Raw genomic sequence first — 57,671 nt, 5'->3', positions numbered from 1 at the left:
GCAGCGCGTCGCCGGGCTTCAGCTCGCCCCGTACGATCTGGCGGCGAAGGTGCCCGGCGACCAGTTCGGCGGTCTTCGGCACGCGTACCTGGCGTCCGACGCGGGTGTGGGCGGGGGCGGGCACGGTCGGCGTCTGTGCTGCGCGGGCTGCCTCGGCCACGGTGGGGTCTCCTCGTATATAGCAAAATGAATCTGCTTAGTGCATCGAGGGTACCAGGTCAAGGGTCGAGTGATCAGTGCTCCGGCGTGATGTCACTGGTCTCGTGGTGGCCCTTGGGGTGGCCCTTGGTATATAGATGATTCATCTAGCTATAAACCGACGGGCCTCGTGGGAGTGACCTCGATGACCGAGAACCCGACCCCGGTGATCCTCACCGACCTCACCGACGACGGGGTCCTGCTGCTCACCCTGAACCGGCCCGAGCGGCACAACGCCTGGACCCTGGAGATGGAGCTGCTCTACAACGAGCTGTTCGACAGCGCCGAGACGGATCCCCGGGTACGGGCCGTGGTGCTCACCGGCGCCGGACGCAGCTTCTGTCCGGGGATGGACATGAGCGTGCTGGACGGAGCGTCTTCCGGCGCCAGCCCGTGGCCGACCGACAAGCTGCCGCCGCGCACCCGGCCCATGTCCTTCCCGAAGCCCGTCGTGGCGGCCGTCAACGGCGCCTGCGCGGGCATCGGGTTCAACCAGGCGCTGATGTGCGACGTGCGTTTCGCGGTGCCGGAGGCGAAGTTCGCCGCCGCGTTCAGCGCACGCGGCCTCGTGGCCGAGGACGGGGTGTCGTGGATCCTGCCCCGGCTCGTCGGATACGGGCACGCCAGTGATCTGCTGCTGTCCTCGCGCCGGATCACCGGGACGGAGGCTCTGACGATGGGCCTGGTCAACCGCCTCGTCGAGCCGGAGAACCTGCTTCCGACCGCGATCGCGTACGCGACGGAACTGGCCCGCTCGGCCAGCCCGTATGCGATGTCCCTCATCAAGCGGCAGCTCGCCGACGACCAGTCGAGGACCTTCACCGAGAGCCGCGACAGCGCGGCCGCGCTGCTGGCCACGGCGAAGCGCGCCCCCGACTACCGCGAGGGCGTGCGCAGCTTCATCGAGCGCCGCCAACCGGAGTTCGCGGCGCTGGGGCAGGACCCGGCACTCCAGGAAAAGGCCTCGTCATGACGCGCTCAGAACTCCCGATCCACCGCCGTACGATCACCGTCACCGCATACGAGGAGGACGGCGACGAGATCTCGGTCGAGGCGGAGCTGCGCGACGAGCGTCCTTGGGAGGAGCCGCCGGGCGGCGTCGTCCACCGGATGGTGCTCGCGGTGCGGATTCGCCTCGCGGACATGGTGATCGTGGGCGCCGATGCGGATATGCGGACCTTCCCGCACGCCGAGTGCCCGCTGATCACCCCGGCCTTCGACGGCCTGGTGGGACTCAGTGTGGCCGCCGGATACAACCGGGCGATCCAGGAACGGTTCCGCGGGCTGTCCGGCTGCTCGCACCTCTACGAGCTGGCCCGTGTGCTCGGGCCCGCCGTCGTACAGACGGCCATCTCGGCGCGCGCACGGCGCCGGGCCGCCGGCAAGGCGACCCACGACCCGCGCTCCACCGCGGGCGTGTTGAACAGCTGCCACATCTGGGCGCCCGACGGAGTGGGCCTGCGCAAGCTGGACGCGGGCTGGCGGCCCGGCACCGGACCGCGCCCGGTGCCGCTGCTGGAGATCTTCGAGGGGCGGGAGCCGAGCCCGTCCGGCTCCTGAGGACGAGCCCGAAGGGCTCCCCGGGGTTCGGGCGGCGGCTCAGCGACCCAGGTAGGCGAGTTCGGGGAAGTGGCGCTGGTAGGCATCCAGCAGGCGCCTGGCGACGGCGTACGAGTCGATCAGCGGGTGGATGGTCAGCGCCCGGACCGCGTGGGCGCGGTCGCCGGTGGCGGCGGCACGGATGACCGCACGTTCGACCGCCTTCACCGAGCACACCAGGCCCGTGCCGTGGTCGGGCAACGCGGCTCCGGCGATGGGGTGGGCGCCGTTGGCGTCCACGTGGCAGGGGACCTCGATGACGGCGTCGTCGTCGAGGACGGGGATCCGGCCGCGGTTGCGGACGTTGAGGATGAGGGCGGCACGCTCGTCCAGGGCGATGGCCCGCATCAGGGCGAGGGCCACCTGCTCGTAGCCGCCGGATTCCAGGTCGCAGGAGTCGCGTTCGCCCATGCCGACGGCGTCGCGGTTCTCGGCCATGTACGTGGTCTCACGCTCCAGGCGCGTGGCGTCCCAGGCGGTCCAGGCGGCGCGGGGTGCGGGCGAAGCCGCGTCGGCAGTGCTCATGGAGTCGTAGAAGCGCTGCTGCTGGGAGTGGAGGAAGGCGCCCCGGGTCTGCTCGGCGGCCCGCGCGGAGCCGACCGACTCGCGGTTGAAGTAGTAGTAGTGCAGGTATGCGTTGGGCAGCGCGCCGAGTGTGCGCAGCAGGTCGGCGCCGAAGAGCTTGCCCTCCTCGAAGGAGGTCAGCGCGGTCTCGTCCTCGAACAGGGACGGCAGCTGGTCCCGGCCGTCGGCGTACAGGCCGCACAGCCAGCCCAGATGGTTGAGGCCCACGTAGTCCAGGCGGATGCGCGCCGGGTCGACGCCGAGCGCCCCGGCCACGCGGCGGCCGAGGCCGACCGGGTCGTCGCAGATCCCGATCACACGGTCGCCGAGGTGGGCGGTCATGGCCTCGGTGACCATGCCGGCGGGGTTGGTGAAGTTGATGACCCAGGCGTCGGGCGCCAGGGCGGCGATGCGGCGGGCGATCTCGAGCGCCACCGGGATGGTGCGCAGCCCGTACGAGATGCCGCCCGCACCGACTGTCTCCTGCCCCAGTACGCCTTCCTCCAGGGCGATGCGCTCGTCCGCAGCGCGTCCGGCGAGCCCGCCGACACGGATGGCGGAGAACACGAAGTCGGCTCCGGCGACCGCCTCGTCCAGGTCGGTGGTGACGGTGACGGTGGGCGGGTCCGGGTACCCGGCCGCCTGGTCGGCGAGGACCTTGCGGATGGTCGTCAGCCGGGAGGAGTCCAGGTCGTACAGGGTCACATCGGTGACGCGTCCTTCGCCGCGGTCGCCCAGCAGCGCCCGGTAGACCAGCGGGACCCGGAAGCCGCCGCCCCCCAGGATCGTGAGTCTCATACTTCGACCACCTCAACTCCCGCCTCGCGCAGTCGGCTGCAGGTCTTCTCGTCCGCCGGTGCGTTGGTCACCACGACGTCGAGCTCCTCCGGCCCGCACACCCGGGCCATTCCGGTGCCGGGGAACTTGCCCGCGTCAGCCAGCAGGACCACCTGGCCGCTCGCGGCGATCATCGCCCGTTTCACGGGCACCTCGACGGCGGTGGTGTCCAGCACCTGGCCGTCGGGGCGGATCCCGCTGGTGCCGAGGAACAGCCGGTCGGCGTGGACCTGCCGGAGGTTGTCCTCGGTGAGGAACCCGACCAGCGAGCGGTAGTCGCGCCGCACCATGCCGCCCAGCAGGATCAGTTGGACGTCCTTGTCGTCCTGCAGCTCCTCGTAGACCGCCAGGTTGCTGGTGATCACGGTCAGGGACCGGCCGTGCAGATGGCGGGCCACCCGGTGGGCCGTGGTGCCGATGTCGAGCAGCACCGTCTCGCCGTCCCTGACCAGATCGGCGCACCAGGCGGCCAGAGCGTCCTTGGCCTCGGCCCGGACCGCGGCAACGTCGGCGAACGGGTCGTCCTCACCGTCGAGGGGGATGGCGCCGCCGTAGACCCGCTTGAGCAGCCCCTCGTCCTCAAGTTGCACGAGATCGCGCCGGATCGTGGCCTGGCTGGTCCCGACCTTCTCGGCCAGGGAGACCACCGTGGTGGGCCCCTCCGCGCGCAGGACACGCAGGATCAGCTGATGTCTTCGGTCAGGGAGCATGCCGCTGACCATACTCGCCAACTCGCCAAACTCAAGCAAAGTCGCGCATGAATGTCTCGATTGCTGCCTGACCCTTGTCAAACTCGCGCACCGGGTGCACTCTCTTGCGTAATTCGGAGCCAGGCCCGGACCCCACTCCGGTCGGTCGAAGCGGATGAACGGCGCACCCCGCCGCCACGGACGCGTCGGCACCGTCCGAGAGGACCAGGTCACAAGCCCCCGGGCAGCTGGACGCGTTCGCGTGACACCGATGCTCCTCAGCGACCCGGTCCTCGCCGCGCCCGCCGCCCGCCGTAGCCCACGACTCACAGGTCCTTGCCGGACACGCCGAAAACTAGGAGAAGATCGTGGACCTTTCCCGCAGACGATTCCTTCAGGCCGCCGTACTGACAGCCGCCGCGGCCGGCGCCACCGCAGCGTGCGGCGGCGGCGCCGCGTCGAGCGGCAGCAAGGACGACAAGAACCTGACCTTCTGGTACTGGGCCGGCGGCCTGAGCGACAAGGTCGTCGCGGACGCCAAGAAGCACTTCTCCGACGTCACCCTGAAGACCTCCGTGATCGGCGGCGACTTCAAGACCAAGCTGCTCACCGGCCTGAAGGCCGCTCAGTCCGCCCCGGACATAACCGGCATAAAGGGCGAAGACATCGCCTCCTTCCTGCCCAACGCAAACCGCTTCATCGACCTGCACACACTCGGCGCGGACAAGCTGGCCCCCCAGTACCTGTCCTGGAAGCTGAAGCAGGCCACCACCCAGGACGGCAAGCTCATCGGCTTCCCCATCGACATCGGCCCCTGCGCCATGTACTACCGCGAGGACCTCTTCAAGAAGGCGGGCCTGCCCACCGATCCGGCTAAGGTCTCGTCCGAGCTCTCCACCTGGGACGACTACTTCAAGGCCGGCGTCGAACTGCACAAGGCCGTCCCGAAGACCTACCTGATCAACAACATCGGCGCCATCTTCACGATGCTGATCGGCCAGGGCACCCAGCGGTTCATCGACGAGGACAACAAGTTCATCGGCGACCAGGACCACATCCGCACCGCCTGGACCACCGCCGTGAAGCCCTACACCCTCGGCATCGACGCCAAGATCAACGACAACACGTGGAACGCCGCGATCGGCAACGGCACCCTGGGTACCGAACTGGGCGCGGCCTGGCACGCCTTGGACATCACGAACGCCGCCCCGGGCACCAAGGGCAAGTGGCGGGTGGCGAGCCTGCCGAGCGGGCCGTCCAACCTCGGCGGGTCCTTCCTGGCCATCCCCGCGACCAGCGGCAACCCCGAAGAGGCCTTCAAGATCATCACCTGGATCCTCAACCCCGAGAACCAGGCCCGCGGCTTCACCGACGCGGCCCTGTTCCCGACCGCCCCGGCCGCGTACAAGCTGCCGGCGCTGACCGGAGGCGACGCCTTCTTCGGCGGTCAGAAGACCATCGAGATCTTCGGTCCGGCGGCCGAGAAGATCCCCAGCGCCTACGAGGCCCCGGCGGACGCGGCGGTCTCGGCCGCCTACTTCAACGAACTGACCAACATCGAGGCCAAGGGCAAGGACCCCGACACCGCCTGGAAGGACGCGGTCAGCCAGGCCAAGCAGATCGCCCAGCGGCAGGGAGTGAAGTGACATGTCGTCAAGCCCGGTAGCCGGCCCGGCCCCCACCGGTCCGTCCTCGGGACCCGTCACCGGACCCGCCGGGCAGCCGGACCCGGACCGCCGCCGCGGTCCGGGGCGCTCCGGTCGCCGGGTCCGGCCGGTGTCGGCCGGGGCCCGGCGCGGGCCGCGACGCGGGATCGCCAGGCACTGGCCGCAGTACCTGGCGGTCTCGCCGTACTACCTGATCTTCTCGGTCTTCATGCTGTTCCCGATGCTCTACACCGTGTATCTGGCGTTCCAGAAGTGGGACGGCATCGGGCAGGTCCAGTTCGTCGGGCTCCAGCAGTTCCGGTTCCTGTGGGACGACCCGGTGTTCTGGATGTCCCTCCGCAACACCCTGGTGATCTGGGTGCTGTCCACCGTGCCGATGCTCTTCATGGCGCTGGTGCTGGCCGTGCTGGTGAACTCGACCCGGCGCTTCACGAGCTTCTACCGGGTCGCGTTGTTCATCCCCAGCATCACCTCGCTGGTGGCCATCGCGATCTTCTTCGGCGCGATCTTCAGCAACAACTTCGGCCTGATCAACGCCATCCTGAAGGCGATGCACCTGTCGGCCGTGCCATGGCTGAGCAACGAGTGGACGATCAAGCTGGTGATCGCGGCGCTCATGACCTGGCAGTGGACCGGCTACAACGCCATCATCTACCTGGCCGGCCTCCAGGCGATCCCCTCGGAGCTCTACGAGGCCGCCAGGATGGACGGGGCCGGGTCGGCGCGGATCTTCTTCAGCATCACGATCCCGATGCTGCGGCCCATCATTCTGTTCACCGTGGTGATCTCCACCGTCACCGGCCTGCAGAGCTTCACCGAACCCCAGGTGCTGTTCGGCAGCGACGCGTCCACCAATCCCAACTCCGGCGGGCCGGGCCAGGCGGGTCTGACCACGCTGCTGTACTTCTACCACCAGGCCTTCGACAACAACGACTTCGGCTATGCCGCCGCGATCGTCTGGGCCTTCTTCCTGCTGATCCTGCTCATCGTCGTCATCAACTGGCGCCTGGTGCAGCGTAAGGAGCGACGGCCGTGAACAGCCTGAACCGCAAGCGCTTCCGGGGCCTGAGCGTCCATCTCATCCTCATGACCTGTGTCGTCATCTCGGTGTTCCCGTTCTACTGGATCATCGTCATGGCGACCAACACCTCGCAGGACATCTACCGCTACCCGCCCAAGCTGTGGTTCGGCGACAACCTGCTGACCAACATCCAGCACCTGTTCGCCAAGATGGACTTCTTCGGATCACTGCTCAACACGGTGATCGTGGCGGTCTGTACGACGCTGCTGGTGCTGTTCTTCGACTCGCTCGCGGCCTTCGCCTTCGCCAAGTACGAATTCCCCGGCAAGAAGTTCCTGTTCGGCCTGCTGCTCGCGATGTACATCCTGCCGACCCAACTGGCGATCATCCCGCAGTACGAGATCATGATGCAGCTGGGCTGGCTGGGCACGCTCAAGGCGCTCATCGTTCCCGCCGCCGCCAACGCCTTCGGCATCTTCTGGATGCGCCAGTACACCAGCACCGGCGTCCCGGACGAACTTTTGGACGCGGCCCGGATCGAGGGCGCCGGGTTCTTCCGTCAGTACTGGCACGTAGTGCTGCCGTGCGTCCGCCCCGCCCTGGCCTTCCTCGGTATCTACACCTTCATCGCCGCCTGGAACGACTACATCCTCCCGCTGGTGATGCTGGTCGACCCCAGCCGGCTCACCCTCCAGGTGGCGCTGGCGCAGCTGTACGCGGGCCACTCCACCGACTACAGCATGGTGATGTCCGGAGTGCTGCTGGCGGTCATCCCGCTGGTGCTGATGTTCACCTTCTTCGCCCGCGGTTTCATCGCCGACGCCACCAAGGGCGCCCTGCGCTGACGACAGCGGGCGATCAGGCCCTGGGCTCGCGTGGCAGCCCGAGCACCTTCTCCGCGAGGATGTTCCGCTGCACCTGCGACGTCCCCGCGTAGATCGTGCCCGATCGGGCGATCAGATACGTCGTCGACCAGGACCCCGAGGAGTTCGCCGCCCCGGGGTCGTCGGTGCGGTACGTACGCAGGGGCGGCCGCCCGACCGGCACCTGGCCGTGCAGGCCCATGATGTCCATCGCCAGGTCGGTGACCTTGGTGTGGTACTCGCTCCAGTACAGCTTGGCGATCGACGACTCGGGACCGGGCTCGGCGCCCTTGAGCCAGCCGGTGAGGATGCGGTAACCGAGATAGCGCATGATCTCGACCTTGGACCAGCACCAGGCGATCCGCTGACGGATGACCGGGTCCTGGTCCTTGCCGTACAGGCGCGCCAGTTCGACGAGGCGCTCCACCTCGGCCTTGAACAGGATCGGGTTGGTCGCCGCCTCCTCGCCGCGCTCCACGCCCAGCAGGCTCTGGGCGACCGTCCAGCCGTTGTCGACGCCGCCGATGACGAGGTCGGCCCGCGTACGGGCTCCGTTGAAGAAGACCTCGTTGAAGTGCAGCTGGCCGCTCATCATGCGGAACGGGCGCACCTCGACGCCGGGCTGGTCGAGCGGGACGAGGAGGAAGGAGATGCCGCGGTGCCTGGGGGCGTCGCGGTTCGTACGGGCCAGGACGAAGATCCAGTCGCTGTGGTGGGCGCCGGAGGTCCACACCTTCTGGCCGTCGATCACCCAGTCGTCGCCCTCGCGCACGGCTCGCGTGGTGAGCGAGGCGAGGTCCGAGCCCGCATCCGGCTCCGAGTACCCCTGGCACCAGGTGTCCTCGCCGCTGAGGATGCGCGGGAGGAAGTGGCTCTTCTGGTCCTCTGTGCCCCAGCGCATCAGCGTGTTCGCCAGCATCTTCACGCCGAAGGTGTCCTGTGGCAGGCCGAACGGCACACCGGCCAGGGCCAGTTCCTCCATCAGGACGACCTGGTGCAGCTTGGAGAGGCCGCGGCCGCCGTACTGCTCGGGCCAGGTGAGGGACAGGTAACCCCGCTCGGCGAGCTGCCGGCGCCAGTCGCGGGCGAAGGCCCAGGCGTCTTCCTCGTCGAGGGCGCCGATGCCGCTCCAGTCGGTCGGCAGTGCCTCGGAGAGGAAGCCCTTGACCTCGGTACGGAACGCCTCGGTCTCCTTGGGATAGCTGATGTCCACCTCTGCTGCCTCCTCTTTCCGAGGCTCGTGCGGCCCCTCGCCATGTTGATAGTTACAGTGTAATAGGTTATCTATTTTAGAGGAATAGCGGCGAGCCAGGGGCGGGCTGACATGGGACTGCTGGACGGCCGGAACGCGGTGATCACCGGCGGCGCGCAGGGCATCGGCTTCGAGATCGCCGGTGTACTCGGTGGCGAAGGCGCTTCCGTCGTCATCGGCGACATCAACGAGGACGCCGCGGCGGAAGCCGCCGAACGTCTTGCCAAGAACGGTGTGGCCGCCACCTCGCTGCGCTGCGATGTCACCGACGAGGACGAGGTCGCCGCCCTCATCGCCCACTGCACCGACGCCTTCGGACCGGTCGGCGTCATGGTCAACAACGCCGGAATCACCCGGGACGCGACCCTCCGCAAGATGGCACTCGCCGACTTCCGTGCCGTCGTCGACGTCCACCTCACAGGCGCCTGGAACGGCACCCGGCACGCCGCCGAGGCGATGCGCGCCCACGGACAGGGCGGCAGCATCGTCAACATCTCCTCCATCGCCGGCAAGGTCGGCAACTTCGGGCAGACGAACTACAGCGCCGCCAAGGCCGGACTCGTCGGGCTCACCAAGGCGTCCGCCAAGGAACTGGCCCGGACCGGGATCCGGGTCAACGCCGTGCAGCCCGGCCTCATCCGCACCGCGATGACCGAGGCGATGCCCCAGGCGGCCTGGGACGCGAAACTCGCCGAGATCCCCATAGCCCGCGCGGGCGAACCCGCCGAGGTCGCCCAGGTCGTCCTCTTCCTCGCCTCCGACATGGCGAGCTACATCACCGGAGCCGTGATCGAGGTGACCGGCGGCCGGTACATGTGACGACCGTTCCCCTCAAGAAAGGCGTGATCGATGACGGCCCTGCTGCGTGACGCGGTGATCTGCGAACCCGTGCGTACTCCCGTCGGTGACTACGGCGGTGTCTTCCGCGATGTGACGGCGGCCGAACTGGCGGCCACGGTTGTACGTGCCGTGCTGGAGCGCACGGGGGTACCGGCCGCCGCCGTGGACGACGTCCTGCTGGGCCAGTGCTATCCCAACGGCGAGGCGCCGGCCATCGGCCGCGTGGCGGCCCTGGACGCGGGTCTTCCGGTGGAGGTGCCGGGGCTCCAGATCGACCGTCGCTGCGGCTCCGGGCTGCAGGCGATCATCACGGCGGCGATGCAGGTACAGACCGGCGCGAGCGACCTCGTGCTCGCGGGTGGCGTGGAGTCCATGAGCCAGGCCGAGTTCTACACCACCGACGTCCGGTGGGGCGTACGCGGCGCGGGTACCACGCTGCACGACCGGCTGGCCCGCGGCCGGGTCACGTCGGGCGGGGCCAACCACCCGGTGCCCGGGGGCATGCTGGAGACGGCTGAGAACCTGCGCCGGGAGTACGCCATCCCGCGTGAGGAGCAGGACCGGCTGGCCCTGCGCTCGCACGAGAAGGCCGTCGCGGCCCAGCGGGAGGGCCGGTTCGCCGACGAGATCGTGCCGGTCACCGTGCGGACCCGGAAGGACGAGACGGTCGTCGACACCGACGAACACCCGCGGCCGGACTCGTCGTTGGAGAAGCTCGCGAAGCTGCGTCCCGTGCTCGGGCGCCAGGATCCGGAGGCGACCGTCACGGCCGGGAACGCCAGCGGGCAGAACGACGGCGCCGCGGTGTGCATCGTGACCCATCCCGAGCGGGCGGCCGAGCTGGGGCTGCGCCCGCTGGGTCGGCTGGTTTCCTGGGCTGTCGTGGGGGTGCCGCCGGAGACGATGGGGATCGGCCCGGTGCCCGCGACGGCCAGGGCGCTGGAGCGGGCGGGGCTGAAGCTCGCCGACGTGGACCTGATCGAACTCAACGAGGCCTTCGCCGCCCAGGTGCTGGCCTGCACCCGCGAATGGGCCCTGACCGAGGCCGACTTCGAGCGGTTCAACGTCAACGGCTCCGGCATCTCGTTGGGCCACCCCGTAGGGGCAACCGGTGGCCGCATCCTCGCCACCCTGCTGCGCGAACTGGACCGCCGCCAGGCCCGCTACGGCCTCGAGACCATGTGCCTCGGTGGAGGTCAGGGCCTGGCCGCGGTCTTCGAACGGCCGACGGACGCACACAACGCTCATGGAGGACGCTGATGGCCGGACTGATCGCATACGGCGCCTACGTGCCGTACCACCGCCTCGCCCGGGCCGATGTCGCCGCAACCCTCGGCACGCCGGCGGCCCGCGGCACGCGCGCGGTCGCGGGCTACGACGAGGACACCACGTCCATGGCCGTCGAGGCGGTCCGCGGCGCCCTGGCCCGCGACGGCCTGCGCCCCCGCGTCGGCCAGCTATTCCTCGCCACCGCCGCGCCCGCCTACCTGGACAAGACGAACGCGACCGCCGTCCATGCCGCGCTCGGCCTCGACGAGCACGTGCTCGCCGCCGACATGGCCGGCTCCGTCCGCTCCGGCCTCGGTGCCCTGGTGACCGCCGCCCGCTCCTCGGTCCCGACCCTTGCGGTCCTGTCCGATCTGCGCACCGGCCTGCCCGGCGGCGCCGACGAGGTCGCGGGCGGCGACGGCGCCGCGGCGTTCGTATTCGGCGGCCACCGCAACGGAGCCCCCGTCATTGCGGAACTGCTCGCCCACGACACGGTCAGCGACGAGATCCTCGACCGCTGGCGCCTGCCGGGCGCGTCCGCATCCCGGGTCTGGGAGGAGCGTTTCGCCGAGGAGATCTACGTATCGCTGGCGGGCAAAGCGCTCAGCGCGGCCCTCGAACAGGCGGGTCTCGACATCGGATCGATTGACCACTTCGTGGTCTCCGGCCTGCACGCGCGCGCGTGCGCGGCGGTACGGCGCACGGCCGGTGCCCGGCCCGAGGCGGTGACCCCGGACCTCACCGGTGCGATCGGCAACGCCGGCACCGCCCAGCCCGGCCTGCTCCTCGCCGACGTCCTCGACCGCGCCCGGCCCGGCGAGACCATCGCGCTGGTCGTGCTCGGCGACGGCGCGAGCGTGCTGCTGCTGCGCACCACCGACGCACTGCCGGCACACCGCAGCGCCCGCCCGGTCGCCGCCCAGATCGCCGCGGGCAGCGCGCCGATGCCGTACGCCACCTACCTCTCCTGGCGCGGCCTCCTCGACCGAGAACCGCCCCGCCGACCGGACCCCGAGCCGCCGTACGCCCCGCCCGCACACCGCCGCACCGGCTGGAAGTACGGCTTCGTGGCCTCCCGTTGTGAGAAGTGCGGCACCAGGCATCTGCCGCCGGACCGGGTCTGCGCCTCGTGCCACGCCGTCGACGCGATGACCGACGAGCCGATGGACGCTGTGCGCGGCACGGTGGCGACGTTCACGGTGGACCGGCTGGCCCACACACCGAGCCCGCCGATGCTGGTCGTGGTCGTCGACTACGACGGCGGCGGCCGGTTCCGCTGCCAGCTGACCGACGCGACCGAGGCCGACGCCGTCATAGGCGCCCGGGTGGAGATGACCTTCCGGCGCACGGTCACCGCGTCCGGCATCCACAACTACTTCTGGAAGGCCCGGCCGGTGCGGCTGGGCGACGGCTGAGGGGACGGGCACATGGGCTCGCACGGAATTCGGGACCGGGTCGCGATCGTCGGCATGGGCTGCACGCCGTTCGGCGAGCACTGGACCCGATCGGCGGACGATCTGCTGGTCGACGCCGTGGGCGCGGCGGTGACGTCCGCCGGCATCACGCTCGACGACATCGACGCGTTCTGGTTCGGCACGCAGGCGTCCGGCGTGTCCGGGCTGGCCCTGAGCCGGACGCTCCGCCTGCCCTGCAAGCCGGTCACCCGCGTGGAGAACATGTGCGCGACTGGCTCCGAGGCCCTCCGCAACGCCTGCTACGCCGTCGCCTCCGGTGCGTACGACGTGGCGATGGCGGTCGGCGTGGAGAAGCTCAAGGACTCCGGGATGTCCGGCCTGTCCGGCACCGCGATTCCGGGCGCCGGCGACGACAGCCGCGGCGAGATCACCGCCCCGGCGAACTTCTCGCTCCTCGCCCCGGCGTACGCCGCCAAGTACGGGCTTGCGGAGGAGGAGATGAAGGACGTCATCACCCGTATCGCATGGAAGAACCACGTCAACGGAGCCCGCAACCCCCGCGCACAGTTCCGCAAGGAGGTCCCGCTGGAGCGCATCCGGTCGGCCCCGATCGTCGCGGGCATGCTCGGCGTGTTCGACTGCTCGGGCGTCTCCGACGGCTCGGCCGCCGCGATCGTCGTCCGTGCCGAGGACGCCTACAAGTACACCGACAAGCCGATCTTCGTGAAGGCGCTGTCCTTCGTCGCCGGCCCGGCGGACGGCCTCCTCGACCCGGAGTACGACTTCACCACCTTCCCCGAGGTCGTCGCATCCGCGCAGGAGGCCTACCGGCAGGCGGGCGTCACCGACCCGGGCGCCGAACTCGCCCTCGCCGAGGTCCACGACTGCTTCACGCCCACGGAGCTGGTCCTCATGGAGGACCTGGGCTTCTCCGAGCGCGGACAGGCATGGAAGGACGTCACCAGCGGGCTGTTCGATCTGGACGGCTCACTGCCGGTCAACCCCGACGGCGGCCTGAAGGCCTTCGGCCACCCCATCGGCGCTTCGGGCCTGCGCATGATGTTCGAGGCGTGGCTCCAGCTGCGCGGCGAGGCACCGCCCGAGCGGACGGTGAAGACGATCGCCGAAGGGCGCTCGCTCGCCCTCACGCACAACCTCGGCGGCGGACCGGGGGAATGCGTCTCCTTCGTGTCGATAGTCGGCAATGAACTCACCGATTGAGAAAGGCAGTTCGGCTATGGGGCGACTCGACGACAAGATTGCCATCGTGACCGGAGCCGCGTCCGGAATCGGCGCGGCCACCGCACGCCACCTGGCGGCCGAGGGCGCGCACACGGTGGTCGCCGATCTGAACCTCGACGGCGCCAAGGCGGTGACGGAGGAGATCCGCTCCGCCGGAGGATCCGCGACGGCGGTGCCGGTCGACCTGGGTGACGTCGAGAGCGTACGGGCCATGGTGGCCGCGGCGGTCGAGACGTATGGCGGCCTCGACATCCTGCACAACAACGCTGCCGCCACCCACCTGGCCGCCCGCCAGGACCTCGCCGTCGTGGATGCCGACCCGGCGGTCTGGGACGACACCATGCGGATCAACCTCCGCGGGACCATGGCCGCGATCCAGGCCGCGGTCCCGCACATGGTCGCCCGTGGCGGCGGCTCGATCATCAACACCTCGTCCGGGGCCGGGCTCGCGGGCGACCTGCGCAACCCCGCGTACGGCGCCTCGAAGGCCGCCATCATCAACCTCACGCAGTACGTCGCCACCCAGTACGGCAAGCAGGGGGTGCGCTGCAACGCCATCGCGCCCGGATTCATCGTCACGCCGGCGAGTGCCGGTTCGGCGCACGGGGCGATCCGGGAGGCGATGCTGCGCCACCACCTCACCCCGCGTCTGGGGCGGCCGGAGGACGTCGCCTCGGCGGTCGTCTTCCTCGCCTCCGACGAGTCCGCCTTCATCACCGGGCACACCCTGCGCGTGGACGGCGGGCTGCTGTCCCACCAGCCGTACGTCGCGGACCTGCGGGACGCGTGACGCCCCTCGCCCCGCGGTGCGCCAGGCCGGCCAGAGCGAGATGCGCGTCCCTGCGGCGGCGCACCTCGCCTCCGGCTCAGGCCAGCGCCTCCGGCTCCAGGTCGCCCAGGTAGGCCGCCCGCACCGCGGGATCGCGACGCACCTCCTCCGGGGTGCCGACGCAGATCCGGCGTCCGAAGTCGAGGACGACGACCTCGTCGCACACGCTCATGACCATGTCGACGTCGTGCTCGACGAGCAGCACTCCCATGCCCCACTCCTCGGCCAGCCGCCGCACCAGGTGGGCCAGCTCCTGCGTCTCGTCGTCGGACAGCCCCGCGGCCGGCTCGTCGAGGAGCAGCACGGACGGCGAGGTCGCCACCGCGCGGGCGATGGCCAGCAGCCGCCGCTCCCCGTACGACAGGTCGCCCACCGGCCGGTCCAGGCTGCCCTGCAGTCCGAACTCCTTTACCACCACGAGCACTTGGGCGGGAAGCGGGCGGCTGCCGGGGCGGACCAGATCAGTGAGGTACGCCCACGGACCGGGCCGGTCGCAGGCGGCGTACAGGTTGTCCAGGACGGTCATGTCCTCGAACAGTTCAAGCGACTGGAAGGACCGACTCAGTCCTGCTGCGGCCCGCCGGTGCACCGGCAGGCGTGTCACGTCCCGGTCGCCGAGGCGCACAGTGCCCGAAGCGGCCCGGGTGAAGCCGGTGACGGCGTCGATGGCGGAGGTCTTGCCGGCGCCGTTAGGGCCGATGAGGCCGACGACCCGGCCCGGCTGGACGTCGAGCGAGAGCCCGTCGACGGCGACCACACCGCCGTAGCGCACGGTCAGATCCCGCACGCACAGGGGGAGCGGTGCAGCGCGGTGTACGTCCCGCACGGCTGCTTCGTCCTCCTCCGCACGGTGCGCGGCCCGCACGGCCGCTTCTCCCTCCTCCCGTGCGACGGCACCCTGCTTCCGGGACAGCCTGCTTTGGATGCCCGCCGCCTGCCTGCCGAGCTCCCGCCCGATGCCGTCCTGGTTGCCCACCAGTGTCAGCACCAGGATGACCCCGCCGATCAGCGGCATCCACTCACTCAGCCCCGGGAGCACCCAGTCCCCGAAGCGTGCGCCGACCGTGCCTGCGGCAAACGTCGCGCCGAACAGCGGCCCGACGAGGAAGCCGACGCCGCCGATCACGGCGAGCCCGAGCGCGGTGATGGAGTCGAAGCTCGCGAAGTCGGCGAAGACCACCGAGGTCGAGCGGAAGCCGGTGAGCACTCCGGCGAGCGCGGCGATGGCCGAGGACAGTCCGAAGGCGTAGAGCTTGGCCGCGCGGACGTCGATGCCGAGGGCCGCCGCGGCCCGCTCGTTGGCCCGTACGGCGATGAGGCGGCGGCCGGTGCGGCTGCGCCGGACGTTGGCGACCACGAGTGCCGCGGCGACGAACATCACCAGCACCACGGCGGCGTACCGCTGCGGATGGTCGACTCCGGAGATGCCGATCCCGAAGAGTGTCTGCTTGCCCACCGCGATGCCGTCGCTGCCCGCTGTCGTGGACAGGTCGGTGTTCTGGAAGACCATCGCCTCCAGCGTGGTGCCGAGGCCGAGAGTGATGATCGCGAGGTTGACCCCGCGCGTGCGGACCGCAGGGAGGGCGAACAGCAGGCCGATCGGCACCGTGCCCAACACGCCCGCAAGCAGGGCGAGCTCGAAGGGCCATCCCCAGTCGGCCGCAGCGTGTCCGGCGATGAAGGCGCCGGTCCCGGCGAGGGCGTATGCCGCGAGGGAGACCTGTCCCGCGTACCCGGTGACTACGACGATCGACAGGATGATCAGCGAGAGTACGAGGGTGTTGGTGATCGCGTCGGCCCACAGCGGTGTGGACAGGCTCACCAGCAGCAGCCCGACCACGACGGCGAGCGCCAGCGGTACGGGGCGCACTTTTCCGGTGCCCAGGGCCGGCAGCCGGTCGAGGAACGTGCCGCGCAGCGGCAGCGCCCGGCCGCGCGCGACCAGCACCAGGGCGATGAAGAGGAAGGGCACAGACGCGGCGAGCCCGGTGACGCCGGAGCCGAAGCGGGTCAGTTCGGACTGCACGACCCCGATGACCAGACCGCCCGCCAGCGTGACGGGGAACGACGAGAACCTGCCGACCAGGGCGGCGGCCAGAGCGCTCAGCAGGAGCGTGGTCAGTCCGGTCACCGACAGACCGATGACCGGCACGATCAGGATGCCCGTCAGACCTGCGAGCGCCGAACCCAGCGCCCAGTTGGCGGTGGCGATCAGGTCGGGGGACCAGCCGAGCGAGGCGGCGGCGTTCTCGTTCTCCGCGACCGCGGTGGTGCCGAGGCCGAACAGGGTGCGCCGGTAGAGGAGATGGAGGGCCACGGTGACCACGACCGCGATGCCGAGGAGCCAGACGCGATCCTCGGAGACCGTCGCGCCCGCGATCGTCAGCAGCCGGGTCGGCAGCTTGCCCGGTACCAGCTGCAGGCTGTCGCCGTAGTGTTTGACGGCGACGGCGGTCAGCACGATGAACACCGCCAGGGTGCCGACCAGACGGGCCAGCGTGGACGCCCGGCGCAACGGGCGGATCACCAGCATATGGGTGAGCACCCCCAGCACCGCGGAGGCGACCACGCCGCACGCGACGGCAGGCCAGTACGCCACGCCGTGCTGAACGGCGAGCTCCCACTGCACATAGGCGCCGGCCATCCCGATCGCGCCGTGCGCGAGGTTCAGGACGCCGGAGCCCCGGTAGACCAGCACGATGCCGTGCGCGGTGAGTGCGTACAGGGCACCGAGCCCCAGGCCGAGCAGCGCGAAACGCAGGATGTCGTCCACCTGAAGAACCTCCCAGGGCCTACTCCTCAGGGCTTCATGAGTAGCGAACGCCGGGCGGGGCGGCAAGACCAGACAGCGTATTTATTTAAATAATTGTGTCGAGAGTACTTCACTAACCAAACGGCGCACTCCATGCTGTTCCGCATCTCGACGTCGCCCATCCGGGCTCCCCCGAGCTCTCGACTTCGCTCGACCAGGGGGACCCCCATCCCCGCGGAGGGACCATGAACGACTCACGCCGACGCAGAAGTGCCGCAGCAAGCTGTCTCGCGGTGACCGGAGTCCTGCTCGCCACCGGCTGCGGGGGAGAGGCCTCCGGCAGCTCGACGGAAACGACCTCGCTGAAGGGCACGCCCGTCAAGGTGATGGTCTGGGCGCCGGAGAACACCCAGGGCAGCGCCCAGCCCGGGATCCCGCTCACCGCCCAGGCCTACGAGAAGTGGATCAACGCCAACGGCGGGATCAACGGGGGCCCGCTGAAGGTGATCACCTGCAACGACAAGAACGACCCCGACGAGGCCGAGAAGTGCGCCCAGCAGGCGGTCGCCGACAAGGTAGTCGCGGTCGTCGGCTCCTACAGCCTGGCCGGGGACCGCTACATGCCCATCCTGCAGAAGGCCGGCATTCCTTACATCGGCGGGACCGGCGTCTCGGCGGCGGAGTTCTCCAACCCGCTGTCGTTCCCGGTCAACGGCGGCACGCCGGTGGTGTTCGCGGCCCACGGCCGGCAGCTGGTGCAGGAGGGCTGCAAGAAGATCTCCGGCGTACGGTACGACCTGGCCGCCGCCGCCATCGTCTCGAAGTTCCTCACTCTCGGAGTGACCTCCGCCGGAGGAGCGCCGCCGAAGGACCTGAAGGTGCCGGTCACCGCCACCGACCTCGCCCCCCAGGTCGCCGCCGCGACCAAGGGCAGCGACTGCGTGAGCGTGATCCTGGGTACGCACTCGGACCTGTTCGTGAAGTCGTACGTGCAGTCCGGCGCGAAGACGAAGCTCGGCAGCGTCGTCGGCAACCTCACCCCGCAGCTGGCCGAGAGCACCGGCGGTGGCGGCAGTCCGCTGGAGGGCGCCGCGATCACCGGCTACTACCCGCCGATCTCCGACGCCGCCTGGAAGGACTTCCTCGAAGCCACCCAGGGCAACAAGGACATCGACACCACCAACGGCGCCAACGCGACGACCTGGGTGGCGTTCAAGGTCTTCACCGAGGCCGCCGAGAAGCTGTCGAAGATCTCGGCCGAGGCCCTGGTGAAGGAACTCGACACGACGAAGGGCATCGACACCGGCGGCCTCACCCCGCCGCTGAACTGGAAGGCGTCGACGGCCCTGCCGATCAAGGGCCTGAACCGCATCCACAACGCCACCGCGACCGAACTGACCATCCGCGACGGCAAGATCGAGTGGGCGAAGTCCGGATCGACCTTCGTCGACGTCCGCAAGGTGCTGACGGCCAAGCCGGCCGGCTGACCGTGCCACGCGCAAAGGAGAACGTCCGTGCACGACACCGGACAGCCCTTGATCGAAGCCCGTGCCCTGTCCGCCGGATACGGCACCCTGCCCGTCCTGCGTGACCTCGATCTCGAGGTCCGCCCCGGCGAGGTCGTCGCGCTGCTCGGACCCAACGGCGCGGGCAAGACCACGACACTCCGGGCGCTGTCGGGCGACCTGACCCCGATGAGCGGCGAGGTGCGCTGGCTTGGCGGCACCGGCCGCGCACCACTGCACCGCCGCGCCCGTGAGGGTCTGGCGTACGTCGGTGAGCGGGCGGTCTTCACCCGCCTCGACACCGCGGACAACCTGCGCGTCGGCCGGGTGGGGGCGGATCGGGCCCTCGCACTCTTCCCCGAGCTCGAAAAACGGCTCAGGACCGGTGCCGGCATGCTGTCGGGCGGAGAGCAGCAGATGCTGTCGCTGGCGCGCGCGTTGTGCCGTACCCCCAAGCTGCTCCTGGCGGACGAGCTCTCCCTCGGCCTCGCCCCGCTCGTCGTCGACCGCCTCCTGCGGGCGGTGCGCGAGGCGGCCGACCGCGGTCTGGGAGCGCTGCTGGTCGAACAGCACGTGCGCAAGGTGCTGGACATCGCGGACCGCGTGTACGTCCTGCACCGCGGACGCATCGCCATGACCGGCACCCCGGAGGAACTCCGCGGAGACCTCGACGCGATCGAGTCCTCCTACCTCGCAAAGAACCCGACTTCATGACTGATTGAGGTGGTTGCTGTGCCCAGCGCACGCGAGCAGATCCGGGCCCTGGTCCTGTCCGGCGACACGTTCGACCATCCCGCCGATGAGGTGCGGGAGCTGCAGCTCGAAGCCGCGCGGGAGGCCTTCGCCGCCCACCGCGAGCGCATCCCGCTGCTGCGCACCCGGGCGGAGGAGACCGGCGTGCACGAGATCACCGGTCTCGAGGACCTCGTTCCCCTGCTGTTCTCGCACACCAGCTACAAGTCGTACCCCGTCTCCTTGATCACCGGCGGCCGGTGGGACCGGCTCCTGCGCTGGTACTCGACCGTCTCCGTGGTCGAACCGGGAGACGTCGACATCGAGGGCGTACGCGACATCGACGAGTGGACCGAACGCGTCACGGCCGCCGGCCATCGCCCGTACATCACCAGCGGTACGTCCGGGAAGGTCTCCTTCCTCAACTGCGACACAACGGACCTGCAGTTCCTGCACGACATCCTGGAACACCTCACCTGCTGGCCCGACCCCCTGCCGCCCAAGCCCACCCGCCGCGGTTACCTGCTCGCTCCGGCGAGCGGCCCGATGCGCTCCATCGACGGCTTCCGGTGGCACGCGGAGGTCTTCGCGCAACCCGGAGAGACACAACTGCTGACCGAGGACCCGCTGCGGGTGTCCGAACTGATGAGCAGCGCACTGCTACGCCGACGTATGGCGGAGGGCACCGCGACCCCGCAGGAGATCAGGTCCTTCGAGGCCGCGTCCCACGCCCGCGAGGAGGAACTGGGCGCGGCCGTGATCCGGATCGTCGACGACATCGTCGCGCACCGGGACGAACCGCTGCTGATCGCCGGGATGAACAACCAGCAGTTCACCCTGATCCAGGCCCTGCGGGCCCGCGGCGTGCCCGACGGAGGTCTCCACCCGGACACGCTGGTGCTCAGCGGCGGCGGCAACAAGGGCCGTGCGCTGCCCGACGACTACCAGCAGCAGTTCGCCGCCTTCTACCACGGCGTACGGCGGGTGCGCAGCTACGGCATGACGGAGCTCCAGGGGTCCTGCCTCGCCTGCGAGAAGGGCAACTACCACGTACCCCCGTGGGTGATCCCACTGGTACTGGACCAGGCCGGCGAGAAGTTGCTGAACCCCGAACACGGCGTCGTGGAGGGGCGGTTCGCGTTCCTGGACGTCTCCCTGGAAGGCCGCTGGGGCGGGCTGATCAGCGGTGACCGTGTCTCTGTGGACTTCTCGCCGTGCGACTGCGGCAGGCCGGGACCGGTCGTCCTGCCGGACATCCGGCGCTACGGGGACCTCGGCGGCGACGACAAGATCACATGCGCGGCAACACTCGACTCCTACGTGAGGGGGATGATCCACGGATGAGTGGCACGACGCTTGGCGGTGCCGAAGCACCCTCGCGGCAGGAGGGAACCCCCGGCCCGGTGGCCGTGGTGCACGTTGTCCGCGGAGAGATCGACCGGGGCCCGCACATCGGCCGCGGCAGCTCAGGCGCGGCCTTCACGGCTCCGGCCCTCGACCTGGACCGGCTGGTGTGGCCCCGTACCGAACCCGGACCCGCCTTCCACGTGCCCACCGCGGAGATCGTCGACCTGCTGGTGGAGACCGGCGAGGCCCTGAAGGCGGACCGGGAAGGCCTGCTCGCCGAAGCCCTGGATCATATGGTCCGGCTCAGCCCGCTCCCCGGGGAAGTGCTCGAACGCGCCTACGCCGCGCTGTGGCGCAGCTTCCAGCGGCCCGGCCTGTACGCCCAGATCGAGCACGAACTCGGCGGGGCGGAAGTGCTCGACGGCTGGCGCGAGCTGCGGTTGCCCGAGGGACGGATCGCGGCGATCCGAGCGTTCCCGCCGCGCCTGGTGCACGTCATCGCTGGCAACGCTCCCGGTGTGGCGGCGATGTCCGTCGTCCGCGGCGCCCTCACCAAGGGCGTCAACCTGCTGAAGCTGCCCTCGAACGACCTGTTCACCGCGACCGCGATCCTGCGCACGATGGCCTCGGTCGCCCCGGGCCATCCCGTGGTGCGCTCGTTCTCGGCGGTGTACTGGCGGGGTGGCGACGAGAAGGTGGAGAGCGTGCTGTTCCGCCCGCAGTTCTTCGACAAGCTGGTCGCCTGGGGCGGCGAGGCCACGATCCGCGGCGCGCTCAAGTACGTCGGTCCGGGATTCGAGCTCGTCTCCTTCGACCCCAAGACCTCCATCTCGGTGATCGGCCGCGAGGCCTTCGGCTCCGAGGAGGCGCTGGCGCAGGCCGCGGACGCGGCCGCGGCGGACGCCGCGTTCTTCAACCAGCAGGCATGCGTGGCCAGCCGCTTCCAGTTCGTCGAGGGTTCCCAGGAGGAGGCCGACCGCTACGCCGCGCTGCTGTGCGAACGCCTTGGTGTGGTCCGGGAGTTCAGTTCGGCCGACGGCCCGCGGGTCCCCGCGGAACTCCGCGAGGAGATCGACGTACTGCGGTCCCTGGCACCCGAGTACCGGGTGTGGGGCGGTTACGACGGCCGAGGCCTGGTCATCCGCTCCCCGGAACCGGTGGACTTCCACCCCGACGGAAAGATCGTCAACGTCGTCCCGGTCGCCGCCCTGACCGACGCCGTCGCGCATGCCGGGGTTGCCACGCAGACGGTCGGCGTCTACCCCGACGCGCGCAAGACGGAACTTCGCGACGCCCTCGCCTGCGCCGGGGTGCAGCGTGTGGTGTCGCTCGGGAAGGCGGGCGGTATGCCGCCGGGCCTGTCACACGACGGCTTCTATCCCCTGCAGCGTCTTATGCGCTGGGTGAACGACGAGTGACTCCGGAAAAGCCATTGAATTGTTTCAAGTTCGCGTGTTGAGTGACGGGCCGGGGCAGCTCACCACCCCTGCCACTTCGCCAACTCGTCCCGGAGCCGCCGCAGATGACGACAGCGCCGCCCATTCCCGATCCTCGTCTCTCCCTCGGTGCCCTCCACCCCCGCGAGCTGCGGGCCATGCTGGCCGAGCGGCTGCGCCTTCTCGCCCTGCTGCGCCACGCCGGGGGCGGCGCGCTGCTCGGTCTGGCCGGTCTCACCCTTGGCTCCGCCCTCGCGATGCCCGCGCTGGCTTTGGTCACCGCCGAGGTCGTGGACCGGGCGGCGCAGGGGGCGGAGGTGGTGGCGTTGCTGCCGTACCTGGCCGCTCTCGGTCTCGCCCTCCTGGTCCAGCAGTTGGTCTGGTCGCTCACCGAACTGGTGAAGGTCGCGGTCTCCCGGCCGATCGACGGCGCCCTGCGCTCACGCCTGCGCGCCCTCGCCCTCACTTCCCGCACCATCGCCCACCTCGAGGAGGGCGCCTTTCAGGACGACGCCCAGCGGGCCAGCGAGATCGGCGAAGGCTGGTGGGTGCGGTCCGCGGGCACCGCCGCCTTCAGCGCCGTCGTCGTTCTCGCGCGTCTGATCGGCGCGGCCGCCTCCGCCGTCGTCCTCGCCGCCCACTTCCCCATCCTCGCCGTACTGCTCCTGGCCGCCACGCTGCTCAACCGCTCAGCGCAGCGCCGCCAGTGGACCCACCTCGTCGCCGTCGGCGACCAACTGGCGGGCGGGCAGCGCCGGATCGAGTACTACGACGAGCTGGCCGCCGGTCTCGGCGCCGCCAAGGAGATCCGCCTCTTCGGCCTCGCCGACTGGCTGATCGGCCGACGCGCAGACGCCCACTGGGAGCTGCGCTCCCCGTACTGGGCGCTGCGCCGCAGCATCCTGCGCCGGCAAGGCTTCACCACGGCGCTGTCCGTCGCCTGCGGCGCCTCGGCCTTCCTCGTCCCCGGCATCGCAGCGACCCGCGGCGACCTCGGCGCGGGCGCCCTCGCGGGCTGTCTCACGGCCGCCTTCGGGATCTTCAGCGTCACCCAGACCGGCATGGAGACCTTCGACATCGAGTACGGGAAGGGGGCGCTCGCGGCCGTCGAGCGCCTGGAGCGGCGGTACGGGGAGGACGACGGTGCCGGCGTCCGGCACGCCGGTGACGAGGCGGTCACCACCTCTGGCCAACCCGCCCTTGCCGCGCCACGGAACACCGGCAAGGCCCCCGACGTACGGCTGGAAAACGTTTCATTCACCTACGCCTCGGCTGCGCGCCCCGTCCTCGACGGCCTCGACCTCGTCATCCGGCCCGGCGAGGTCCTCGCCGTGGTCGGCGTCAACGGCGCCGGCAAGACGACCCTCACCAAGCTCATCGCCGGCCTGTACCGGCCCTCCGCCGGGCGGGTCACCGCCGACGGGCAGGACATCGCGGAGCTGGACATCGAGGTCTGGCGGCGCCGCCTCGGCACGGTCTACCAGGACTTCGTCCGCTATCCCGCCACCGCCCGCGACAACATCGCACTCGGCGCGCCGGAGACCGTCGACCACCCCGAACTCGACGCGCTGATACGCGAGTCGGCCGGCCCGACCGGTGCCGTGGATCTCCTCGACTCCCTGCCCGAGGGGCCCGGCACCCTTCTGTGGCGCACCGGCTCCGAGGGCCGTGACCTGTCGGGCGGCCAGTGGCAGAAGCTCGCCGTCGCCCGCACCCTGCACGCCACGGCCCACGGCCGCGACATCGTCATCCTCGACGAGCCCACCGCCAACATGGACGTCAAGGCGGAACTGGAGTTCTTCCGTACCGTCGTCGCGGGATGCCGTGAGCGGGGCGTGTCCGTGGTGCTCATCTCGCACCGCCTGTCCACCATCCGCGACGCGGACCGCATCGTCGTCCTCGACGGCGGCCGCATCACCGAATCCGGCAGCCACGACCAGCTCCTCGCCGCAGACGGCGCGTACGCACGTCTGTGGCGCCTGCAGGCCGCCCGCTTCGAGGAATCACCTGCCGCCACCGACCAGACCCAGAGCCAGCCCCAGAGCCAGACCCAGCCCCAGACCCCGGAGCCTGCCGCATGAGAGGCCTCGCCGACCGCCTCAGCCGCCTCATCCACCGCTACGAGAACCTGCGCCTGGCCCGCCACATGCTGGCGCTCTCCTTCCGCGCCGCCCCGGTCGTGGCCGTCGTCAACATCGTGCTGATCCTGCTGCTCGCCGGCGGCACCGCGCTGACCGCCCTCGCGCAGCGTCAACTCGTCGACGCCGCAGGCCGGCACGCCATGACCGCCGTCCTGGTCGCCGCGCTGCTCGGCGTCCTCGCCCACGCAGGGTCCTTCGCCCTCGCCCATGTGCAGGGCGAGGTGCGCCAGGACCTCACCGTGCGCGTGGCCCGCGAGCTCGACCACGAGGTACTGGGCCTCACCGCCCGCATCCCCACCGTCGAGCACCTGGAGCGCCCCGAGTTCCTCGACCGGCTCACCGCCCTGCGCCGCGGCACTCAGGCCCTGGCCGCCTCGGTGTGGCGGGCAGCCCTCGGCGCCGCCTCGCTGCTCAGTCTCGTCCTCAGCGTGGTGCTCCTCGCCGGGATCCACCCCGCTCTCGTCCTGCTCGTGCCCTGCGCCCTGCCCACCGTCGTCCTGGCGGGCCGCGGCCGCGCCCACTATCGCTCCGTCCTGGACGACTGCACCCAACACGACCGTCTCGAACGGGAACTGCATGCCCTGTGCCTGAAGCCGGAGCCTGCCAAGGAAGTGCGCATCGCCGGCTCGGGACCCGTCCTCGACCGGCGCGCCCGCGCCCTGTGGGACGACACCAGCCTCCGCCTCGTGCGCGCCCGCGCTCGGGCCGTGGCGTATGAGGCGGCGGGCTGGCTGGTGTTCGTCGCCGCCGTCATCGCCGCCCTCGCCTACGCCCTCCACCTGTATGCCCGCGACCGGGCCTCGCTCGGCGACCTCGTCCTGCTGCTGTCCCTGGCGCTCGCCCTCAGCAACCAGATCGCCAACGTTCTGTTCAACCTGGGCTCCGTCGCCGATGCGGGCCACGTCACCCGCCACTACCTCTGGCTGCACACCTATGCCGAGACGGCCGCCCGTGCCGACGGCCGCCCCGCGCCCGAGCGGCTGGAACAGGGCATCCAACTGCGCGGCCTCACCTTCGCCTACCCCGGAGCCGACGGCACCCCGATCCTGAAGGACGTCGACCTCGACCTGCCCGCCGGATCCACCCTCGGCCTCGTGGGCATCAACGGCGCAGGCAAGTCCACCCTCGTCAAGCTGCTCACCGGGATGTACGAACCGACGGCAGGGGAGATCCGCGTCGACGGAACACCGCTGAGCTCCCTCGCCCCGGCCTCCTGGTCGGCCCGCTGCTCCGGCACCCTGCAGGACTTCGCCAAGCTGGAGTTCCTCGCCCGCGAGAGCGTCGGCGTCGGCGACCTGCCGCGGATCGACGACCGGGATGCCGTTGCCGGGGCCGTCGAGCGCGCGGGCGCCCGCCCCCTTGTAGACGGCCTTCCACAGGGACTCGACACCCAGCTCGGCACCGTCTTCGAGGGCGCCGACCTGTCCCACGGCCAGTGGCAGAAGCTCGCCCTCGCCCGCGGCCTGCTGCGCACATCCCCGCTCCTGCTGGTCCTCGACGAGCCCACCTCCGCCCTCGACCCGCAGGCCGAACACGAACTGTTCGAGCAGTTCATCGCCCACGCCCGCGAAGCCGCCCGGGAGCGCGGTGCGATCACCGTCCTGGTCTCACACCGCTTCTCGACCGTCCACATGACCGACCGCATCGCCGTCATCGACGGCGGCCGCGTCGTCGAGTACGGCACGCATGCCGAACTCCTCGCCGCGGGCGGCGCCTACGCCGAGCTCTACTCCGCGCAGGCCCGCGCGTACGCGTGAGCCCTCGGCCCTGGCCGACGCAGCGGCTGGGACGTAAGGGACGCCGAGGAACGGCGCCGTCGGTGCGCCGCCGACGAGCCCCCGTCAGGCCGCTGGACACGACACTGACGGGGACTCGGCGCTCCGTGGCTCAGGAGAACAGCAGGCGCCAGGTGAGCGGGCCCGGGTGCCCGTCGGCGTCGCCGCGCAGCTCCGTGCGGGACTTCTGGAAGTCGCGCACGTTCAGGCGGTCGGCCTCGCCCCATGTCCTGCTCGGGCCCACCTTGTAGTGGTCGCCGAAGCCCCGCTTCACCAGCTGCTTGCCGAGCTGGAGGACGTACTTGTTCGAGGCCCCGTCGCGGAAGTACTTGCGGCCGGGGAACGCGGGGACGGACGGCTTGGATGGCGTCGACGGTGTGGGGTCCTCTGGGGCGTCGTCCCCGAGGTCCAGTTCGGCCTTGGCGTACTTGAGGATCCTGGAGAAGTCGATCGCTCCCGGGTCGCCATGTACGTTCTCGGGCACGTGCATGTGCCCGCACACGCCCTTGAACGCTGTCCACTGGGCGCCGGTCATCCGCTGGCCGCCGGCGTTCCCGTACGACGCCGGGTACGCCGGCCACTGCTTAGGGCCGGACAGCGGAACGCCGTGCTCCTCGTGCATCCACGAGAGGAACCGCGCTATGCCGCGCAGCGCCCAGTCAGGGGCGTCCGGCCAGTAGACGTGGTCCTGGCCGGCGGCCTTCCACTTCGCATGCGTCTTGGGGTCGCAGGTGCCGACCAGCTCGACCTGGCACACGTTCAGGGTGTTCGTCTCGACGCCGCCTCGCAGGTTGACCAGCGCTCTGGACGAGGTCTCTATGTCGAAGTGCTGGTACCACTTCAGCTTCTTGGCACCCAGGTCGGGGACCGCCGTCAGATTCGGCGCCAAGGAACCACCGCCGTAGCCGGGCAGCGTGCGGCCTTCGGTGGTGTGCAGAACGACGACATTGACCTCCATCGCGTCACCGCCGAAGTCGTCCTGGTACCAGTTGGCACGGCTCGCGCCCGGGAAACGCTGGGGTCCTGTCTTGGTGGTCAACTGCTGCCTCCTGGGCTCGGTGTTCTCGCGGAGTTCGCGGGTCGATCAAAGGGATATGGCCTAATAGCCTTGATAGATACCGCTGTTGACCAAGATGTCGATGGGACGCGAGTGGTTCCGCCGCCGTGCCTCCGCCCTCCCTGAGCCGAGTCTGGGTGCCGAAGCAGAGGCGCCCCTGAGTCAGCGCAACATGCAGTCAGCCGGCACGTGCCGCGATCCTGTCGGCCCATACGGAAAGAGGTACGGCGGCAGCCCAGCTGTAGATCGCGGCGGCGGGGGAGATGCGTGCGATCCCTACGGAGAGCAGAAACACGAAAGCCTGAGCAGGGAGCGGGGTACACCGCCAGGACCTTCCGGAGGCGCGGCAGATATGCAGGGCCATCGCATACAGCAGCAGTGCAGCCGTGCCGATGACGGCGCCGTACAGACCCGGACCGAGGAACTGGTCGCCGTAATCCTCCAGGACACGGGTGGGAAACGGGATCAAGGAGACCAGAACCAAGAATCCGACATTGAGCCAGAACAAGTATGAGTCGATCCGCTCCACGCTGCGAAGCGCCTCGTGGTGGGCCCGCCAGAAGAGCGCGATCACCACCGCGCTCAGCAGGAAGGCGCCCAACTGGGACTGAACCTCATCCAATGCCCGGCTCAGTTGGGCCCCGCGAAGGCCCTCGGACAGCTGGATGTCCAGCACGAGCAGTGTCATGGCGATGGCCACCACACCGTCGGTGAGAGCGAGCATCCTTTCCTTCGGTACGGCACCCACTCCGGGACGGACGCGTGTGACGGGTGGTCGCTGGGGGGTCTTCTCCATGGCACCTGTCGTAGCACCCGCACGTCCGCGGGTGGTGCCGGCGAAAAACGTGTCGAGCCCGTACGACTCCCCGTAGATCAGTGCGAGCGAGCCGCCAGCACATGCTCGGCGACCTCGGCCACGGGTGCCACCCAGACGCGGTAGTCGCGCGCCAGCCGACGGCAGAATTCCTCGAGAACGCGGGCGCGCACGGTCTGCCGGCCGTGGCTGCCGAAATCGTGTTGACGTGTTCTAAGCAACCGCTTAGTATCCGGGCGAGGCTCGCGCCTCGTACCCGATCACCGCCTCTTGGAGTCCGCTGTGACCTCACTGTTCTCTGTCTCCGGCAAAACCGCCCTGGTCACCGGAGGGTCCCGCGGTATCGGACTGATGATCGCCCGAGGCCTGGTCCAGGCCGGTGCCAAGGTCTACGTCAGTTCCCGCAAGGCGGAGGCCTGCGAAGCGGCGGCCGCTGACCTGCAGCAGTTCGGCGAGGCCGTACCGCTGCCCGCCGACCTCTCGCAGGAGGCGGAGTGCCGCCGCATCGCCGACGAGATCGCCGCACGCGAGGAGCACCTGCACATCCTCGTCAACAACGCCGGCGCGACCTGGGGCGCACCACTGGACGAGTTCCCCGTCAGCGGCTGGGACAAGGTGATGGACCTCAACCTGCGCAGCCCCTTCCTGCTGACCCAGGCGCTGCTCCCGCTGCTGCGCAAGACCGGCTCCCACGACGACCCCGCACGCGTGATCAACGTCGGCTCCATCGACGGTCTCCACGTGAGCCCCCTGCCGGCCTACTCCTACGCGGCGAGCAAGGCCGGGCTGCACCACCTGACCCGGGTCCTGGCCAAGGAGCTCGGCCCGCAGGGCATCACCGTCAACGCGATCGCCCCCGGCCCGTTCGAATCCAAGATGATGGCCGCCACGCTGCAGGCGCACGGCGACGCCGTGGCCGAGTCCGCTCCGCTGCGACGGATCGGACGCCCCGACGACATGGCCGGCGTGGCGGTCTATCTGTCCAGCCGGGCCGGAGCGTACGTCACCGGCGCGGTGATCCCCGTCGACGGCGGCATCGGCACCACCGTCTGAACCGCCGCCCGGACGCGAACCCGTAGCCGTTACCCGTACCCGCTTCCGCCGCCCTCCCCGATCGGACCCACGCCATGGACTCCCTGCTGCTCTCCCGCCGCGACCTCGACTTCCTGCTCCACGACTGGCTGGACGTCACGGCCCTGACCCGCCGATCCCGCTACGCCGACCACGACCGGGACACCTTCGACGCAGTGCTGGACCTCAGCGAGGCCATCGCGACCCGGCACTTCGCCCCGCACAACAAGAAGAACGACGCCGAGGAGCCCCGCTTCGACGGCGAGCGGGTGCACATCATCCCGGAGGTCAAGGAGGCGCTGCGGGTCTTCGCCGAGGCCGGCCTGACCGGCGCCGGCATGGACTACGAGGTCGGCGGGCAGCAGCTGCCCACCGTGGTCGCCAACGCCTGCACGGCCTGGTTCCAGGCCGCCAACGTCGGCACCGCCGCGTACCCGTTCCTCACCATCGGCAACGCCAACCTCCTCCAGGCGCACGGCAGCAAGGAGCAGGTCGACACCTACGTGCGGCCCATGGTCGAGGGCCGCTTCTTCGGCACCATGTGCCTTTCGGAGCCGCAGGCAGGCTCCTCGCTGGCCGACATCACCACGCGGGCGGTGCCGCAGGACGACGGTACGTACCGGATCACCGGGACCAAGATGTGGATCTCCGGTGGCGACCACGAGCTCAGCGAGAACATCGTCCACCTGGTGCTGGCCAAGATCCCCGGCGGTCCGGTGGGCGTGAAGGGCATCTCGCTGTTCATCGTGCCCAAGTTCCTCGTCGAGCCGGACGGGGGCCTGGGCGAGCGCAACGACGTGGTGCTGGCCGGCCTCAACCACAAGATGGGCTACCGCGGCACCACCAACACCCTGCTCAACTTCGGCGAGGGCCGGCACACCCCGGGCGGCACCCCGGGCGCGGTGGGCTACCTGGTGGGAGAGCCCCACCACGGGCTCGCGTACATGTTCCACATGATGAACGAGGCCCGCATCGGCGTCGGACTCGGGGCCACGGCGCTCGGCTACACCGGCTATCTGCACGCCCTCGACTACGCCCGCACCCGCCCGCAGGGCCGCCCGCTGACGGGCAAGGACGCCAGCGCTCCGCAGGTCCCCATCATCGAGCACGCCGACGTACGCAGGATGCTGCTGGCACAGAAGAGCTATGTCGAGGGTGCCCTCGCTCTCAGCCTCTACTGCAGCCGCCTGCTCGACGAGGAGCGCACCGCCGAGCAGGAGGCCGAGCGCGCCCGCGCCCGGCTGCTGCTCGACGTCCTGACGCCCGTCGCGAAGAGCTGGCCGTCGCAGTGGTGCCTGGCCGCCAACGACCTCGCCATCCAGGTGCACGGCGGCTACGGCTACACCCGCGAGTACAACGTCGAGCAGTTCTACCGGGACAACCGCCTCAACCCCATCCACGAGGGCACCCACGGCATCCACGGCCTTGACCTGCTCGGCCGCAAGGTAGTCATGAACGGCGGCGCAGGGCTCAGGCTGCTCCTCGAGACCCTCGCGGCAACCACCGCCCGGGCCACGGCGGCCGGTGGCGAGGCGGCTGAGCTGGCCGCCCGGTTGGAGCAGGCCGCGGCCCGCGTCGAGCGCACCACCGCCAAGCTGTGGTCGACCGGAGACCCGGGGACCGCCCTGGCCAACGCCTCCGCCTACCTGGAAGCCGTCGGCCACGTGGTGCTGGCCTGGATCTGGCTGGAGCAGTTCCTCGCGCTCAAGGACGACGCGGACGACTTCCACGACGGCAAGCGACAGGCGGCCCGTTACTTCTTCCGGGTGGAACTTCCGCGGACGGGACCGCAGTTCGATCTCCTCGACAGCCTGGACCGCACCGCGGCGGACAGCCAGCCCGAGTGGTTCTGAGCCACGGCCCGCAGTCCCTGCCATCCCCCAATTCCGGGCCGTACGCGACTTCTGGGACCGTACGGCCCGCACCGACCCCACACCTCTCCGGCCGGAAGTCGCACCTGTGTGCGACCTTCCGCCGGCTGAGAAAAACGCTTGGACTCCCCGTGCGCCGTCGCGGGACACTGCGATTCCTGGCCTCCCCGTACTCGCACTGATGCACCGCCGCGAGTTGCGCGGGGGCTCCGTCGTCGTGCCCGCAACTCGGAGGACCACCCGAGCGAGGGCACCAACTCGAACCGAAGCTCCGCGCGGCCAGTGAGGGCAACGGCTTCTCCGCCGAGAAGCCTGTGGCGGGCTGCCGCACGACCACAAAGGGTTGGGATGGGATCGCCTGAATCGCGCGAGACTCCGCCGGGCAAAGGCTCGGTGCTCCTCGCACTTCGATATTACGGACGGGAGTTGGCGCGGCTCCGATGGCTGACGGTGCCCGCGATGCTGATGCCGGCGCTGGGCAACATCGGCCTCAACTACATCGCGCCGCTGGTCGTCGCAAAGCTCGTCGGCCGAATCGCCGACGACTCCGGCATCTCCGTCGGCTCGACGCTGCCCTACGTCCTCGGCTTCGCCGGCGTCCTGCTGCTCGCGGAGGCGTTGTGGCGCATCGGCCTGCACTGCTTGAACCGCCTTGGCGCCCTCGGTATCGAGCACCTGTACGTGATCGGCATGGACGAGCTGTTCGCCAAGGACGCCGCGTTCTTCCACGAGAACTTCGCCGGGTCGCTGACCAAGCGGGTCCTGAGCTTCGCCTCCCGCTTCGAGGAGTGGATCGACACGCTGACGTTCTCGGTCGTGGGCAGCTTCGTGCCGCTGGTGTTCGGTTCGGTGGTGCTGTGGCGTTACGAACCGCTGCTCGTCGTCGGGCTCCTGGCGATGATCGCACTGACGGCGCTGTGCGTGGTGCCCCTCATCCGTCGCCGCCAGGCGCTCGTTCGCCAGCGCGAGGAGGCGATCGCCCGGGTGTCGGGCCACGTCGCCGACAGCCTGATGAACATGGACACGGTACGGGCGTTCGCCGCAGAGGAACGCGAGGCCGCTGAGCACCGGTCCCGCGTCGCCGCGTCACGGCGGCTCACGCTGAGGTCGTGGGACTACGGCAACCTGCGCATCGACACGCTGGTCGCGCCGATGTCCGTGCTGACCAACGCGCTGGGCTTGCTGATCGCGGTCGCGGTCGGGGGGAGTGGGCAGGGCGTAGAGGCGGTCGTGGTCGCCTTCACGTACTACTCCAACGCGACGCGGATCATGTTCGAGTTCAACCAGATCTACCGCCGCCTGGAGAGCTCGATGACAGAGGCCGCGCAATTCACCGAACTGCTCCTGAAACCGCCGACCGTGCTCGACCCGGCATCGCCGGAGCCGCTGAAATCTCGGGGCGCCGACGTCCGCTTCGAGCAGGTGACCTTCGCCCACGGGGGCGGGAAGCCGCTCTTCGAGGGCCTCGACCTGGCCGTGCCCAGCGGGACGAAGATCGGTCTCGTCGGCCGGTCCGGCGGGGGCAAGACCACGCTCACCCGGCTGCTGCTGCGGATGACGGACATCGACGCCGGCCGGATCCTGATCGGGGGTCAGGACATCAGCAGGCTGCGCCAGGCCGACCTGCGGGGCCTGATCTCCTACGTGCCGCAGGACCCGGCGATGTTCCACCGCACGCTGCGGGACAACATCGCGTTCGCCCGCCCGGACGCCACCGACGCCGAGATCCGCCGCGCGGCCGAGGCGGCGCACGTCACGGAGTTCGCCGACGCGCTGCCAGAAGGCTTCGACACCATGGTGGGCGAGCGCGGCATCAAGCTGTCCGGCGGACAGCGCCAACGGGTCGCTCTCGCCAGGGCGATCCTGCGCGACGCGCCGATCCTGCTGCTCGACGAGGCGACCAGCGCCCTGGACTCCGAGAGCGAGCTCCTCGTCCAGGAGGCGCTGTGGCGGCTCATGGAGGGGCGGACGGCGCTCGTGGTGGCGCATCGGCTGAGCACGGTCGCCACCATGGACCAGCTCGTCGTCCTCGACCGCGGACGGATCATCGAGCAGGGCACGCACCACGAGCTGCTCGCCGCGGACGGCGCCTACGCGAAGCTGTGGCAGCACCAGTCGGGCGGCTTCCTCGACGAAAGCCCTGTCGAGGACAGCCCCGCGCGGGCCGACCTGCACTGAACGCGAGCTCGGCGGGCGTGGCGCTGCGCCCGCCGACAGTCGTCGGCTGCTGCCGTCCCATGGCCTACCGCCGGCGCCCGCTGCGCCCACTCCGCGGCGTGCTTCCAGGAGCGCGCCGGGCGGCGTCGCGAGCGGCGCGCCCGGCACGGCGTCGTAGGGCGATCAGAGGGTCCGACGCCCATGATTTCTACAGCAACGTAGAAACTAGCGGCCCGGCGGATAAGTTCCCGCGAATTCCGGGAGGTTCGTCGGGGAGGGCTCTACAGTTGCGCGACCCCTCGCCATATCGGGCCCGTGTGTCAGCGGTAGGCGGCGAACGGTCTGCTTCGTGTTGGGGCAGTTGCCCGCAGCGCGGTAGCGGCAGCACGCAGGTGAGGTAGCCGCCCGCGGCGGCTCGTGGTGCTCCGGACGTGGTCTGACAGTCTGCCGACGGCCAAGGTCCGGGCGCCGTGCCAGTGCCCAGCGGTCAGGGCTGGTACCGCCGTGCCCGCTCCAGCAGGGTGTCGTGCAGATCCCGTGCCGCGCGAGGGTACGAGCCGGAACGGCGGCGCTGGACCACCATGAGGACCTCGACGCCGGTGCCCGTCTCGCCATCGGCGATCGGGCGCCAGGTGATGGCGCCGCTGCGCTCCAGCGGATCTCCGATGACGCTGAAGTCGGGCAGTACGGTGGCGCCCAGCCCCTCCGCGACCATCAGTTTGCCCATCTCGGCGCCGTCGGTGGAGTACGAGAAAGCCGGGGTTCGCCCGCGCAGCAGCCGGTGCATGAAGCGGTGCATCTCATAGCCTGCCCGCATCACGATCAAGGGCTCGCGCAGCAGGGCGTCGACGGTCACGGCGGAGTGCGTGGCCAGCTGACTGTCCGGGCGCATACAGACCACCGGGCGGCCGCGCAGCAGCCCGGTGGACTCCAGGTCGGGCGGGAGGTCGTCGCCGGTGAGGTAGTTCACGAGGCCGAGGTCGAGGCCGCCCTCGGACAGCATCCGGTGGATCTCGGCCTGTTGGGCGGTGACGACCTCGACCTGGGTCTGCGTGTGCGCGGCGCGGAATTCGCGCACGGTGGGGACGAGAAGGGGGACGGTCGCGGCGTGCACCGTGCCGAGCCTGACCATGCGGCTGACCTGGTGCTGGTGGTCGGCGGCCCGGCGCAGCCGGTCCACCGCCTCCAGGACGGCGGCGACATGCGGCAGCAGTTCACGGCCGGCGTCACTGGCACGGGCCCCGGAGCGGCGGCGGTCCAGCAGTTCGACGCCGAGCTCACGCTCCAGATTGCGGACGGTTTCGCTGAGCGCGGGCTGCGAGAGGTGCAGCTCCTCGGCGGCGCGGCGCAGGGAACCGAGCCGTGCGACGGCCTGGAGATACTCGAGCTGTTCGATCCGCATGAAAGGGGAACCCTATCAACCCATCGCGGATACGAGCCGGGCCCCCGCTCGACCGGTCGGCATGCGACCTGGTTGAATCATGCTCATGATCAAGCGCAACGACCTCACGCGGCGACGCCACGTCGACCTCGTGCGTGTGTCCAGCGCCCTCTGTGCGTGTTGTTGTCGCGCCGCGCGCTGACCCGGCTCACCTTCGCGCTTTCCCTCGCCGACGGCTGACGTGCCCTGATGCGTCCTGCTTCCTGACACTCCGTCGGCCACGGCATGACCCCTCATCTTGAGGCGTTCGTTGAGACGTTCGGGCAGTGTCCGACCGCGCCCGGTGCCGTGCCCGAGCCCGGCTCAAACCCGCCGCAGCGCACCGCCTGTCCGCCCGCTGCCGCACCTCGCCCACTCACTCAAGGAGCTCCACCCCCATGCCCACCGTGCTCTCCGTCTCCGGAAGCCCCTCCCCGACCTCGCGCACCGGCCGTCTGCTGCGCCACCTCGACGCCCGGCTGACCGCGCAGGGGCATGAGGTGGTCCCGCTGGACGTGCGCACGCTGCCTGCGGATGCGCTGCTCGGGGCGGATCCGACACATCCGGCGATAACCGGAACGGCGGAGCTGTTCGAGGGCGCCGACGGGGTGGTGATAGGGACTCCCGTTTACAAGGCCGCCTACTCGGGTCTGCTCAAGACACTGCTCGACCTGCTGCCGCAGTACGCGCTGGCCGGCAAGGCCGTCCTGCCGCTGGCCACCGGCGGCAGCCCGGCGCACGTCCTGGCAGTGGACTACGCGCTGCGGCCGGTGCTCAGCTCCATGGGCGCCGACCATGTGCTGCCCGGCCGGTTTGTAGTGGACAAGCACATCACGGTCGCCGCCGACGGGACGGTGTCCCTCCCGCCGGAGACCGCCCGCGAACTGCACCAGGTCGTCGACGGGTTCTCCGCCGCACTCACAGCCCGCCGCTCCCTCGCCCTCGCCGGCTGACGCCGAGGCACCCGCAAGCCGACGCCCCTACCGACACCCCTGCATCTGACCGGAGCCTCCCAGCCGTGACCACCACAGCACCCCCCACCGCCACGGTCATCCGAAACGATGACGAAGCACTCGCCACCGCCCGCGCTCTGGCGGCCGAGTTCGCCGCCGGAGCCGAGCGTCGGGACGCCGAACGCCTTCTCCCCACCGCCGAACTAGACCGGCTCTCCGCCAGCGGCCTGCTCGGCATCACCGTCCCCGCCGAGTACGGCGGGGCCGACGTCTCGATCGCGACCCTGGCCGAGGTGTTCCGCCTTCTCGCCGCGGCCGACCCCAGCCTCGCCCAGATCCCGCAAAGCCACTTCGCCTACGTCAACGTGCTGCGCGCCCAGGGCATGCCGGAGCAGCAGCGCTTCTTCTTCGCCGAGATCCTGGCCGGCAAGCGCCTCGGCAACGCCCAGTCCGAGGCCGGTACGAAGCACGTACAGGACTACCGCACCCGGCTGACGGCCGAGCCCGACGGCGGCTACCTCCTCAACGGCACCAAGCACTACAGCACCGGTGCACTCTTCGCGCACTGGGTGCCGGTGCTGGCCCGCGCCGAGGACGAACTGCTGCACGTCGCCTACGTCCCCCGGGACGCACCCGGGCTCACCGTGGTCGACGACTGGGACGGGATGGGCCAGCGCACCACCGCCAGCGGCACGGTCCGCCTGGACGGTGTCCGCGTGCCCGCCGAGCATGTCGTCCCGCACCATCTCACCTTCACCGGCCCGCAGTTGCACGGTGCGGTCGCGCAGCTCCTGCATGCCGCGATCGACGTCGGCATCGCCGGGGGCGCGCTCGCCGAGGCCGCGGAGTTCGTCCGCACCCGCACCCGCCCCTGGTTCGAGGCCGGGGTCGAGCATGCAACCGAAGACCCGCTGCTCGTCCAACGCTTCGGAGAGCTGGCGGTGCGGCTGCGTGCGGCCGAGGCGCTCCTTGAACGCGCCGCCCGGGAGGTGGACGCGGCCCGCGCCGACCTCACCGATGCCTCAGCGGCCGCCGCCTCGATCGCCGTCGCCACCGTGAAGGCCTTCGCCGACCCGGTGGCGGTGGAACTCTCCGCCGCGCTCTTCGAGGTCTCCGGCACCCGCTCCAGCCTGGCCTCTTTGAACCTGGACCGGCACTGGCGCAACGCCCGCACCCACACCCTGCACGACCCCTCCCGCTGGAAGGTCCAGCACATCGGCCGCTACGTCCTGAACGGCACCCCGCCGCCCCGCCACGGACTGCTCTGACCCGCTCGCCCACCGCAACACCCGACCGAGGATCCCGTCATGTCACTCACCTTCCACTGGTTCCTGCCCACCAACGGCGACAGCCGCGACATCGTCGGCGGCGGCCACGGCGTGCACACCGGCGCGGCCGGCGGCGACCGCCCGCCCACGACCGCCTACCTGGGCCAGATCGCGCGCAGCGCCGAGCAGCTGGGGTTCGTCGGTGCGCTCACGCCCACCGGCGCCTGGTGCGAGGACGCCTGGCTGAGCACCGCGATGCTCGTCGAGGTCACCGAGCGGCTGAAGTTCCTGGTGGCCTTCCGGCCCGGCCAGATCTCACCGACCACCTCGGCCCAGATGGCCGCCACCTACCAGCGCCAGTCCAACGGCCGTCTGCTGCTCAACGTGGTCACCGGAGGTGAGTCGCACGAGCAGCGCGCCTACGGCGACTTCCTGGACAAGGACGCCCGCTACGCCCGCGCCGACGAGTTCCTGGGCATCGTCCGCGCGCTGTGGCGTGGCGAGACGGTGGACCACGCGGGCACGCACCTGCGCGTCGAGGGCGCGCAGCTGCACCGGCTGCCCGACCCCGCCCCGCCGATCTACTTCGGCGGATCGTCGCCCGCGGCCGGTCCCGTCGCCGCCCGCCACTCGGACGTCTACCTCACCTGGGGCGAGCCCCCGGCGCAGGGCGCGGAGAAGATCGCCTGGATCCGGAAGCTCGCCGCCGAAGAGGGCCGGGAAGTCCGGTTCGGCATCCGGCTGCATGTCATCACCCGGGACACGGCAGCCCAGGCGTGGGCCGAGGCCGAACGCCTGCTGTCCCACGTGGACCCGGACACCATCGCCCAGGTCCAGGCCGGGCTGGCCCGCAGCGAGTCCGAGGGCCAGCGCCGGATGCTCGCCCTGCACGGCGGATCCACCGCCGATCTGGAGATCTACCCCAACCTGTGGGCCGGCGTCGGCCTGGTGCGCGGCGGCGCGGGTACGGCCCTGGTCGGCAGCCACACCGAGGTCGCCGACCGGATCGCGGAGTACCACGCGCTGGGCATCGACGAGTTCGTGCTCTCCGGCTACCCGCACCTGGAGGAGGCCTACTGGTTCGGCGAAGGCGTCCTCCCGCTGCTCGCCGCCCGCGGACTGTGGCAGCACCCTGCCGGACCGCGGACGACCGAGCCCGGAACCGTGCCCTTCGCGGGCCGCTGAACAGAGCCGGCGAACCCCGGAACACACAAGGAAACGGCACCTCGACATGCCCGAGACATCTCGCACACTCCCGACGCCGGACGAACGCAGCGAACGGCGCCGCCTGCGCACGGTGGTGCTCGCCAGCCTGCTCGGCACCACGATGGAGTGGTACGACTTCTTCCTCTACAGCACCGCCGCAGGGCTGGTGTTCGGCAAGCTGTTCTTCCCCACCGGCAACGACACCGTCGGGACCATCCTGTCCTTCGCCACCTTCGCTGTCGGCTTCGTGGCGCGGCCCATCGGCGGCCTGCTGTTCGGCCACATCGGGGACCGGATCGGCCGGCGGCGGACCCTGGCCGTCACCATGGGCCTGATGGGCGCCTCCACCGCGCTGATCGGCCTCCTGCCCACCTACGACCAGGTGGGAGTGTGGGCACCCGTCCTCCTGCTCGTCCTGCGCGTCGCCCAGGGCGTGGCGCTGGGTGGGGAGTGGGCGGGTGCCGTGCTCTTGTCGATCGAGCACGGCCCGGACGGCCGCAAGGGCCGCTACGGCAGCTTTCCGCAGATGGGACTGGCCCTCGGACTGGCGCTGGGAACCGGGCTGTTCGCCCTGCTGAGCGATCTGCTCAGCGACGCGGCCTTCCTCCGGTACGGGTGGCGGCTCGCCTTCCTGATCAGCCTCGTCCTGGTCGCCGTCGGCATCGCCGTACGGCTGAAGGTGGACGAAACCCCCGCGTTCCGGGACGTCGAGCGGCGGCAGACAGCCTCCCGGGTCCCGCTGGCCACGCTGCTGCGGGACGCAGGAACCAGGCGCCTCACACTGCTCGGGATGCTGGCCCGGTGGGGCGAGGGCGCGGCGTTCAACACCTGGGGCGTGTTCGCGATCTCCTACGCCACCTCGGAACTCAAGCTGCCACGTACCCCGGTACTGCTCGCGGTCACGTTCGCCGCGCTGCTGATGGCCGTGCTGATCCCGGTGTCCGGTTCCCTGGTGGACCGGCACGGCGCCCGCCGGACGTACATGGTCGGATTGGTGCTGTTCGGCCTCAGCGTGTTCCCCGCCTTCGGGCTGTTCCAGGCGGCCGGGATATGGGTTTTCGCCGTGGTGATGGCGGTGACGCTGGGCGTGGTGCACGCGTACTTCTACGGAGCCCAGGGCACGCTGTTCGCCGCCCTGTTCCCGGCCGAGGTCCGGTACACCGGCATGTCGTTCGTCTACCAGATGTCCGGCATCTACGCCTCCGGCATCACACCGCTGCTGATGACCACGTTCCTCGCCGCGGGCCATGGCGCGCCCTGGATCGCGTGCGGATACCTCGCGCTGACCGCGGTCGTCAGCGTCCTGGCGACCTCGCGTATCCGGTCCTCCGACATGCACTTCGCCGCCGGGGCCGCCGAGCGCGCACAGCTTGCGTTGAGTGTGCCGCGGACTGCATCGGGCAGTGTGGCGCGGTAGGGCTTGGGGAGTGGGCCGCTGGGGTGACCGGTGGTCCCGCGGCACCGTTTGTGAGGCCTACCGAGTCGCCGAGACAATGCTTCCCGCGCCGGGGGTCCGGGCGTGGCACCCACCGTGCCACCGGCTGCCAACTGCGCGGTGGCACAAGGGACGGTTGCGGACGCCAGGGTCACGAAGTTTCCCTGAGGGGACGGGCAGCGGGCCCCGCCCCGGGGTCCCCGGTCGCCGTGTGCGGCCGGGGATGCCCGCGGTCGGCCCCGTGAGATCTCACCAGTGACACGGCCAGCGCCACGACGAGCATCCCGGCACAGACGAGCGTCGCCTGCGCGTACGCGACCCGTGGTGCATCCGTCGCATGGGAACCGCCCCGCAGATAGATCCCCGAGACGGCGCTCAGGCTGATGGCCGCGGCGATCCGCTGAGCCATCTGGAGAATGCCCCCGGCCACTCCGGCGGCCTCGGCAGGGGCATGCTGCAGGACCTGGGCCTGGTTGGGGGAGATGCTGAGCCCCGACGCGGCGCCGGAGCACAGCTGGACTGCGGCGAGCACGAACGGCAGCGCGGCGAGCGGCACGGTCACCGTGGCCGCCGCCCCGGCCAGCAAGGCCAGTACGCCCAGGACCAGGCCCACGGTCACCGTGTGGGCGCCCAGGCGCCGCACCACGCGCCAGGCCACCGCCGACGTGACACCCATGGCCACCGCCGCCGGGAGGCTGACCGCGGCGGCGACGAGCGCGGACAGACCCAGGCCGTCCTGCAGGAACATGGTCAGCACGAGCCCGGCGGCCAGCGATGAGCCGAACTGAGCCATCGCCACGACCGTTCCGAGCGCGTATGGGGCCGAGCGCGCCAGCGACGGATGCACCAGTGGCCGTCGCCCCGCCCGCACCCGATAACGCTGCTCCACCACGAAGACGACGGCCGCGACGAAGGCGGCGCCGGCCCACAGCGCCGCGCCGCGGCCGTCGTCCGGAGTGCGGATGAAAGGCAGCATCAACGCCAGCGTCAGCGCACCCGCCCACACCAGGCCCCACCAGTCGAGTCCATTGCGACCCGTACTACTCCGCGATGCAGGCAGCCAGCGTCCTGCGAACCAGAGGGTCAGTACTCCGCACGGTGCACTGAGCAGCAGGCACAGCCGCCACCCGAGTCCCGGACCGCACGTGCCGACAAGGACGCCGCCGAGCGTCGGCCCGACCGCTGTGGCGACGCCCCCGGTGACGGCGTACAGACCGAGCGCGCGCGCCCGGTCCAATCCGCGGAAGACGTCCTGGATGGTGCCGATCACCTGCGAGTTGACCAGTCCGGCACCTGCGCCCTGCACCAGCCGTGCCGCCACCACCACGTCCGGATGCGTCGCGGTGGCGGCCACCACGCCGCACATCACGAAGGACGACAGACCGATCAGGAACAGGCCCTTGCGCCCGTGTACGTCGCCGAGGCTGCCGCCGGGCACGAATGCCAGGCCAAAGGTCAGTGAGTAACCGGCGATAATCCACTGCACATGGGCGGGGGTCGCCTCCAACGACCGGCCCAGCACCGGCACGGCGATGTTGAGGACCGACTGGTCGAGCAGGGTCGTGATCCCCGCCGCCAGGCAGACCAACAGCGCCCGCCGGGCAGCGCGATTCTCGCCCGGGAGCACGGCCACCCTGCTCGCAGCGGCCGCCGCGGTATCGGCCGCCGCGGTATGCCGCTCGCTCACACGGCGCCCCGCCCCGCGATGTCCAACACGGTCTTCCCGTGGGTGGATCCGGCCTCGAAGGACCGGTGGACTTCGACCACCTCCGCCAGCGGGGCCATGGCCGGAGGGTCGTAGGCAAGTACTCCGGAAGCGAGTGCGGACAGCGCGCTGGACAGGTGCTCGCCGATGGTGGCGGGGGAGCGGCGGGCGACGTCGCCGATGTTGTACCCGGCGATGCTCCGGCTGTTCTTCCACAGGTCCCATACGTCGGCCGTCCAGTCCCCGTGGAGCCCGAGGTCGCCGTAGACGACGACCCGGCCGAAGGGGGCCAGCACCTCCAGACTCGCCCGGCGCACCGGCCCGCCGACCGGGTCCAGCACCAGGTCGACGCCGCGCCCCGCGGTGGCCTCCCGCACAGCGTCCGCGAAGCCGTCCCGGGCGAACAACGCGTCGTAGCCAAGAGCGGCGGCCAGTTCCGCCTTCTCCGGGGAGCCACCGTGCCGAAGACCCGCTCCGCGCCGAGGGAACACGCGATCCTGGCCGCGGCCGAGCCGACTCCGCCCGCCGCGGCATGGATCAGGACGGTCCCACCGCTGCGCAGCCGCCCCGCGTCCGCCAGCACCCCGTACGCCGTCGGATACACGCACGGCACTCCCGCCGCGTGCGCCAAGGCGATCCGCTTACCGGCCGGACGAAGTCCGTGTCGGCCACCGCGAACTCGGCGTAGCCGCCGAAAGCCGGAAGATAGGCGGCGACCTGCTCGCCGACAGCCGGTCCGGCCGCACCGGTGCCGAGCGCCACGACCGTGCCGGACACCTCAAGACCCGGCACGTCGTAGCCGCCGGGGCCGTCGGGCTCGCCGAACTCGCCACGCCGGTGCTGCACTTCGGCGAAGTTCACCCCGGCGTACGCGACCTCGATCAGCACCTGGCCCAGGCCGGGGGCCGGTGTCGGCACCTCGATCTCCTGCAGGACGTCCGGGCCGCCGTTCGACTTGAATCCGAATGCGCGCATATGGCGTCCCCCTCAACCGTCGTGCCGGACCGGAATCGGATTGCCCCAGCCCTCCGCGAAGAAGGTCTCCTTCAAGGGGCGCCGCTCGCGGGCTGCGGTCTCGCGGTCGCGCAGTTCCGGTGGGAGGAGGTCCGCCAGGGCCAGGGCCCCGACCGCGGTGACGGAGAGCGGCCGGTAGCCGTCCGGGATGTCCAGCGCCGTGCGCAGCTGCTCACGGTCGAAGCCGCCCATCTGATGGGCGTGCAGCCCCAAGGCGTGGGCCTGCACGGACAGTTGGGACACCGCCAGCCCTGTGTCGTACGCGGCGCCGTGGTGCGGCGTGCCGTCCTCGAGGCGCTCCGCCGCCACCGCCGCGACCAGCAGCGAACTGTTCCCCGCCCAGAGCCGGTTGCCGGCCATGAGGGTGTCGAAGATGCGCTTGTACGTCGTGTCACCGCGTCGGCCGACCAGGAACCGCCATGGCTGGGAGTTGCGAGCGGAAGGCGCCCAGCGGGCCGCCTCGAGCAGCGAGACGAGCTCATCGTCGGTGATCGTGTGCGAGGCGTCGAACGAGCGGGGGCTCCAGCGCTCGGCGAGCAGCGGGTGGACGGCCACGGCTGTGTCGGCGGTGCGGGGGGACATGGTGATGCCTTTCCTCAACGGGGTGAAGGGTGGTGGGACCCGGCGGATACAGCCGGTCCGGGTCCACGGGTACGACGAACGTGTTCGCCGTCAGCCGGTGGAGCGCTGCCGGGCGCCAGCTCAACCCGCGCCGACGGCAGGGTTGTTGATCGCCTCGGTCAGGTCGACACTCGCGCGGTCAGGCGCGCGACGGCGGCACGAACGGGGCCGCTAGGCGGCGGCAGGACGCCTGCGACGCGGTGTCAGCGCCCGGCGGAACAGGCCATGGTCGTGACGCGCATGAAGTCGACGTGGCGACGGGTCACGAACAAGGTCATGGGATCAGCAAATCACAGCCGCCGCGCACAGCACCAGGCTTGTCCGTGCGATGCGGCGCAGCGCGGTTCTTCGGCTGGTTCAAGCGCAGCGGGAGCGGAGGTATGCCCAGTACCGTCTTGAACGCCCGGTGATCGTTCCTGTCGGCCCTGGCACGAGAGTTGCTCGGAAGAGGAGGTGCCGCTGGTGGGCGGCGAGGAAATGCAGTACGGACAACGCAGGATCGAGCGGGGCCCGGCCGAGAACAACTGTCCGGTGCGGCGAGGGCCCGACGGGGTCTGGCAGGTACGCGGATACGAGGCGGCCCGCGCCGTATTACGCAGCACCGAGACCGTGCAGGCCGGTCTCGGTATCGAGACCGTGGAGAAACTCCCTTCGCGCATCAGGCGCCCAGTCCTCTACCGGGACGGGCCGGAACACCGCGAACACCGGCGGCAGACCGCCCGTTTCTTCACCCCTCGCCGCGTCGACGAGCGGTACCGCGACGTCATGGTCCGGGTCGCGGAGACCCAGATCCAGAAGCTCCAAGACGCGGGCCGAGCCAGTCTTCCCGACGTGGGTTTCCATCTGGCGATCGAGGTCGCCTCTGCCGTGATCGGCCTGACGGAGAGCCGGCCCGGCATCCGGCAACGACTGGAGCGCTTCTTCCCCGAGGAGTTCGGAAAACCGGGGCTGACCAGCTTCCACGGGATCTACTGGCTGGTGCGGCAGAACGCGAACTGGCTGCGGGTCTATCTGGGAGACGTACGCCCGGCCGTGCGGGTCCGCCGCCGGCAACGTCGTGACGACCTGATCTCACACCTGCTCGACGAGGGCTGTTCGTCCGGGGAGATCCTCGGCGAGTGCATCACGTTCGCCGCGGCGGGCATGGTCACCACCCGCGAGTTCGTCAGCGCCGCGGCCTGGCATCTGTTCACCGACGACGCACTGCTCACGCGCTATCGGGCGGCGGACGAGGCCGACAGGATCGCGATCCTGCACGAGATACTCAGGCTCGAACCGGTCGTCGGCCGACTCAGCCGTCGTACCACCGCTCCTCTAGCCCTGCCGAGCGGTCATGAGGAGACGGTGACGGTGCCGGCCGGGGAACAGCTCGACATCTTGGTCGACACGGTCAATCTCGACGAGTGTTCGGTGGGCGCCGCTCCGGGACGGATCCGTCCCGGCCGGGCGATGACCGACGGCGCCGGCCCTCCTGGACTGTCCTTCGGCGACGGCCCGCACAAGTGCCCCGGCGCCCATATCGCGATCCTGGAGACGGACGTCCTGCTCAGCCGGCTCTTCGTCCTCCCCGGACTCCGGATGGCGACCCCGCCCAGGGTCGGTTTCAACGACGCGATAGGGAGCTACGAGCTCCGCGACTTCACCGTGGTTCTCGACGGACACGAGTGACCGTCGGCCTCAGTCCGGACCCACCCCGCTCAGTAGGTCCAGCGCAGTGACCGCCACATGGAGTTGAGCGCGGTGCGCGCCGGACTCCAGGTCGGCGCCGAGGAGCCGCTCGATGGTGTGAAGGCGCTGGTAGAAGGCCTGCCGGGAGAGTCCGGCCTGCTTGGCGGCTATCGACTTGTTGCCGGCCGCGGCGAGGTATTCGCGCAGGATCCCCAGAAGGTCGCCGCCGTTCCGCTCGTCGTGCTCGACGAGGCGTCCGAGCTGCCGTTCCACGTACTTCTGCAGCCGGGTGTCGTCGCGCAGCGAGTACAGCAGCTCCGGCAGCCCGATGTCGGAGGACACATGGAACGGGCGGGGCGGGGACGCGGGGCCGATGGCGTCGGCGACCTCCTCGGCCTCGCGGAACGACCGTGTCACCCTGCTGAGTTCGGTGACTCCGGGGCCGACCGAGACGACGACGTCCTTGCCGAACGTCTCGTGCAGCGCCCGGCCGACACGCTCCACCACGGGCTGCCAGGCGGTGGCGCGGGCCAGGGCGAGGAGCAACCCCGTCCGGTCCGCGTCCAGTTCGCCGATCAGTGCCTTGACGCCGGAGGTGTGCAGCTCGGAGGCGAGGTGGTCCGCCAGGTCAGCCCCGGAGAGTGCCGTCCGCCCGTGGTCGACGATCACCGGTATCAGTCGGTGGCCGGTCGTGGGCAGTCCCAGGGCCTCGGCGCGAAGACGAGCCTCGGTACGGCTCCGGTAACGCCAGTGGAGGAGGTCGAGGAGTACGGAGCTGTGGGCGCGCCGGTCCCACCGGGAATGGCCTGTCCGCCGGGCCAGGGTGAGGGCGGTCGCGGCCTGCTCCAGGATCACGGTGTGCTCGGGCCCGATGGGCGGACCGGAGTTCTGGGGCAGCATCACCAGCCGTCCCCACCGCTGTCCCTGTTCCTCGACCGGAGCCACCAGCCACCCCTCGGGACCGCTCGGCGCGGCCCGGTCCGGGGTCGGCGCGGTGCGAGAGCGGCGCGGCCAGGCCTCGAGCACGTTCCCGTCGGGGTGCCCCGCAGTGCGGCTGATCACTGCATGGTGGACCAGGTTCTCCAGCACCACCGGGCAGCCCGTCAGGTCTGCCGCCGCCTGGACGAACTCCTCGGGCTCAGCACGGCGCAGCGTGAGCGAGGTGAACAGCTCGTTGACCTGCTGGGCGCGGCGCAGGAGTTCGCCCTGCGCGTCGAGGATCAGCGCGTGCACGGTCTGGGTGACCTCGATGAAGCGCACGCCGCGCGCCAGCACGATCAGCGGGAGATCGCGTTCCCGGCACGCGCTGACCAGATCGCTCGGCGCGTGCTGGTAGCGACGGCCGAGCTCGACGACGAGTCCCGCCGCGCCCACATCAGCCAACTGGTCCACGAAACCGCGTAGTTGGGTGGGGTCCGCCGGATACGGCATGCCGGTGGTGAGGACGAGTTCGCCGCCTTCGAGGAAGGAGGCGGGGTCGAGCAGTTCGGTGACGTGGACCCAGCGGACGGTGCGGGACAGCTGGCCCTCGCCCGCCGCCACCCGTGGAAGGCCGGCGGTGATGACGGGCAGCCGCAGCACGTCCGCGACCGTGAGGAACGGCATGGGTCAGGCTCCCGTTTACACGTCGTGCCGACTGGTCCGGCACGTTGACCGGACCACTCTGAGGGGTGGGGCGCGGGGAGCGCAAGGGGTGATTGCGCTGCTCAGAGGCGGTGCGCCTTTTCGCCGTAGGCCGCCTGGGTGTTGGCGGCTGCGGGTTCGATGTGGTTGCTCGCGCAGTTCCCCGCGCCCCTTTCGGGGCGGTGACCGAACTGTCTCGTCAGGGCCGCCGAGCAATCAGATCCGCGGCCGTTGCGATCGGAGACGTGCGGGTCCGCCCACCCGCCTCATGCCGGTCCGCGAGCCGATAGGCAACGTACAGACCACGCACCCCAAGCCAGCGCAGCGGTTCCGGCTCCCACGTACCGGGGCGGTGCCCTGTCCAGGGAAGCCGGGTCAGCCGGGTCTCGCGCCCGAGTACGAGGTCGGTGAGGGTGCGGGCGGCGAGGTTCGTGGAGGTGACGCCGTGTCCGACGTACCCCCCGGCCCAGCCGAGGCCGCTCGCCCGGTCGTGGCCCACCGTCGCCGACCAGTCGCGGGGCACAGCGAGCACCCCGCACCAGGCGTGATCGACGCGGGCACCGGACGCCTGCGGCAGCATCGCGTACAGCGTCTCGGTGAGCTGGCCGATCGTACGGGCATCCACCCGCCCGGCGTCGTCGGTGCGCGAGCCGAAGCGGTACGGGACGCCGCGCCCGCCGATCGCGATCCGGTCGTCCGGCGTGCGTTGCGCGTACATGTGCCCGTGCGCGGTGTCGCCCAGCGTCTCGCGGCCCGCCCAGCCGATCTCCTCCCACACTTCCTCCGGCAGCGGCTCGGTGGCGATCATCGAGCTGTTCATCGGGAGCCAGGCGCGGCGCAGCCCCTTGAGCGAGGCGGTGAAGCCCTCGGTCGCGCGCAGCACGACGGGGGCGCTGACGGTTCCGTGCGCGGTGACGGCGCGTCCGGGCTCGATGGCCGTGACCGGGGACTTCTCGTACAGGGTCACGCCGAGGCGTTCGACGGTCTCGGCGAGCCCGCGGACCAGGGCGGCGGGCTGGAGCCGGGCGCAGTGCGGCGTCCATGCCGCCGCCGTCATCCCCTGGATCCGGATGCGGTCGGCGGCCTCCTCGGGCGTGAGCATCACCGCTTCCCGGACGCCCCACTCGTGGTCGGCCTCGGTCTTGTGGCGCAGCCGTGTCGCCTGCGCGGGGGTACGGGCGACGCGCAGGGTGCCGCCCTTGACGATGTCCGCGTCGATGCCCTCGCGTTCGGCCACGGCGATGATCTCGTCGACGGCCTCGTTCATGGCGCGCTGGTAGTCGAGTACGGCCTCGCGCCCGTACTGCCCGGCGAGCCGGTCGCGGGCGCCGGGTACGAGCCCCGAGGCCCAGCCGCCGTTGCGGCCGGAGGCGCCGAAACCGGCGAACTCGGCCTCGAGGATGCTGATCCGCAGCGAGGGGTCGGCCAGTTTCAGGTAGTACGCGGTCCACAGTCCGGTGAGACCCGCGCCCACGATGCACACGTCGGCGTCGCGGTCGCCGGGCAACGGCGGCCGGGGGGTGGGGATTTCGGTGAACCAGTGGGAGATCCGGCCGTTGACCGGGCCGGGGTGGCCGAGCGTGGTCGCGCTCACGGAATGTCCTTTCAGGGCGGCTGGGCGGGCGGGCAACCAGGAGGGTCAGACGCCGAGCAGTCCGGGCAGCTCGGAGAGGTCCTTGATCTCCTCGTACGGTTGGAAGGCGGCCGAGCCCGGGAAGCCGTACCGGTTCACCCAGATCCGCCGCATGCCCTCGTAGCGCTTCGTCGGCATGATGTCGTACTCCCAGCCCTGGGCCGTGTGGATGATGTCCTCCGGTCCGCGCCCGGTGGCCTTCATCAGGTACTCGAAGGCCTGCGGCGTCGGCTTGTACGCCCCGGCCTGTTCGGCGGTGAGGACGTAGTCCCACTCCACGCCGAGCTCGTCGACCGCATACTGGATGAGGTCGTCCTCGCTGTTGGAGAGGATGGCGATGTCGTACTGGCTCTTGAGACGGCGCAGCGCGTCCGGGACCTCGCGGAACGGCTTGAACTTCTTGATGGCCTCGATCAGGGCCTCGCCGTCCTCGTCGCGGTATTCGAGGCCGTGCAGCGTCATGACGTTGCGCAGGGTGCGGCGGACGACCTCGCGGTAGGGGAGGTACTCGTCGAGGACGCCCTGGAAGCGCATGACGTACGCGTCGTGGTGGAACTGCTTGGGGTCGACGCCGATCTCGGCCAGCCGGTCCTTGACGATCTCGTGAGTGGCGGCCTGCGTGTCGAAGTTGATGAGGGTGCGGTAGCAGTCGAAGCTGACGACCTTGCGCATGGAGAGAACTCCTCGGGATGGGAAAGGGTTTCAGGAGCGAGGGAAGGGGTTTCAGGAGCGGTGGCTGGCCTCGGCCAGCCCCAGGTCCTTGGTCTCGGGGGCGAGGAAGTACGAGACGATCAGCCCCGCCATGGTGATGGCCACGGCGATGCCGAGCGTGCCCCGCACACCCAGGTCGGCGGTGACGATCGGGAGCAGGAAGGTGGAACTCGCGGATCCGACGCGGCTCATGGCGGTGGCGATGCCCACACCCGTGGCGCGCAGATCGGTCGGGAACAGCTCGCTCGGGTAGACGAACTGGAGCCCGCTGCCCGCCGCCTCGAAGAACTGGAAGGCGGCGAACAGGGCCACCACCACGAAGGCCCAGTGCAGCGGGAGCACGGCCAGTGCGATCAGCGAGGCGTTGATGCCCACGAAGGTGCTGATCAGCAGCGAGCGGCGGCCGATCCGGTTGACGACCACCAGGCCGAGCGCGATGCCGGCCACCGCGATGGTGGTGATCACCGCGCTGGAGGCGTAGCTGCTCTCCACCCCGAAGGCGGACAGCATCTGCGGCTGGAAGGAGCGGACCGCGAAGGCGGGCGCGACCTGACAGATCCAGAAGACGGAGCAGAAGACGACCGGGACGGTGTAGCCGCGCTTGAAGACCTCGACGAGGTTGCCGAGGCCGGAGCCGCCGCGCTGCTGCTGCCGGTTCTCCGAGAGCAGCTCGTCGTCGCTGACGTCCTGGCCCAGGTGTTTGCGTACGACCGCCTTCGCCTCGTCGATCCGGCCGCGCGAGGCCAGCCAGCGCGGCGACTCGGGGATGCCGGCCCGGAAGAAGAGGAAGACCAACGCCGGGACGGTGCCGGAGGCCAGCATCCAGCGCCAGGCGTCGTCGCCGAGTCCGGTCAGCGCCCAGCCCACCCAGAAGCTCACGCCGTATCCGACCCACCAGGCCAGCACCAGGCCGGACAGGGCAGGGCCGCGCATCCGGCGGGGCACCAGCTCGGTGGTGAGGGCGGAGGCGATGGGGTAGTCGGCGCCGATTGCGATGCCGATGAGCAGCCGCAGCACCAGCAGCTGCCAGGCTTCGGTGACGAAGAACTGGAGCACCGAGAAGACCACGAAGGCGGCCAGGTTGAGGACGTACATCAGATGCCGGCCGACGCGGTCGGTGATCGGTCCGAAGACCGCCCCGCCGAGGAACACACCGACCAGCACGGAGGCCGCGATCAGTCCGGTCCACAAGGTGTCGAGGTGGAGCGCGGGCGTGATGAGGCCGAGGGCGACGCCCATTACGCCGAGCAGATAGCCGTCGCAGAACGGGCCGCCCATGGCGACGGCCATGATCCTGCGGTGGAAGGGAGTGACGGGCGCGTCGTCGAGTGACGACGCCCCTCCGGTGGTTGAGGTCAGGGACATGCTTGAGCTCCTGGGGACGCGGGATGCGGGGGGACGCGCGCCGGCAGGGGGACCGGAGCGGAGGCGTTCGTGCGTCAAGCATTGGGATGCGCACAGCGCTGTACGCGGGGGTGGACCGGTGGTCACCGGGGTGGCCTGGTTGGTGCTGACCGGGGTGGCAGGGACCGGTGGTCGCCGGAACGACTGGCCCGTGGTCGCCGGACAGCCGGGCCGGTGGCTACCGGAGTGGCCGGGTGAGGCGGTCCGGGGTTGGCCATCACCTTGGTTCAGCGCGCGGCCACCGTCAATGAACACGGTGTTCGCTCGGGCAACGCCGGGTGGACAGTCTGTTCCGCGGCCGCTGTCCGGTTGACACACCGTCCACAAAGGCCCTCGGCGGCGAACACCGTGGCCGTTGACCTTCCCGCCAGACCGCCCACAGGGTGAGAGACGTCCCGCACCAATGTCCACCCGTATCGTCTCGCGCCGGGAGAGCCGCCGTATGAGCCACGAGTCCGAGCACCTGCGCCGGGCCACACGCCTGATGTGCCCGGAGTACGAATACGTCGCCATCCCCGCGGCGGACCGCCGTGGCTGACCGGCTCGTCGTCCTGCACCGCGGCAGTCTGCCGCCCAACGCCGCGAGCATCGAGCGGTTCGCGGACACCGTCTACGCCACCGAGGAGGAACTGCCGCTCCTCCTGCCCACCGCGGACGTCCTCTTCTGCTGGCACTCCATCACCCAGGCGGTCGAGGCGGCCTGGCCGGAGGACCCGTCGCGGGCACCCGGCTGGGTCCATGTGGCCGCCGCCGGCATCGACTCCTTGCTCTTTCCGGCCCTGGTCGACAACCCCCGCGTGGTGCTGACCAATTCACGCGGCGTCTACGACCAGCCCATCGCCGAGTACGTACTCGGACTGATCCTCGCCCTCGCCAAGGACTTCCCGGGTACATGGGAGCACCAGCGGCGCCGTGAGTGGCGGCCGCGAGACAGCGAACGCATCGCGGGACGGACCGTCCTGGTCTGGGGTACGGGACCCATCGGCCGCGCCGTGGCCCGCCTGTTGCGCGTGGTCGGCATGCGGGTGAGCGGCGCAGGACGTGCGCGGCGCGAGGACGATCCCGACTTCGGCACGGTGCACGGCCCAGCCGGCCTGCGCTCGGCACTGGCCGAAGCGGACTACGTGGTGCTGGCGGCGCCGCTCACCGCGGCCACCCGCGGCATGGTCGACACATCCGTCTTCGCCGCGATGAAGCCGGGCGCCCGGCTCGTCAACGTGGGCCGGGGCGGACTCGTCGACGAGGAGGCGCTTGTCCGCCACCTGGCCGACGGGCGTCTCGCAGGGGCGGCCCTGGACGTCTTCGCGCACGAACCGCTGCCCATTGCCTCGCCCTTGTGGGACATGCCGGGTGTGATCGTCTCCCCGCACACGGCGGGCGAGGTCACCGGCTGGCGCGGCCACCTCGCTGACCTCTTCCTGGAGAACCTGACGCGCAGGAAGGAGGGCCGCCCGCTGCGCAACGTCGTCGACAAAGAGCGCGGCTATGTGAGGGAGTCCTGCGCGCCGAGTCACGGCACCCAGGTGGCGACCAGGCACAACAGTTCCGCATAGGTCAGCTTCGACGGTCACCCGATCTGTTGATCGAGAGCCCCATGGTCGTCGATGAACACGTACATGCCGCTCGAAGGGCGCCCAGGTCGGAAGTCACACTCAGGCCCACGGGCGCCCTTCGCCTGTCTGCTGCGGTCGAGTGCGGTGGGTCAGCTCCTGACGCCCATGACGCCGCACAGCGGTGCCGGCCAGCCGAGGCGGGAGTCCTCGGCGATGTGGCGGTCGAACCCGGCGACGATGTCGTCCGGGATGGGAGTCGCGCGGCGGGTGTCCATGTCGACGTGGACCAGCACCAGCTCGAGCGTGTTGGCCAGGCGGTCATGCGTGCGGTCGAGGAGGAACGCCATCATGTGCACCGCCTTGGACGACCTTGCCAGCACGCGCGTGTGCACGGAGAGCTTCTCGCCCTCGTGCATCTCGCTGTAGTACCGCAGGTGATGCTCCGCGGTGAAGACGCCCATACGCCGGTTCGCCCGGTAACTGTCGTCGATGCCGACCTCCTCGCACAGCAGCGAGGTGCTGCGCGCGTCCAGCTCGAGGTAGTGGCGGATGTTCATGTGGCCGTTCTGGTCGATGAAGTCCGGCGTCACCGTGGCGTTCACCCAGGCGGGCAGCTCCATCACCTGGTCGAACGACGGTATGGACAGCTGGGTCATCACACGTTCCTCCGGTACTGGCCGCCGACTTCGAAGAACGCCTCGGTGACCTGCTGCAGCGAGCAGACGCGGGCGGCGTCCATGAGGACCTCGAAGACGTTGTCGCCGTTGATGGTGGCTTCCTTCAGTCGGACGATAGCCTGCCCGGCCTCAGCGCTGTGCGCGGTGTGGAAGTCACGGACGCGCCCGAGCTGGGACTTCTTCTCCGTCTCGGTGGCGCGGGCGAGTTCGAGCTCCTGGGGTTCGGTGTCGCCGCCGGGCCGGCGGAAGGTGTTCACGCCGATGATCGGCAGGGTGCCGTCGTGCTTGCGCTGCTCGTACAGCATCGACTCGTCCTGGATGCGGCCGCGCTGGTAGCCGGTCTCCATGGCGCCGAGCACGCCGCCGCGTTCGTTGATTCGGTCGAACTCGGTGAGCACCGCTTCCTCGACCAGGTCGGTGAGCTGGTCGATGATGAACGAGCCCTGCAGCGGGTTCTCGTTCATCGCCAGGCCCCACTCGCGGTTGATGATGAGCTGGATCGCCAGCGCGCGTCGTACCGACTCCTCGGACGGGGTGGTGACGGCCTCGTCGTAGGCGTTGGTGTGCAGCGAGTTGGCGTTGTCGTAGATGGCGATCAGCGCCTGCAGGCTGGTGCGGATGTCGTTGAAGTCCATCTCCTGGGCGTGCAGGGACCGGCCGGAGGTCTGGACGTGGTACTTTAGCTTCTGGGAACGCTCGTTGGCGCCGTACTTCTCCTTCATCGCGACGGCCCAGATACGGCGGGCGACCCGGCCGAGCACGGAGTACTCCGGGTCCATGCCGTTGGAGAAGAAGAACGACAGGTTGGGCGCGAAGTCGTCGATGTGCATGCCGCGTGCCAGGTAGGCCTCGACGTAGGTGAAGCCGTTGGCGAGGGTGAGTGCGAGCTGGCTGATCGGGTTCGCGCCGGCCTCGGCGATGTGGTAGCCGGAGATGGACACAGAGTAGAAGTTGCGGACCTTGTTGGCGATGAACCACTCCTGGATGTCGGCCATCATCCGCAGGGAGAACTCGGTGGAGAACAGGCAGGTGTTCTGGCCCTGGTCCTCCTTCAGGATGTCCGCCTGCACCGTGCCGCGCACGTTCGCCAGCGCGTGTGCGCGCAGCTCGGCCGCCTCCGTGGGGGAGGGGTCGCGGCCCTCGGAAGCGCGGAACCTCTCGAGGCCCTGGTCTATGACGGTGTTGAGGAAGAACGCCAGCACGGTGGGTGCCGGACCGTTGATCGTCATCGACACCGAGGTCGTCGGCGCGACCAGGTCGAAGCCGTCGTAGAGCGCGTTCATGTCGTCCAGGGTCGCGACCGACACGCCGGAGGTGCCGACCTTGCCGTAGATGTCGGGGCGCTCGTCGGGGTCGCGGCCATAGAGCGTCACCGAGTCGAACGCGGTGGACAGCCGCGTGGCCGGCTGGCCCTCGGACAGCAGCTTGAACCGCCGGTTGGTGCGGAACGGATCGCCCTCGCCGGCGAACATCCGCGCCGGGTCCTCGCCGTCGCGCTTGAACGGGAAGACCCCTGCGGTGAACGGGAAGTAGCCGGGCAGGTTCTCGCGACGCCAGAACCGCACCAGCTCCCCGTGGTCGGTGAACGTCGGCAGCGCCACGCGGGGCACCTTGTTGCCCGACAGGGACTCGCGGGTCAGCTTGGTGCGGATCTCCCTGTCCCGGACCTTCACGACCTGCTCGTCACCGGAGTAGGACTCCACGACGGCGGGCCAGTTCTCGATCTGCTCCGTGACGTCGTGCGGGAGGTGCTTGCGGGCGTCCTCGAGCAGCGACGCCACGCTCCCGGCGTCGGAGCCGGCCTCGACGAGCTCGCCCTTGACGACGTCCAGGCGCTGGACCCGTCGGGCTGCGTCGGCGAGCCGCTGGGTGTCGTCGTGGTACCTGCGGATCGTCTCGGTGATCTCGGCGAGGTAGCGCACCCGGTCCGCGGGCACCACCTGCCGGATGCCGGAGGAGTGGCGTACGTCGACGCGCGGCAGCGCACCCTCGGACAGCCGCAGCCCCTTCTCGGCCAGGGCGGTCGTCAGGTGCTGGTAGAGCGCGGTGACCCCGTCGTCGTTGAACGTCGCCGCCGAGGTGCCGAACACCGGCATCTCCTCGGGCCTGCTGTGGAACGCCTCGCGGTTGCGGACCAGTTGGCGGCCCACGTCGCGCAGCGCGTCCTTGGCGCCACGCCGCTCGAACTTGTTGATCGCCACGACGTCCGCGAAGTCGAGCATGTCGATCTTCTCGAGCTGCGAGGCGGCCCCGAACTCCGGCGTCATCACATACATCGAGGTGTCGACGAACGGCACGATCGCCGCGTCGCCCTGGCCGATGCCCGGCGTCTCCACGATCACCAGGTCGAAACCGGCGGCCTTGACCACGTCGATCACGTCGGAGAGGTGCTCGGGCAGCTCGTGGCTGCCGCGGGTGGCCAGACTCCGGAAGAAGACCCGGTCCCCGTCGAGGGAGTTCATGCGGATCCGGTCGCCGAGCAGCGCGCCGCCGCCACGGCGGCGGGTCGGGTCGACCGCGATCACCGCGACCCGCAGCTTGTCCTGCTGGTCGACACGGAACCTGCGTACCAGCTCGTCGGTCAGTGACGACTTCCCGGAGCCGCCGGTGCCGGTGATGCCCAATACCGGCGTGACCCGTGACGCCGCGGCGGCACGCAGCTCACCGAGCAGGTCCGCGGGCAGCTTGCCGAGTTCGGCACCGGTGACGGCCCGGGCGACCGCGAACCGATCCCCGGCGCGTACGGCGGCGGCGTCGGTCGGCTTGCTGTCCCAGAGGTCGAAGTCGCAGTCCTTCACCACCGAGTTGACCATCCCGGCGAGGCCCATCCGCTGGCCGTCCTCGGGGGAGAAGATCGTCACCCCGCTCCCGCGCAGCCGGGCGATCTCCTCGGGCACGATCACGCCGCCCCCGCCGCCCACCACACGGATGTGTTCCGCTCCCCGCTCGCGCAGCGACTCGACCAGGTACTCGAAATACTCGACATGCCCGCCCTGGTACGACGAGACCGCCACACCGTGTACGTCCTCCTCGAGCGCCGCGTCCACGACCTCCTGCACCGACCGGTTGTGTCCGAGGTGGATCACTTCGGCGCCCTGGGACTGGAAGATCCGCCGCATGATGTTGATCGACGCGTCGTGTCCGTCGAACAGGGCAGAAGCGGTGACCAGGCGGACGGGATGCACTGGACGGTGCAGATCGCTCATGGAGGGCCTTCCCAAAACACGTCGGCGGAGCGCTAGTTGGAGAGATAGTCGGACGTCCTAGTAATAGATAGTAGGACGTCCTAGTAATTTGCGGGGTGGTGGTGTGAGTAGAAGCACAGGGAGGAGTGAGGGTGTCCTATTTGTCGGCCGCCGGTGTTCCGGCGGTGCTCACAGCGTCGCCACGAGCTGCCGCAGCATGTCGTGCGCCGGCAGCAGTGACGGGCCGTACCAGGTGATCAGCCGGCCGTTCACCAGTCGGGTCGGCGCGCGATGGAAGGCCTCGGGGCCGTCGCTTTCGCTGAACACATACGGCTCGTCCGGCAGCAGTACGACGTCCACGTCCGGCCGGTCGATCTCCTCCAGCGCCACGTGCGGGTAGCGGTCCGGGTCCTCGGCGAACGCGTTGGCGAGACCGGCCCGGCGCAGCAGGTCGCCGGTGAAGGTGGACCTCCCGACCACCATCCAGGGATCCCGCCAGATCGGGATCGCGGTGGTGGCGGTGACGTCGGGAAGCGGGCCCGACCAGAGCGCTCGTGCCGTGTCGAGCCAGTCGGGGACCGGGGTCTCCAGAGCCTCGGTGAACATTCGCTCGAGCGAGTCCAGGGCCTGTGGGACGGTCTCGATGACGGTCACCCACACCGGCACCCCGGCAGCGCGCAGCCGGGCGACGTCGAGCTCGCGGTTCTCTTCCTTGTTCGCGATCACCAGGTCCGGCCGCAGTCGCACGATCGCCTCACGGTCCGGGTTCTTGGTGCCTCGCACCCGTGCCACGTCGAGGTCGGTGGGGTGGGTGCACCACTGGGTCGCCCCGACCAGGACCTCCGGACGGCCGACGGCGATCGCCTCCGTCAGTGACGGTACGAGGGACACCACCCTTCGTGGCGCATGAGTCAGGTTCAGGGCGGTTCCCATGTCGTCGTGCAGCGGTGGCATTGCGGCTTCTCTCGGTGTGACGGATCCGTCGTGGCGACCTGATAGTAGGACGTCCTAGTATTCCGTGGATCCGCGTGAGACCGTCAACTCTCGCCGCTGACGGCCTCGTCAGACGGCGTGTGGGATTGGGTGCAGATATGGCTGATGCAGCGAAGGATGCAGAGAAGATCGTCATCCTCGACGGGGCCCGTACTCCGGTCGGGGGCTTCGGCGGGGTGTTCAAGGACGTGCCCGGCTTCGAGCTCGGCGCGACCGCCTCGAAGGAGGCGCTGCGGCGCGCCGGCGTCGCCGCGGAGGACATCGACGAAGTCGTGATGGGCTGCATAGGTCAGGTCGGCCCGGATGCCTACAACGCGCGCCGGGTGGCGATCGCGGCGGGGCTGCCGAAGAACGTGCCCGCGTACACCGTGAACCGGCTCTGCGGAAGCGGCCTGCAGGCGATCTGGTCCGCGGCGATGCAGATGCGCTGGGGCGGGGTCGACTTCGCCCTGGCCGGCGGGGACGAGTCGATGACCCGGATGCCGTTCTACGACTTCGGCGCGCGCTCGGGTTACAAACTCGGCGACCGCAAGCTGGTGGACGGCACGGTGATGATGCTGACCGACCCGTTCAACGAGATCCACATGGGCGTCACGGCCGAGAACGTGGCCGCGAAGTACGACGTGTCGCGCCGGCAGCAGGACGAGTTCGCGGTGGAGTCCCAGCGGCGCGCCGCGACGGAGGCCGCGAAGGCGGCGTTCGCCGAGGAGATCGTGCCGGTCGAGGTCGGCGGCCGGAAGCCGTTCACGGTGACCGAGGACGAGCACCCCAAGCCCGGTACCACACTGGAGACGCTGGCGGGGCTCCGCCCGGCGTTCACCAAGGACGGCACCGTCACCGCGGGCAACGCCTCGGGCATCAACGACGGCGGCGCGGCGGTGGTGTTGGCCCGGGAGTCGGTGGCCAGGGACCGCGGCCTGACCGGCCTGGTGTCGCTCGAGGCCGTGGCAACCGCGGCGATGGAGCCCGAACTGATGGGCTACGCGCCGGTGCTGGCCCTCCAGAAGCTGTTCGCGCAGACCGGCACCGCACCCCGGGACATCGACACGATCGAGCTGAACGAGGCGTTCGCCTCCCAGGCGGTCGCAGTGATCCGCGACGCCAAGCTGGACCCGGAGAAGACCAACCCCTACGGCGGCGCGATCGCGCTCGGCCACCCGGTGGGTGCGACCGGCGCGATCCTGTCCCTGCGCGTGGCCAAGGACATGGTCCGCCGGGACCTCGAGCTCGGGATCGTCACGATGTGCATCGGCGGTGGGCAGGCGCTGGCCGCGCTCTTCCGACGGGTGCGATGAGTTCGGTTCGTTGCAGGCCGGGGCGGGGCCACCGTTGGCCCCGCCCCGGCTGTATCCGCCGCCGGCGGCGATGTCGTCGATCGTCCCGTGGTGGCCGTCAGCCCTTGCGGGACGTGACCTCTTCGGTGAGCTGCGGGACGACGTCGAAGAGGTCGCCGATCACGCCGTAGTCGACCAGGTCGAAGATCGGCGCCTCGGCGTCCTTGTTGATCGCCACGATCGTCTTCGAGGTCTGCATACCGGCACGGTGCTGGATCGCACCGGAGATGCCGGAGGCGATGTACAGCTGCGGCGAGACGCTCTTGCCGGTCTGGCCGACCTGGTTGGTGTGCGGGTACCAGCCGGCGTCCACCGCGGCACGCGA

At 70.3% G+C, this 57,671-nt stretch carries 48 protein-coding genes (1 of these 48 running past the window's edge); 27 read left to right on the top strand and 21 right to left on the bottom strand.

The genetic code is table 11. The features are described 5' to 3' along the window. Positions 1 to 160: the beginning of a FadR/GntR family transcriptional regulator gene (locus ABT009_RS29420; protein WP_351301397.1), read on the bottom strand. 644 nt of this gene lie to the left of the window's left edge; 160 of the gene's 804 nt are visible here — the first part of the coding sequence; its start codon is at positions 158 to 160; the stop codon falls past the left edge of the window. A 183-nt stretch (positions 161 to 343) separates the two neighbouring features. On the opposite strand from ABT009_RS29420, the gene ABT009_RS29415 reads away from it, so the two are divergent. Both ABT009_RS29415 and ABT009_RS29410 read left to right on the top strand, forming a co-directional pair. After that, positions 344 to 1,171, top strand: coding sequence for an enoyl-CoA hydratase-related protein (locus tag ABT009_RS29415; protein ID WP_351301394.1), 828 nt, complete (start codon positions 344 to 346; stop codon positions 1,169 to 1,171). Continuing rightward, on the top strand, positions 1,168 to 1,758 hold the full coding sequence (locus tag ABT009_RS29410; protein ID WP_351301391.1) for a DUF2889 domain-containing protein: 591 nt from the start codon (positions 1,168 to 1,170) through the stop codon (positions 1,756 to 1,758). Before ABT009_RS29415 ends, ABT009_RS29410 begins: the two co-directional genes overlap by 4 nt. A 39-nt stretch (positions 1,759 to 1,797) precedes the next feature. Here ABT009_RS29410 and ABT009_RS29405 read toward each other — a convergent pair whose 3' ends face one another. Together ABT009_RS29405 and ABT009_RS29400 are read right to left on the bottom strand one after the other, a co-directional pair. Then, positions 1,798 to 3,159 (bottom strand): 6-phospho-beta-glucosidase, encoded by a 1,362-nt coding sequence (locus ABT009_RS29405; RefSeq protein ID WP_351301388.1) that lies wholly within the window; start codon positions 3,157 to 3,159, stop codon positions 1,798 to 1,800. Beyond that, positions 3,156 to 3,908 (bottom strand): DeoR/GlpR family DNA-binding transcription regulator, encoded by a 753-nt coding sequence (locus ABT009_RS29400; protein ID WP_351301386.1) that lies wholly within the window; start codon positions 3,906 to 3,908, stop codon positions 3,156 to 3,158. The genes ABT009_RS29405 and ABT009_RS29400 overlap by 4 nt, the downstream gene beginning before the upstream one ends. Positions 3,909 to 4,255: 347 nt before the next feature. Here ABT009_RS29400 and ABT009_RS29395 point away from each other — a divergent pair, with 347 nt between their 5' ends. Genes ABT009_RS29395 through ABT009_RS29385 form a run of 3 tightly spaced genes read left to right on the top strand, consistent with a single transcriptional unit; the run spans position 4,256 to position 7,420 of the window. Further along, on the top strand, positions 4,256 to 5,533 hold the full coding sequence (locus ABT009_RS29395) for an extracellular solute-binding protein (RefSeq protein ID WP_351301383.1): 1,278 nt from the start codon (positions 4,256 to 4,258) through the stop codon (positions 5,531 to 5,533). A 1-nt stretch (position 5,534) separates the two neighbouring features. Next, entirely contained in the window at positions 5,535 to 6,590 is a 1,056-nt protein-coding gene (locus ABT009_RS29390; RefSeq protein WP_502989984.1) for a carbohydrate ABC transporter permease, read from the top strand. Positions 6,591 to 6,640: 50 nt separating this feature from the next. Next, positions 6,641 to 7,420, top strand: a complete 780-nt coding sequence (locus ABT009_RS29385) for a carbohydrate ABC transporter permease (RefSeq protein ID WP_351301690.1) — start codon at positions 6,641 to 6,643, stop codon at positions 7,418 to 7,420. A 13-nt stretch (positions 7,421 to 7,433) separates the two neighbouring features. Here ABT009_RS29385 and ABT009_RS29380 read toward each other — a convergent pair whose 3' ends face one another. Further along, positions 7,434 to 8,651, bottom strand: a complete 1,218-nt coding sequence (locus ABT009_RS29380; protein ID WP_351301380.1) for an acyl-CoA dehydrogenase family protein — start codon at positions 8,649 to 8,651, stop codon at positions 7,434 to 7,436. 111 nt (positions 8,652 to 8,762) lie between these two features. Here ABT009_RS29380 and fabG point away from each other — a divergent pair, with 111 nt between their 5' ends. Genes fabG through ABT009_RS29355 form a run of 5 tightly spaced genes read left to right on the top strand, consistent with a single transcriptional unit; the run spans position 8,763 to position 14,246 of the window. Continuing rightward, the gene (fabG, locus tag ABT009_RS29375) at positions 8,763 to 9,509 is read left to right on the top strand and encodes a 3-oxoacyl-ACP reductase FabG (RefSeq protein ID WP_351301377.1); all 747 of its coding nucleotides are present in this window, start codon (positions 8,763 to 8,765) and stop codon (positions 9,507 to 9,509) included. A gap of 30 nt (positions 9,510 to 9,539) precedes the next feature. After that, positions 9,540 to 10,790 (top strand): acetyl-CoA C-acetyltransferase, encoded by a 1,251-nt coding sequence (locus tag ABT009_RS29370; RefSeq protein ID WP_351301374.1) that lies wholly within the window; start codon positions 9,540 to 9,542, stop codon positions 10,788 to 10,790. Then, positions 10,790 to 12,214: an OB-fold domain-containing protein gene (locus ABT009_RS29365; protein ID WP_351301371.1), complete on the top strand. Its 1,425-nt coding sequence runs from the start codon at positions 10,790 to 10,792 to the stop codon at positions 12,212 to 12,214. The genes ABT009_RS29370 and ABT009_RS29365 overlap by 1 nt, the downstream gene beginning before the upstream one ends. 12 nt (positions 12,215 to 12,226) lie before the next feature. Continuing rightward, complete coding sequence (locus ABT009_RS29360; protein WP_351301368.1) at positions 12,227 to 13,435, top strand: acetyl-CoA acetyltransferase; 1,209 nt, start codon at positions 12,227 to 12,229, stop codon at positions 13,433 to 13,435. Between the two features lie 16 nt (positions 13,436 to 13,451). Continuing rightward, a complete protein-coding gene (locus ABT009_RS29355) occupies positions 13,452 to 14,246 on the top strand; it encodes an SDR family NAD(P)-dependent oxidoreductase (RefSeq protein ID WP_351301365.1) in 795 nt (264 codons plus the stop codon). A 76-nt stretch (positions 14,247 to 14,322) separates the two neighbouring features. Here ABT009_RS29355 and ABT009_RS29350 read toward each other — a convergent pair whose 3' ends face one another. Further along, positions 14,323 to 17,058 carry an ABC transporter permease subunit gene (locus ABT009_RS29350; RefSeq protein ID WP_351301362.1) on the bottom strand — a complete coding sequence of 912 codons (2,736 nt, stop codon included), beginning with the start codon at positions 17,056 to 17,058 and terminating at the stop codon, positions 14,323 to 14,325. 224 nt (positions 17,059 to 17,282) lie between these two features. Between ABT009_RS29350 and ABT009_RS29345 the strand changes: the two genes are divergently transcribed. The 6 genes from ABT009_RS29345 (at position 17,283) to ABT009_RS29320 (ending at position 25,955) form a co-directional block, all read left to right on the top strand. Then, entirely contained in the window at positions 17,283 to 18,524 is a 1,242-nt protein-coding gene (locus ABT009_RS29345; RefSeq protein ID WP_351301359.1) for an ABC transporter substrate-binding protein, read from the top strand. A 27-nt stretch (positions 18,525 to 18,551) separates the two neighbouring features. Further along, on the top strand, positions 18,552 to 19,256 hold the full coding sequence (locus tag ABT009_RS29340; RefSeq protein WP_351301356.1) for an ABC transporter ATP-binding protein: 705 nt from the start codon (positions 18,552 to 18,554) through the stop codon (positions 19,254 to 19,256). Between the two features lie 18 nt (positions 19,257 to 19,274). Further along, positions 19,275 to 20,618: a phenylacetate--CoA ligase family protein gene (locus ABT009_RS29335; RefSeq protein ID WP_351301353.1), complete on the top strand. Its 1,344-nt coding sequence runs from the start codon at positions 19,275 to 19,277 to the stop codon at positions 20,616 to 20,618. Beyond that, positions 20,615 to 22,039: an acyl-CoA reductase gene (locus ABT009_RS29330; RefSeq protein WP_351301350.1), complete on the top strand. Its 1,425-nt coding sequence runs from the start codon at positions 20,615 to 20,617 to the stop codon at positions 22,037 to 22,039. The genes ABT009_RS29335 and ABT009_RS29330 overlap by 4 nt, the downstream gene beginning before the upstream one ends. A 104-nt stretch (positions 22,040 to 22,143) precedes the next feature. After that, positions 22,144 to 24,138, top strand: coding sequence for an ABC transporter ATP-binding protein (locus ABT009_RS29325; RefSeq protein ID WP_351301347.1), 1,995 nt, complete (start codon positions 22,144 to 22,146; stop codon positions 24,136 to 24,138). After that, a complete protein-coding gene (locus tag ABT009_RS29320) occupies positions 24,135 to 25,955 on the top strand; it encodes an ATP-binding cassette domain-containing protein (protein WP_351301344.1) in 1,821 nt (606 codons plus the stop codon). Before ABT009_RS29325 ends, ABT009_RS29320 begins: the two co-directional genes overlap by 4 nt. A gap of 130 nt (positions 25,956 to 26,085) precedes the next feature. Here the strand turns inward: ABT009_RS29320 and ABT009_RS29315 are convergent, their stop codons facing one another. The 3 genes from ABT009_RS29315 to ABT009_RS29305 form a co-directional block, all read right to left on the bottom strand. Next, the gene (locus ABT009_RS29315; protein WP_351301341.1) at positions 26,086 to 27,012 is read right to left on the bottom strand and encodes a peptidoglycan-binding protein; all 927 of its coding nucleotides are present in this window, start codon (positions 27,010 to 27,012) and stop codon (positions 26,086 to 26,088) included. Positions 27,013 to 27,208: 196 nt separating this feature from the next. Continuing rightward, entirely contained in the window at positions 27,209 to 27,754 is a 546-nt protein-coding gene (locus ABT009_RS29310; protein WP_351301338.1) for a TMEM175 family protein, read from the bottom strand. Positions 27,755 to 27,903: 149 nt separating this feature from the next. Next, positions 27,904 to 28,065 (bottom strand): hypothetical protein, encoded by a 162-nt coding sequence (locus ABT009_RS29305; RefSeq protein WP_351301335.1) that lies wholly within the window; start codon positions 28,063 to 28,065, stop codon positions 27,904 to 27,906. Positions 28,066 to 28,126: 61 nt separating this feature from the next. On the opposite strand from ABT009_RS29305, the gene ABT009_RS29300 reads away from it, so the two are divergent. The 3 genes from ABT009_RS29300 (at position 28,127) to ABT009_RS29290 (ending at position 32,964) form a co-directional block, all read left to right on the top strand. Next, entirely contained in the window at positions 28,127 to 28,897 is a 771-nt protein-coding gene (locus ABT009_RS29300) for an SDR family oxidoreductase (RefSeq protein ID WP_351301332.1), read from the top strand. A 74-nt stretch (positions 28,898 to 28,971) separates the two neighbouring features. Beyond that, positions 28,972 to 30,768, top strand: a complete 1,797-nt coding sequence (locus ABT009_RS29295; RefSeq protein WP_351301329.1) for an acyl-CoA dehydrogenase — start codon at positions 28,972 to 28,974, stop codon at positions 30,766 to 30,768. Between the two features lie 366 nt (positions 30,769 to 31,134). Beyond that, positions 31,135 to 32,964, top strand: a complete 1,830-nt coding sequence (locus ABT009_RS29290; RefSeq protein WP_351301326.1) for an ABC transporter ATP-binding protein — start codon at positions 31,135 to 31,137, stop codon at positions 32,962 to 32,964. 466 nt (positions 32,965 to 33,430) lie between these two features. Here the strand turns inward: ABT009_RS29290 and ABT009_RS29285 are convergent, their stop codons facing one another. Continuing rightward, a complete protein-coding gene (locus ABT009_RS29285; protein WP_351301323.1) occupies positions 33,431 to 34,345 on the bottom strand; it encodes a LysR family transcriptional regulator in 915 nt (304 codons plus the stop codon). Positions 34,346 to 34,424: 79 nt separating this feature from the next. Here ABT009_RS29285 and ABT009_RS29280 point away from each other — a divergent pair, with 79 nt between their 5' ends. The 5 genes from ABT009_RS29280 (at position 34,425) to ABT009_RS29260 (ending at position 39,207) form a co-directional block, all read left to right on the top strand. Continuing rightward, positions 34,425 to 34,526 (top strand): putative leader peptide, encoded by a 102-nt coding sequence (locus ABT009_RS29280; RefSeq protein ID WP_351301320.1) that lies wholly within the window; start codon positions 34,425 to 34,427, stop codon positions 34,524 to 34,526. Positions 34,527 to 34,761: 235 nt separating this feature from the next. Further along, on the top strand, positions 34,762 to 35,316 hold the full coding sequence (gene ssuE / locus ABT009_RS29275) for an NADPH-dependent FMN reductase (protein ID WP_351301317.1): 555 nt from the start codon (positions 34,762 to 34,764) through the stop codon (positions 35,314 to 35,316). 65 nt (positions 35,317 to 35,381) lie between these two features. Then, the gene (locus tag ABT009_RS29270) at positions 35,382 to 36,584 is read left to right on the top strand and encodes an SfnB family sulfur acquisition oxidoreductase (protein WP_351301314.1); all 1,203 of its coding nucleotides are present in this window, start codon (positions 35,382 to 35,384) and stop codon (positions 36,582 to 36,584) included. Positions 36,585 to 36,623: 39 nt separating this feature from the next. Next, positions 36,624 to 37,769: an LLM class flavin-dependent oxidoreductase gene (locus tag ABT009_RS29265; protein ID WP_351301311.1), complete on the top strand. Its 1,146-nt coding sequence runs from the start codon at positions 36,624 to 36,626 to the stop codon at positions 37,767 to 37,769. A gap of 46 nt (positions 37,770 to 37,815) precedes the next feature. Further along, a complete protein-coding gene (locus tag ABT009_RS29260) occupies positions 37,816 to 39,207 on the top strand; it encodes an MFS transporter (RefSeq protein ID WP_351301308.1) in 1,392 nt (463 codons plus the stop codon). A gap of 169 nt (positions 39,208 to 39,376) precedes the next feature. Here the strand turns inward: ABT009_RS29260 and ABT009_RS29255 are convergent, their stop codons facing one another. Genes ABT009_RS29255 through ABT009_RS29240 form a run of 4 tightly spaced genes read right to left on the bottom strand, consistent with a single transcriptional unit; the run spans position 39,377 to position 42,526 of the window. Beyond that, positions 39,377 to 40,912, bottom strand: a complete 1,536-nt coding sequence (locus ABT009_RS29255; protein WP_351301305.1) for an MFS transporter — start codon at positions 40,910 to 40,912, stop codon at positions 39,377 to 39,379. Next, entirely contained in the window at positions 40,909 to 41,421 is a 513-nt protein-coding gene (locus ABT009_RS29250) for a zinc-binding dehydrogenase (RefSeq protein WP_351301302.1), read from the bottom strand. Before ABT009_RS29250 ends, ABT009_RS29255 begins: the two co-directional genes overlap by 4 nt. 46 nt (positions 41,422 to 41,467) lie before the next feature. After that, positions 41,468 to 41,905 carry an alcohol dehydrogenase catalytic domain-containing protein gene (locus ABT009_RS29245; RefSeq protein ID WP_351301299.1) on the bottom strand — a complete coding sequence of 146 codons (438 nt, stop codon included), beginning with the start codon at positions 41,903 to 41,905 and terminating at the stop codon, positions 41,468 to 41,470. Positions 41,906 to 41,917: 12 nt separating this feature from the next. Then, positions 41,918 to 42,526: a nitroreductase family protein gene (locus tag ABT009_RS29240; protein ID WP_351301296.1), complete on the bottom strand. Its 609-nt coding sequence runs from the start codon at positions 42,524 to 42,526 to the stop codon at positions 41,918 to 41,920. Between the two features lie 516 nt (positions 42,527 to 43,042). On the opposite strand from ABT009_RS29240, the gene ABT009_RS29235 reads away from it, so the two are divergent. Continuing rightward, on the top strand, positions 43,043 to 44,233 hold the full coding sequence (locus tag ABT009_RS29235; RefSeq protein ID WP_351301687.1) for a cytochrome P450: 1,191 nt from the start codon (positions 43,043 to 43,045) through the stop codon (positions 44,231 to 44,233). Positions 44,234 to 44,242: 9 nt separating this feature from the next. On the opposite strand, the gene ABT009_RS29230 is transcribed toward ABT009_RS29235, so the two are convergent. From ABT009_RS29230 to ABT009_RS29215, 4 genes are all read right to left on the bottom strand, one after another. Further along, a complete protein-coding gene (locus ABT009_RS29230; RefSeq protein WP_351301294.1) occupies positions 44,243 to 45,838 on the bottom strand; it encodes a PucR family transcriptional regulator in 1,596 nt (531 codons plus the stop codon). A gap of 217 nt (positions 45,839 to 46,055) precedes the next feature. Next, a complete protein-coding gene (locus ABT009_RS29225; RefSeq protein WP_351301291.1) occupies positions 46,056 to 47,450 on the bottom strand; it encodes an NAD(P)/FAD-dependent oxidoreductase in 1,395 nt (464 codons plus the stop codon). Between the two features lie 45 nt (positions 47,451 to 47,495). Then, a complete protein-coding gene (locus tag ABT009_RS29220; RefSeq protein WP_351301288.1) occupies positions 47,496 to 48,161 on the bottom strand; it encodes a haloacid dehalogenase type II in 666 nt (221 codons plus the stop codon). Positions 48,162 to 48,212: 51 nt separating this feature from the next. Then, positions 48,213 to 49,565, bottom strand: coding sequence for an MFS transporter (locus tag ABT009_RS29215; RefSeq protein WP_351301285.1), 1,353 nt, complete (start codon positions 49,563 to 49,565; stop codon positions 48,213 to 48,215). Positions 49,566 to 50,134: 569 nt separating this feature from the next. Between ABT009_RS29215 and ABT009_RS29210 the strand changes: the two genes are divergently transcribed. Further along, entirely contained in the window at positions 50,135 to 51,157 is a 1,023-nt protein-coding gene (locus tag ABT009_RS29210) for a D-2-hydroxyacid dehydrogenase (protein ID WP_351301282.1), read from the top strand. A 149-nt stretch (positions 51,158 to 51,306) separates the two neighbouring features. Here the strand turns inward: ABT009_RS29210 and ABT009_RS29205 are convergent, their stop codons facing one another. The 3 genes from ABT009_RS29205 to ABT009_RS29195 form a co-directional block, all read right to left on the bottom strand. Beyond that, positions 51,307 to 51,813, bottom strand: a complete 507-nt coding sequence (locus tag ABT009_RS29205; RefSeq protein ID WP_351301279.1) for a thioesterase family protein — start codon at positions 51,811 to 51,813, stop codon at positions 51,307 to 51,309. After that, the gene (gene icmF / locus ABT009_RS29200; protein WP_351301276.1) at positions 51,813 to 55,040 is read right to left on the bottom strand and encodes a fused isobutyryl-CoA mutase/GTPase IcmF; all 3,228 of its coding nucleotides are present in this window, start codon (positions 55,038 to 55,040) and stop codon (positions 51,813 to 51,815) included. The genes ABT009_RS29205 and icmF overlap by 1 nt, the downstream gene beginning before the upstream one ends. 168 nt (positions 55,041 to 55,208) lie before the next feature. Beyond that, positions 55,209 to 55,973, bottom strand: a complete 765-nt coding sequence (locus ABT009_RS29195) for a helical backbone metal receptor (protein WP_351301273.1) — start codon at positions 55,971 to 55,973, stop codon at positions 55,209 to 55,211. Positions 55,974 to 56,110: 137 nt separating this feature from the next. On the opposite strand from ABT009_RS29195, the gene ABT009_RS29190 reads away from it, so the two are divergent. Beyond that, a complete protein-coding gene (locus ABT009_RS29190) occupies positions 56,111 to 57,307 on the top strand; it encodes a thiolase family protein (RefSeq protein WP_351301270.1) in 1,197 nt (398 codons plus the stop codon). Between the two features lie 97 nt (positions 57,308 to 57,404). On the opposite strand, the gene ABT009_RS29185 is transcribed toward ABT009_RS29190, so the two are convergent. Next, on the bottom strand, positions 57,405 to 57,671 hold a 267-nt coding region (locus ABT009_RS29185), incomplete at its 5' end, for an electron transfer flavoprotein subunit alpha/FixB family protein (RefSeq protein WP_351301268.1).

This window comes from Streptomyces sp. NPDC002896, from assembly GCF_040295225.1.
Taxonomy (GTDB): Bacteria; Actinomycetota; Actinomycetes; order Streptomycetales; family Streptomycetaceae; genus Streptomyces.
This window is presented reverse-complemented; position numbering and strand designations above follow the sequence as displayed.

What these genes read in the sequence shown, in the direction of transcription:
- ABT009_RS29370 (WP_351301374.1), top strand. Translation starts at nt 9,540, where the DNA reads ATGACGGCCCTGCTGCGTGACGCGGTGATCTGCGAACCCGTGCGTACT.
- ABT009_RS29410 (WP_351301391.1), top strand. Translation starts at nt 1,168, where the DNA reads ATGACGCGCTCAGAACTCCCGATCCACCGCCGTACGATCACCGTCACC.
- ABT009_RS29195 (WP_351301273.1), bottom strand. Translation starts at nt 55,973, where the DNA reads ATGCCACCGCTGCACGACGACATGGGAACCGCCCTGAACCTGACTCAT.
- ABT009_RS29310 (WP_351301338.1), bottom strand. Translation starts at nt 27,754, where the DNA reads ATGCTCGCTCTCACCGACGGTGTGGTGGCCATCGCCATGACACTGCTC.
- ABT009_RS29400 (WP_351301386.1), bottom strand. Translation starts at nt 3,908, where the DNA reads ATGCTCCCTGACCGAAGACATCAGCTGATCCTGCGTGTCCTGCGCGCG.
- ABT009_RS29390 (WP_502989984.1), top strand. Translation starts at nt 5,535, where the DNA reads ATGTCGTCAAGCCCGGTAGCCGGCCCGGCCCCCACCGGTCCGTCCTCG.
- ABT009_RS29230 (WP_351301294.1), bottom strand. Translation starts at nt 45,838, where the DNA reads ATGCCGTTCCTCACGGTCGCGGACGTGCTGCGGCTGCCCGTCATCACC.
- ABT009_RS29330 (WP_351301350.1), top strand. Translation starts at nt 20,615, where the DNA reads ATGAGTGGCACGACGCTTGGCGGTGCCGAAGCACCCTCGCGGCAGGAG.
- ABT009_RS29355 (WP_351301365.1), top strand. Translation starts at nt 13,452, where the DNA reads ATGGGGCGACTCGACGACAAGATTGCCATCGTGACCGGAGCCGCGTCC.
- ABT009_RS29220 (WP_351301288.1), bottom strand. Translation starts at nt 48,161, where the DNA reads ATGCGCAAGGTCGTCAGCTTCGACTGCTACCGCACCCTCATCAACTTC.
- ABT009_RS29385 (WP_351301690.1), top strand. Translation starts at nt 6,641, where the DNA reads ATGACCTGTGTCGTCATCTCGGTGTTCCCGTTCTACTGGATCATCGTC.
- ABT009_RS29235 (WP_351301687.1), top strand. Translation starts at nt 43,043, where the DNA reads ATGCAGTACGGACAACGCAGGATCGAGCGGGGCCCGGCCGAGAACAAC.
- ABT009_RS29290 (WP_351301326.1), top strand. Translation starts at nt 31,135, where the DNA reads ATGGGATCGCCTGAATCGCGCGAGACTCCGCCGGGCAAAGGCTCGGTG.
- icmF (WP_351301276.1), bottom strand. Translation starts at nt 55,040, where the DNA reads ATGAGCGATCTGCACCGTCCAGTGCATCCCGTCCGCCTGGTCACCGCT.
- ABT009_RS29360 (WP_351301368.1), top strand. Translation starts at nt 12,227, where the DNA reads ATGGGCTCGCACGGAATTCGGGACCGGGTCGCGATCGTCGGCATGGGC.
- ABT009_RS29320 (WP_351301344.1), top strand. Translation starts at nt 24,135, where the DNA reads ATGAGAGGCCTCGCCGACCGCCTCAGCCGCCTCATCCACCGCTACGAG.
- ABT009_RS29325 (WP_351301347.1), top strand. Translation starts at nt 22,144, where the DNA reads ATGACGACAGCGCCGCCCATTCCCGATCCTCGTCTCTCCCTCGGTGCC.
- ABT009_RS29260 (WP_351301308.1), top strand. Translation starts at nt 37,816, where the DNA reads ATGCCCGAGACATCTCGCACACTCCCGACGCCGGACGAACGCAGCGAA.
- ABT009_RS29280 (WP_351301320.1), top strand. Translation starts at nt 34,425, where the DNA reads ATGCTCATGATCAAGCGCAACGACCTCACGCGGCGACGCCACGTCGAC.
- fabG (WP_351301377.1), top strand. Translation starts at nt 8,763, where the DNA reads ATGGGACTGCTGGACGGCCGGAACGCGGTGATCACCGGCGGCGCGCAG.
- ABT009_RS29295 (WP_351301329.1), top strand. Translation starts at nt 28,972, where the DNA reads ATGGACTCCCTGCTGCTCTCCCGCCGCGACCTCGACTTCCTGCTCCAC.
- ABT009_RS29265 (WP_351301311.1), top strand. Translation starts at nt 36,624, where the DNA reads ATGTCACTCACCTTCCACTGGTTCCTGCCCACCAACGGCGACAGCCGC.
- ABT009_RS29190 (WP_351301270.1), top strand. Translation starts at nt 56,111, where the DNA reads ATGGCTGATGCAGCGAAGGATGCAGAGAAGATCGTCATCCTCGACGGG.
- ABT009_RS29240 (WP_351301296.1), bottom strand. Translation starts at nt 42,526, where the DNA reads ATGTCCCCCCGCACCGCCGACACAGCCGTGGCCGTCCACCCGCTGCTC.
- ABT009_RS29215 (WP_351301285.1), bottom strand. Translation starts at nt 49,565, where the DNA reads ATGTCCCTGACCTCAACCACCGGAGGGGCGTCGTCACTCGACGACGCG.
- ABT009_RS29365 (WP_351301371.1), top strand. Translation starts at nt 10,790, where the DNA reads ATGGCCGGACTGATCGCATACGGCGCCTACGTGCCGTACCACCGCCTC.
- ABT009_RS29285 (WP_351301323.1), bottom strand. Translation starts at nt 34,345, where the DNA reads ATGCGGATCGAACAGCTCGAGTATCTCCAGGCCGTCGCACGGCTCGGT.
- ABT009_RS29415 (WP_351301394.1), top strand. Translation starts at nt 344, where the DNA reads ATGACCGAGAACCCGACCCCGGTGATCCTCACCGACCTCACCGACGAC.
- ssuE (WP_351301317.1), top strand. Translation starts at nt 34,762, where the DNA reads ATGCCCACCGTGCTCTCCGTCTCCGGAAGCCCCTCCCCGACCTCGCGC.
- ABT009_RS29245 (WP_351301299.1), bottom strand. Translation starts at nt 41,905, where the DNA reads ATGCGCGCATTCGGATTCAAGTCGAACGGCGGCCCGGACGTCCTGCAG.
- ABT009_RS29205 (WP_351301279.1), bottom strand. Translation starts at nt 51,813, where the DNA reads ATGACCCAGCTGTCCATACCGTCGTTCGACCAGGTGATGGAGCTGCCC.
- ABT009_RS29345 (WP_351301359.1), top strand. Translation starts at nt 17,283, where the DNA reads ATGAACGACTCACGCCGACGCAGAAGTGCCGCAGCAAGCTGTCTCGCG.
- ABT009_RS29405 (WP_351301388.1), bottom strand. Translation starts at nt 3,159, where the DNA reads ATGAGACTCACGATCCTGGGGGGCGGCGGCTTCCGGGTCCCGCTGGTC.